Origin of the sequence: Acinetobacter sp. NIPH 542, from assembly GCF_000369825.1 — a bacterium.
Classification (GTDB): domain Bacteria; phylum Pseudomonadota; class Gammaproteobacteria; order Pseudomonadales; family Moraxellaceae; genus Acinetobacter; species Acinetobacter oleivorans.
This window is the reverse complement of sequence record NZ_KB850202.1, coordinates 57,672-113,206: the sequence shown is the minus strand read 5'-3', so window position 1 is coordinate 113,206 and position 55,535 is coordinate 57,672. Positions and strand designations below refer to the sequence as shown.

The 55,535-nt window shown below is 40.3% G+C and carries 70 protein-coding genes (2 of these 70 cut by a window edge); 36 read left to right on the top strand and 34 right to left on the bottom strand.

Going from position 1 to position 55,535, the window contains the following annotated elements:
* The 3 genes from mhpT to F886_RS00615 all read left to right on the top strand — a co-directional run.
* A protein-coding gene (gene mhpT, locus F886_RS00625) for a 3-(3-hydroxy-phenyl)propionate transporter MhpT (protein WP_005299355.1) crosses the window boundary here: on the top strand, positions 1–1,149 show its 3' portion. 84 nt of this gene lie to the left of the window's left edge; the window shows 1,149 of its 1,233 coding nt (coding positions 85–1,233); its start codon lies off the left edge, out of view; the stop codon is at positions 1,147–1,149.
* A 70-nt stretch (positions 1,150–1,219) separates the two neighbouring features.
* Positions 1,220–1,675 (top strand): MarR family winged helix-turn-helix transcriptional regulator, encoded by a 456-nt coding sequence (locus F886_RS00620; RefSeq protein ID WP_005299352.1) that lies wholly within the window; start codon positions 1,220–1,222, stop codon positions 1,673–1,675.
* A gap of 109 nt (positions 1,676–1,784) precedes the next feature.
* Positions 1,785–2,477 carry a GntR family transcriptional regulator gene (locus F886_RS00615; RefSeq protein WP_081402045.1) on the top strand — a complete coding sequence of 231 codons (693 nt, stop codon included), beginning with the start codon at positions 1,785–1,787 and terminating at the stop codon, positions 2,475–2,477.
* A gap of 43 nt (positions 2,478–2,520) precedes the next feature.
* Here F886_RS00615 and F886_RS00610 read toward each other — a convergent pair whose 3' ends face one another.
* The 5 genes from F886_RS00610 to F886_RS00590 all read right to left on the bottom strand — a co-directional run bounded on the left by F886_RS00610 (position 2,521) and on the right by F886_RS00590 (position 8,653).
* Entirely contained in the window at positions 2,521–3,465 is a 945-nt protein-coding gene (locus F886_RS00610; protein WP_005299346.1) for a PDR/VanB family oxidoreductase, read from the bottom strand.
* 12 nt (positions 3,466–3,477) lie between these two features.
* Positions 3,478–4,554, bottom strand: a complete 1,077-nt coding sequence (locus F886_RS00605) for an aromatic ring-hydroxylating dioxygenase subunit alpha (RefSeq protein ID WP_005299343.1) — start codon at positions 4,552–4,554, stop codon at positions 3,478–3,480.
* 234 nt (positions 4,555–4,788) lie between these two features.
* Complete coding sequence (locus tag F886_RS00600; protein ID WP_005299340.1) at positions 4,789–5,976, bottom strand: OprD family outer membrane porin; 1,188 nt, start codon at positions 5,974–5,976, stop codon at positions 4,789–4,791.
* Between the two features lie 12 nt (positions 5,977–5,988).
* On the bottom strand, positions 5,989–6,942 hold the full coding sequence (locus F886_RS00595; protein WP_081402046.1) for a formylglycine-generating enzyme family protein: 954 nt from the start codon (positions 6,940–6,942) through the stop codon (positions 5,989–5,991).
* Between the two features lie 25 nt (positions 6,943–6,967).
* On the bottom strand, positions 6,968–8,653 hold the full coding sequence (locus F886_RS00590) for an arylsulfatase (RefSeq protein ID WP_005299336.1): 1,686 nt from the start codon (positions 8,651–8,653) through the stop codon (positions 6,968–6,970).
* Positions 8,654–9,026: 373 nt separating this feature from the next.
* Here F886_RS00590 and F886_RS00585 point away from each other — a divergent pair, with 373 nt between their 5' ends.
* From F886_RS00585 to F886_RS00575, 3 genes are all read left to right on the top strand, one after another.
* Positions 9,027–10,373: an MFS transporter gene (locus F886_RS00585; protein ID WP_005299333.1), complete on the top strand. Its 1,347-nt coding sequence runs from the start codon at positions 9,027–9,029 to the stop codon at positions 10,371–10,373.
* A 31-nt stretch (positions 10,374–10,404) separates the two neighbouring features.
* A complete protein-coding gene (locus tag F886_RS00580; RefSeq protein WP_005299331.1) occupies positions 10,405–11,685 on the top strand; it encodes an OprD family outer membrane porin in 1,281 nt (426 codons plus the stop codon).
* Between the two features lie 251 nt (positions 11,686–11,936).
* Entirely contained in the window at positions 11,937–14,135 is a 2,199-nt protein-coding gene (locus F886_RS00575) for an OsmC domain/YcaO domain-containing protein (RefSeq protein WP_005299328.1), read from the top strand.
* Between the two features lie 65 nt (positions 14,136–14,200).
* On the opposite strand, the gene F886_RS00570 is transcribed toward F886_RS00575, so the two are convergent.
* The 4 genes from F886_RS00570 to F886_RS00555 all read right to left on the bottom strand — a co-directional run bounded on the left by F886_RS00570 (position 14,201) and on the right by F886_RS00555 (position 19,252).
* Complete coding sequence (locus F886_RS00570; RefSeq protein ID WP_005299324.1) at positions 14,201–15,871, bottom strand: GMC family oxidoreductase; 1,671 nt, start codon at positions 15,869–15,871, stop codon at positions 14,201–14,203.
* A 28-nt stretch (positions 15,872–15,899) separates the two neighbouring features.
* Positions 15,900–16,793 (bottom strand): alpha/beta hydrolase, encoded by an 894-nt coding sequence (locus tag F886_RS00565; protein ID WP_005299321.1) that lies wholly within the window; start codon positions 16,791–16,793, stop codon positions 15,900–15,902.
* Between the two features lie 72 nt (positions 16,794–16,865).
* On the bottom strand, positions 16,866–17,720 hold the full coding sequence (locus F886_RS00560; RefSeq protein WP_005299318.1) for an SDR family NAD(P)-dependent oxidoreductase: 855 nt from the start codon (positions 17,718–17,720) through the stop codon (positions 16,866–16,868).
* 44 nt (positions 17,721–17,764) lie between these two features.
* Positions 17,765–19,252 (bottom strand): flavin-containing monooxygenase, encoded by a 1,488-nt coding sequence (locus F886_RS00555; RefSeq protein ID WP_034590567.1) that lies wholly within the window; start codon positions 19,250–19,252, stop codon positions 17,765–17,767.
* Between the two features lie 135 nt (positions 19,253–19,387).
* Here F886_RS00555 and F886_RS00550 point away from each other — a divergent pair, with 135 nt between their 5' ends.
* Entirely contained in the window at positions 19,388–20,401 is a 1,014-nt protein-coding gene (locus F886_RS00550) for an AraC family transcriptional regulator (RefSeq protein WP_081402044.1), read from the top strand.
* Between the two features lie 46 nt (positions 20,402–20,447).
* Here the strand turns inward: F886_RS00550 and ttdB are convergent, their stop codons facing one another.
* From ttdB to F886_RS00535, 3 genes are read right to left on the bottom strand one after another with little or no spacing between them, the layout of a single operon-like run.
* The gene (ttdB, locus tag F886_RS00545) at positions 20,448–21,056 is read right to left on the bottom strand and encodes a L(+)-tartrate dehydratase subunit beta (RefSeq protein ID WP_005299310.1); all 609 of its coding nucleotides are present in this window, start codon (positions 21,054–21,056) and stop codon (positions 20,448–20,450) included.
* Positions 21,053–21,952 (bottom strand): L(+)-tartrate dehydratase subunit alpha, encoded by a 900-nt coding sequence (gene ttdA / locus F886_RS00540; protein WP_002163154.1) that lies wholly within the window; start codon positions 21,950–21,952, stop codon positions 21,053–21,055. Before ttdA ends, ttdB begins: the two co-directional genes overlap by 4 nt.
* A 49-nt stretch (positions 21,953–22,001) precedes the next feature.
* Complete coding sequence (locus F886_RS00535; protein WP_005299307.1) at positions 22,002–23,300, bottom strand: MFS transporter; 1,299 nt, start codon at positions 23,298–23,300, stop codon at positions 22,002–22,004.
* Between the two features lie 238 nt (positions 23,301–23,538).
* Here F886_RS00535 and F886_RS00530 point away from each other — a divergent pair, with 238 nt between their 5' ends.
* Positions 23,539–24,459 carry a LysR family transcriptional regulator gene (locus tag F886_RS00530; protein WP_000990662.1) on the top strand — a complete coding sequence of 307 codons (921 nt, stop codon included), beginning with the start codon at positions 23,539–23,541 and terminating at the stop codon, positions 24,457–24,459.
* A gap of 57 nt (positions 24,460–24,516) precedes the next feature.
* Here F886_RS00530 and F886_RS00525 read toward each other — a convergent pair whose 3' ends face one another.
* From F886_RS00525 to F886_RS00510, 4 genes are all read right to left on the bottom strand, one after another.
* Entirely contained in the window at positions 24,517–25,395 is an 879-nt protein-coding gene (locus tag F886_RS00525) for a class I SAM-dependent methyltransferase (protein ID WP_005299303.1), read from the bottom strand.
* A gap of 113 nt (positions 25,396–25,508) precedes the next feature.
* Positions 25,509–27,032 (bottom strand): flavin-containing monooxygenase, encoded by a 1,524-nt coding sequence (locus tag F886_RS00520; RefSeq protein ID WP_005299300.1) that lies wholly within the window; start codon positions 27,030–27,032, stop codon positions 25,509–25,511.
* Between the two features lie 22 nt (positions 27,033–27,054).
* Positions 27,055–27,888 (bottom strand): SDR family NAD(P)-dependent oxidoreductase, encoded by an 834-nt coding sequence (locus F886_RS00515; protein WP_005299298.1) that lies wholly within the window; start codon positions 27,886–27,888, stop codon positions 27,055–27,057.
* A 65-nt stretch (positions 27,889–27,953) separates the two neighbouring features.
* On the bottom strand, positions 27,954–28,913 hold the full coding sequence (locus tag F886_RS00510) for a metal-dependent hydrolase (protein ID WP_005299295.1): 960 nt from the start codon (positions 28,911–28,913) through the stop codon (positions 27,954–27,956).
* Positions 28,914–29,436: 523 nt separating this feature from the next.
* On the opposite strand from F886_RS00510, the gene F886_RS00505 reads away from it, so the two are divergent.
* The gene (locus F886_RS00505) at positions 29,437–30,057 is read left to right on the top strand and encodes a TetR/AcrR family transcriptional regulator (protein WP_002163161.1); all 621 of its coding nucleotides are present in this window, start codon (positions 29,437–29,439) and stop codon (positions 30,055–30,057) included.
* Positions 30,058–30,133: 76 nt separating this feature from the next.
* On the opposite strand, the gene F886_RS00500 is transcribed toward F886_RS00505, so the two are convergent.
* A complete protein-coding gene (locus F886_RS00500) occupies positions 30,134–30,856 on the bottom strand; it encodes a pirin family protein (protein ID WP_005299292.1) in 723 nt (240 codons plus the stop codon).
* A gap of 572 nt (positions 30,857–31,428) precedes the next feature.
* Here F886_RS00500 and F886_RS00495 point away from each other — a divergent pair.
* From F886_RS00495 to F886_RS00485, 3 genes are all read left to right on the top strand, one after another.
* Positions 31,429–31,656 (top strand): hypothetical protein, encoded by a 228-nt coding sequence (locus tag F886_RS00495; protein ID WP_005299289.1) that lies wholly within the window; start codon positions 31,429–31,431, stop codon positions 31,654–31,656.
* A gap of 320 nt (positions 31,657–31,976) precedes the next feature.
* Positions 31,977–33,296 carry an NCS2 family permease gene (locus F886_RS00490; RefSeq protein WP_005299287.1) on the top strand — a complete coding sequence of 440 codons (1,320 nt, stop codon included), beginning with the start codon at positions 31,977–31,979 and terminating at the stop codon, positions 33,294–33,296.
* 116 nt (positions 33,297–33,412) lie between these two features.
* Positions 33,413–34,411, top strand: a complete 999-nt coding sequence (locus F886_RS00485) for an adenosine deaminase (RefSeq protein ID WP_005299284.1) — start codon at positions 33,413–33,415, stop codon at positions 34,409–34,411.
* Positions 34,412–34,456: 45 nt separating this feature from the next.
* On the opposite strand, the gene F886_RS00480 is transcribed toward F886_RS00485, so the two are convergent.
* Positions 34,457–35,014, bottom strand: a complete 558-nt coding sequence (locus F886_RS00480) for a cytochrome b (protein ID WP_005299282.1) — start codon at positions 35,012–35,014, stop codon at positions 34,457–34,459.
* 237 nt (positions 35,015–35,251) lie between these two features.
* Between F886_RS00480 and F886_RS00475 the strand changes: the two genes are divergently transcribed.
* Complete coding sequence (locus tag F886_RS00475) at positions 35,252–35,641, top strand: hypothetical protein (protein WP_004793775.1); 390 nt, start codon at positions 35,252–35,254, stop codon at positions 35,639–35,641.
* A gap of 70 nt (positions 35,642–35,711) precedes the next feature.
* Complete coding sequence (rnhB, locus tag F886_RS00470) at positions 35,712–36,278, top strand: ribonuclease HII (RefSeq protein WP_005299280.1); 567 nt, start codon at positions 35,712–35,714, stop codon at positions 36,276–36,278.
* A 67-nt stretch (positions 36,279–36,345) separates the two neighbouring features.
* On the opposite strand, the gene csrA is transcribed toward rnhB, so the two are convergent.
* The 16 genes from csrA to F886_RS00390 all read right to left on the bottom strand — a co-directional run bounded on the left by csrA (position 36,346) and on the right by F886_RS00390 (position 45,567).
* On the bottom strand, positions 36,346–36,600 hold the full coding sequence (csrA, locus tag F886_RS00465) for a carbon storage regulator CsrA (protein ID WP_004793773.1): 255 nt from the start codon (positions 36,598–36,600) through the stop codon (positions 36,346–36,348).
* A gap of 245 nt (positions 36,601–36,845) precedes the next feature.
* Entirely contained in the window at positions 36,846–38,126 is a 1,281-nt protein-coding gene (locus F886_RS00460) for an aspartate kinase (protein ID WP_004793772.1), read from the bottom strand.
* 207 nt (positions 38,127–38,333) lie between these two features.
* Positions 38,334–38,549: a hypothetical protein gene (locus F886_RS00455; protein WP_034590558.1), complete on the bottom strand. Its 216-nt coding sequence runs from the start codon at positions 38,547–38,549 to the stop codon at positions 38,334–38,336.
* Between the two features lie 2 nt (positions 38,550–38,551).
* Positions 38,552–38,797: a 3'-5' exonuclease family protein gene (locus F886_RS00450; RefSeq protein WP_005299272.1), complete on the bottom strand. Its 246-nt coding sequence runs from the start codon at positions 38,795–38,797 to the stop codon at positions 38,552–38,554.
* On the bottom strand, positions 38,794–39,102 hold the full coding sequence (locus tag F886_RS00445; protein ID WP_005299268.1) for a hypothetical protein: 309 nt from the start codon (positions 39,100–39,102) through the stop codon (positions 38,794–38,796). The genes F886_RS00450 and F886_RS00445 overlap by 4 nt, the downstream gene beginning before the upstream one ends.
* A complete protein-coding gene (locus F886_RS00440) occupies positions 39,099–39,554 on the bottom strand; it encodes an RNase H family protein (RefSeq protein ID WP_005299267.1) in 456 nt (151 codons plus the stop codon). The genes F886_RS00445 and F886_RS00440 overlap by 4 nt, the downstream gene beginning before the upstream one ends.
* Positions 39,551–40,159 (bottom strand): lambda exonuclease family protein, encoded by a 609-nt coding sequence (locus tag F886_RS00435; protein WP_005299264.1) that lies wholly within the window; start codon positions 40,157–40,159, stop codon positions 39,551–39,553. The genes F886_RS00440 and F886_RS00435 overlap by 4 nt, the downstream gene beginning before the upstream one ends.
* On the bottom strand, positions 40,140–40,913 hold the full coding sequence (gene bet, locus F886_RS00430; RefSeq protein ID WP_005299262.1) for a phage recombination protein Bet: 774 nt from the start codon (positions 40,911–40,913) through the stop codon (positions 40,140–40,142). The genes F886_RS00435 and bet overlap by 20 nt, the downstream gene beginning before the upstream one ends.
* 14 nt (positions 40,914–40,927) lie before the next feature.
* A complete protein-coding gene (locus F886_RS00425; RefSeq protein WP_005299259.1) occupies positions 40,928–41,983 on the bottom strand; it encodes a coiled-coil domain-containing protein in 1,056 nt (351 codons plus the stop codon).
* Positions 41,983–42,375: a hypothetical protein gene (locus F886_RS00420; protein WP_005299256.1), complete on the bottom strand. Its 393-nt coding sequence runs from the start codon at positions 42,373–42,375 to the stop codon at positions 41,983–41,985. Before F886_RS00420 ends, F886_RS00425 begins: the two co-directional genes overlap by 1 nt.
* Positions 42,376–42,439: 64 nt before the next feature.
* Complete coding sequence (locus tag F886_RS00415) at positions 42,440–43,021, bottom strand: SPOR domain-containing protein (protein WP_005299252.1); 582 nt, start codon at positions 43,019–43,021, stop codon at positions 42,440–42,442.
* Entirely contained in the window at positions 43,014–43,643 is a 630-nt protein-coding gene (locus tag F886_RS00410) for a hypothetical protein (RefSeq protein WP_005299250.1), read from the bottom strand. The genes F886_RS00415 and F886_RS00410 overlap by 8 nt, the downstream gene beginning before the upstream one ends.
* Positions 43,643–43,843 carry a hypothetical protein gene (locus F886_RS00405; RefSeq protein ID WP_005299247.1) on the bottom strand — a complete coding sequence of 67 codons (201 nt, stop codon included), beginning with the start codon at positions 43,841–43,843 and terminating at the stop codon, positions 43,643–43,645. The genes F886_RS00410 and F886_RS00405 overlap by 1 nt, the downstream gene beginning before the upstream one ends.
* A gap of 254 nt (positions 43,844–44,097) precedes the next feature.
* Positions 44,098–44,436: a hypothetical protein gene (locus F886_RS00400; RefSeq protein ID WP_005299244.1), complete on the bottom strand. Its 339-nt coding sequence runs from the start codon at positions 44,434–44,436 to the stop codon at positions 44,098–44,100.
* A 130-nt stretch (positions 44,437–44,566) separates the two neighbouring features.
* Positions 44,567–44,770: a hypothetical protein gene (locus F886_RS00395; RefSeq protein ID WP_005299241.1), complete on the bottom strand. Its 204-nt coding sequence runs from the start codon at positions 44,768–44,770 to the stop codon at positions 44,567–44,569.
* A 14-nt stretch (positions 44,771–44,784) separates the two neighbouring features.
* Entirely contained in the window at positions 44,785–45,567 is a 783-nt protein-coding gene (locus F886_RS00390) for a S24 family peptidase (RefSeq protein ID WP_005299238.1), read from the bottom strand.
* A gap of 127 nt (positions 45,568–45,694) precedes the next feature.
* Between F886_RS00390 and F886_RS19540 the strand changes: the two genes are divergently transcribed.
* The 22 genes from F886_RS19540 to F886_RS00285 all read left to right on the top strand — a co-directional run.
* Positions 45,695–45,871 carry a Cro/CI family transcriptional regulator gene (locus F886_RS19540; protein ID WP_005299236.1) on the top strand — a complete coding sequence of 59 codons (177 nt, stop codon included), beginning with the start codon at positions 45,695–45,697 and terminating at the stop codon, positions 45,869–45,871.
* On the top strand, positions 45,868–46,143 hold the full coding sequence (locus tag F886_RS00385; RefSeq protein ID WP_005299230.1) for a hypothetical protein: 276 nt from the start codon (positions 45,868–45,870) through the stop codon (positions 46,141–46,143). The genes F886_RS19540 and F886_RS00385 overlap by 4 nt, the downstream gene beginning before the upstream one ends.
* Before the next feature lie 93 nt (positions 46,144–46,236).
* Complete coding sequence (locus F886_RS00380) at positions 46,237–46,785, top strand: hypothetical protein (RefSeq protein WP_005299227.1); 549 nt, start codon at positions 46,237–46,239, stop codon at positions 46,783–46,785.
* The gene (locus F886_RS20155; RefSeq protein ID WP_005299224.1) at positions 46,778–47,635 is read left to right on the top strand and encodes a YdaU family protein; all 858 of its coding nucleotides are present in this window, start codon (positions 46,778–46,780) and stop codon (positions 47,633–47,635) included. The genes F886_RS00380 and F886_RS20155 overlap by 8 nt, the downstream gene beginning before the upstream one ends.
* Complete coding sequence (locus tag F886_RS00365; RefSeq protein WP_005299222.1) at positions 47,628–48,467, top strand: hypothetical protein; 840 nt, start codon at positions 47,628–47,630, stop codon at positions 48,465–48,467. The genes F886_RS20155 and F886_RS00365 overlap by 8 nt, the downstream gene beginning before the upstream one ends.
* Before the next feature lie 23 nt (positions 48,468–48,490).
* Complete coding sequence (locus tag F886_RS00360; protein WP_228129961.1) at positions 48,491–49,537, top strand: DNA cytosine methyltransferase; 1,047 nt, start codon at positions 48,491–48,493, stop codon at positions 49,535–49,537.
* Entirely contained in the window at positions 49,537–49,755 is a 219-nt protein-coding gene (locus tag F886_RS00355; RefSeq protein WP_005299216.1) for a hypothetical protein, read from the top strand. Before F886_RS00360 ends, F886_RS00355 begins: the two co-directional genes overlap by 1 nt.
* The gene (locus F886_RS20175; protein WP_005299214.1) at positions 49,752–49,946 is read left to right on the top strand and encodes a hypothetical protein; all 195 of its coding nucleotides are present in this window, start codon (positions 49,752–49,754) and stop codon (positions 49,944–49,946) included. The genes F886_RS00355 and F886_RS20175 overlap by 4 nt, the downstream gene beginning before the upstream one ends.
* Positions 49,943–50,344 carry a hypothetical protein gene (locus tag F886_RS00350; RefSeq protein ID WP_005299210.1) on the top strand — a complete coding sequence of 134 codons (402 nt, stop codon included), beginning with the start codon at positions 49,943–49,945 and terminating at the stop codon, positions 50,342–50,344. The genes F886_RS20175 and F886_RS00350 overlap by 4 nt, the downstream gene beginning before the upstream one ends.
* Before the next feature lie 77 nt (positions 50,345–50,421).
* The gene (locus tag F886_RS00340) at positions 50,422–50,685 is read left to right on the top strand and encodes a hypothetical protein (protein ID WP_157411677.1); all 264 of its coding nucleotides are present in this window, start codon (positions 50,422–50,424) and stop codon (positions 50,683–50,685) included.
* 44 nt (positions 50,686–50,729) lie between these two features.
* Positions 50,730–51,140: a hypothetical protein gene (locus tag F886_RS00335; RefSeq protein WP_005299204.1), complete on the top strand. Its 411-nt coding sequence runs from the start codon at positions 50,730–50,732 to the stop codon at positions 51,138–51,140.
* A complete protein-coding gene (locus F886_RS00330) occupies positions 51,137–51,328 on the top strand; it encodes a hypothetical protein (RefSeq protein WP_005299201.1) in 192 nt (63 codons plus the stop codon). The genes F886_RS00335 and F886_RS00330 overlap by 4 nt, the downstream gene beginning before the upstream one ends.
* A gap of 2 nt (positions 51,329–51,330) precedes the next feature.
* The gene (locus F886_RS00325) at positions 51,331–51,732 is read left to right on the top strand and encodes a hypothetical protein (protein ID WP_005299198.1); all 402 of its coding nucleotides are present in this window, start codon (positions 51,331–51,333) and stop codon (positions 51,730–51,732) included.
* 147 nt (positions 51,733–51,879) lie between these two features.
* Positions 51,880–52,434, top strand: a complete 555-nt coding sequence (locus F886_RS00320) for a hypothetical protein (protein WP_005299192.1) — start codon at positions 51,880–51,882, stop codon at positions 52,432–52,434.
* A gap of 269 nt (positions 52,435–52,703) precedes the next feature.
* Complete coding sequence (locus tag F886_RS00315) at positions 52,704–52,907, top strand: hypothetical protein (RefSeq protein ID WP_005299189.1); 204 nt, start codon at positions 52,704–52,706, stop codon at positions 52,905–52,907.
* A gap of 54 nt (positions 52,908–52,961) precedes the next feature.
* Positions 52,962–53,132: a hypothetical protein gene (locus F886_RS20325; protein ID WP_005299186.1), complete on the top strand. Its 171-nt coding sequence runs from the start codon at positions 52,962–52,964 to the stop codon at positions 53,130–53,132.
* Positions 53,125–53,400 (top strand): DUF968 domain-containing protein, encoded by a 276-nt coding sequence (locus F886_RS00310; RefSeq protein ID WP_034590550.1) that lies wholly within the window; start codon positions 53,125–53,127, stop codon positions 53,398–53,400. Before F886_RS20325 ends, F886_RS00310 begins: the two co-directional genes overlap by 8 nt.
* Positions 53,401–53,438: 38 nt before the next feature.
* Positions 53,439–53,660: a hypothetical protein gene (locus F886_RS00305; protein ID WP_005299182.1), complete on the top strand. Its 222-nt coding sequence runs from the start codon at positions 53,439–53,441 to the stop codon at positions 53,658–53,660.
* A 40-nt stretch (positions 53,661–53,700) separates the two neighbouring features.
* Complete coding sequence (locus tag F886_RS00300) at positions 53,701–54,183, top strand: NinB/YbcN family protein (protein ID WP_005299180.1); 483 nt, start codon at positions 53,701–53,703, stop codon at positions 54,181–54,183.
* A gap of 53 nt (positions 54,184–54,236) precedes the next feature.
* Positions 54,237–54,419, top strand: coding sequence for a hypothetical protein (locus F886_RS00295; RefSeq protein WP_005299176.1), 183 nt, complete (start codon positions 54,237–54,239; stop codon positions 54,417–54,419).
* Positions 54,420–54,465: 46 nt separating this feature from the next.
* Complete coding sequence (locus F886_RS00290) at positions 54,466–54,996, top strand: terminase small subunit (RefSeq protein ID WP_005299174.1); 531 nt, start codon at positions 54,466–54,468, stop codon at positions 54,994–54,996.
* A gap of 15 nt (positions 54,997–55,011) precedes the next feature.
* Positions 55,012–55,535, top strand: the start of a protein-coding gene (locus tag F886_RS00285) for a hypothetical protein (RefSeq protein WP_005299171.1). It continues 973 nt past the right edge of the window; 524 of the gene's 1,497 nt are visible here — the first part of the coding sequence; it begins with the start codon at positions 55,012–55,014; its stop codon lies beyond the right edge, outside the window.

Sequence of the window (55,535 nt, the reverse complement as noted above, 5' to 3'; positions counted from 1 at the left end):
CTTCAGTCAATGGGGGTAGCCGCTCCAAGAATGCGGGCTGAGTTTATGTTGGACAATGGCCAGATGGCGTGGGCATTTAGTGCTGCAATTTTAGGAACACTACCGGGTGCCATATTGGGCGGTAGGTTTGCTGATATTGTCGGGCGTAAGAAAATTCTGATTTTTAGTATTTTACTTTTTGGAATTATGTCTTTGCTAACGGCTTATGCTGCTAACTTTAGTTTGCTGTTACTCATTCGTTTTTGTACTGGTTTAGGAATGGGTGGGGCACTTCCGATGATGATTACACTGGCATCTGAAGCTGTATCTGATAAATATAAAGGTACTGCTGTCAGCATCATGTATAGCGGTATTCCTTTTGGTGGATTACTTACTTCTGTCGTTGCTATGTCGTTGGCAGGTGATGCAGAGTGGCGTCATATTTTCTATATTGGTGGGATTGCGCCTATTTTGCTCATTCCACTGATTATGCGCTTTTTACCTGAGTCAAATGATTACCTGCAACGTAAAGGTCAAGCGCAAAAAACGACTCCATTCTTGGAAGTTTTATTTGCGAAAGAACGTCGTATGTCGACCATTCAGCTTTGGGTCAGTTTTTTCTGTACGCTCGTTGTACTGTATTTCTTGTTGAACTGGTTGCCGTTACTGATGGGCGCGCAAGGCTTATCGAAACTTCAGGCAAACTATGTACAGATGGGCTACAACGTTGGTGGAATTTTAGGTTCAATTCTCATGGGTGTATTACTTGATAAATTACGCATGAGTTTTGTGATTAAGCTGATTTATCTCGGCATTTTATTTTCGCTTTGTTGTTTAGCAATATCCCCAACCGTTGCTTTGCTTGCACTTTCGGCAGTGGGCTGTGGCTTATTCATTGTGGGTGGACAATCGGCATTATACGGTTTGGCTGCCATGTATTATCCAACCGAAATGCGTGGAACAGGTGTAGGTTCAGCGGTTGCAATTGGGCGTATTGGTTCTTTTGCCGGACCTTTAATGGCTGGTTTTTTACTTTCACTTGGACAAAGCTCGACCATTGTGATTGGTTCAAGCATTCCTGTGATCTTAATTGCAGCGATCTCTGCATTACTTCTTGTCAAAAAACCTAAACAGCCTGTACATTTAGTACAAAGCTCAGGTGCTCGCTAAGTTTTAACGAAAGTATGGGGTGATTACCTCATACTTTCACTACAGATTTTCTTATGATGAATGAAAGGTTATGGTACGTTCAAATTTAGTTCAAAAAAAAGTAGAAGATGAGCCTAAGTTAAGTTACATGATTGCTCGTGTTGACCGAATTATTAGTAAACATTTAACAGAGCATTTAAAAGAGCTTGAAATTACCTTGCCACAATTTACTGCGCTTTCTGTTTTAGCTTCAAAAAGTAATGTATCCAATGCCAAACTTGCTGAACGTTCTTTTATTAAGCCGCAATCTGCCAATAAAATTCTGCAAGATTTGCTGGTCAATGGCTGGATTGAAAAGAAACCTGATCCTACGCATGGCCGCCGTATTTTAATTACACTGACCGAAAGTGGTGTTGAAAAACTCAATAAATGCAATGAAGTTGTATTAAAAGTTGAAGAAAAGATGCTTGAAGGCATTGATATCAATCTGGCTTATTTAATTCGTAATAACCTCGATATCATGGTGAATAATCTTAAAAGCTTTTAAATAAATGAGTTTTTGGGGGCGAGCTAAATTCCCAAGCACTGATTCACACAGAAAATTTATTTCATTTTGCAAATGAAGTTGTTAGCATCGAAGTGACGTTTTTGACAATGTGTGGCAGCAAATGTCTTCAGGGCAACAAGTTTTACTTAAATTAAGAAAAATGATTATTTCAGGGGAACTTGAAGGTGGTGCCAGAATTGCTGAGATTCCCACTGCCGAGTTACTTGGTGTTTCGAGACAGCCTGTTCGTATTGCATTTCGGCTGCTCGAACAAGAAGGTCTTCTCATCAAGAACCCAACTCGTGGTTACACGGTTCGTGAAATTTCAGAACAACTTGTTCATGATGCGCTTGAAGTGCGTGGTGTGCTGGAAGGATTAGCTGCGAAAACTTTGGCAGAACAAGGCTTAAGCGAAGAGCAGAAAAAGACCCTCCAACATTGCATTCAAGAAACTGAAAAACTATTTAATGATAAAGACGAGTTTGGCGACGCTGAACTCGAACGTTATCACCATTTCAACGTCATTTTTCATGACACCATTATTGAGGGCGCGCAAAACGTCGCACTCATACAAGCCTTGGCAAAAAACAACCAATTACCGATGGCTTCTGCTCAAGCTATTACCTATGACCAGAACCGAGCTTTGTCAGAATATCGCCGTTTGCACTATGCACATTTACAGCATTGCTCGATTTTTGATGCATTGGTACATCGTCAGGCAGGACGTGCTGAAACCTTAATGCGTGAGCACAGTAGTGTGGTGATTTTGGGTGAAACGCTAAGAAATGTTCTCAGTGCTTAAGGTGAAAGAAGTTCCTTTATTTCTGAATAAAGGAACTTGGGTATTAAAGCTCAATCACAAGATGTTTAGTTTTTGCACGAGAACAGCAGGGCGTAAACTGGTCATTCAATGCATGTTCCTCATCGGTCATGAACATATCTCGATGATCTGGAGTGCCTTCTACCACACGGGTAATACATGTACCACAAATACCTTGTTCACACGAAACAGGAATATCAAAACCATTTGCAATTAATGCTTCTGTTGCTGTCTGCTCTGGTAATACTTCAATTCGGCGGCCCGTACCTTTCACTTCAATGGTGAAAACTTCATCGTTGGACGTATCTACCTTTTGAGCAACAAAATGCTCTTGATGTAACTGATCGCTATGCCAGTCAGCTTGTTCGGCTGAGCTCATGACAAACTGCATAAACCCTGTAGGCCCACATACATATAAGTGTCTATTTGGTGAAGCTTGGCCTAAAACCTCTGCCATATTACATTCGGTATCTGGCTGATCTTGAATATGAAAATGAACTTGGTCACCAAAGTGCTCGGTTAAGTTGCCATAGAAAGCAATCATTTCATGACTACGAACAAAGTAGTGCAATTCGAAAGGTATATTGGCCGACTTAAGTCGATACGCCATCGATAAAATAGGGGTAATACCAATACCACCTGCAAATAAAACTGCCTGTTTTGTCTGAGGGTGAATCTTAAATAAATTACGTGGTTCACCAATCTTTAAATGATCGCCTTCACGATATTCAGTGTGGATGCAACGTGAACCACCGCGTGAATTGGCATCATGTAAAACACCAATGACATAACGATGCTTTTCACTGCAACAATTTGAAAGTGAATATTGGCGGGTGAGACCGTTTTTAAGATGCACATCAATATGTGCACCTGCCTCAAAATTCGGTAGCGCTGTGCCATTTGCCGAGACTAATTCAAAAGCACGAATGGTCGGGGTAAGCTGGTGAATTTTTTGAATAATAACGTCCATGTTCATACTCCTTTAAATAATCCGAATGTTTGGAAACTTCTGTACGGATGTTTCAGGAGGTGTTTTATTTTCTTCGGCAAGCAGTCGCTCAATCACCTTACGAGACTGGACACCACCTGCGTCGATATTGAGCATCAGTAACTTGCGATGTGGATTGTTTAAAATGTTTTGCTGCTGTTGCTCCAGCATTTCTAAATCTTCAGTAAAGATTTTACCTTGGCCTTCACGAATTTGATCGGTGAGTTCGGCGTTATCAGGTTGGAAGTTGCGGGCCATTCCCCAGAAATACCAATGTGAAGTTTCAGTCTCTGGCGTAATAAAATCGACCACAATTGAGGAAACTTTTTTGTCTTTTGGTGCGTGATAACCACCATGTCCAGCATGCGCGACACCTACTTCAATATGCACATTGCTTGGCGCAAAGAAGTGGCAACGTTGCCAACGGTCAACAGGTACATTATCCGCCAAGTGATTACCGCGAAGGGCCATTTGCCAAAATGGAGGTGCAATCACATTTTCCATGTAGCGTTCGGTAATGACATGATCACCATCAACTTTAGTGACTGGTAATGATTCATCAATCTCTTTTTGTCCGATGCTGCTTGAATGAACATAGGTCTCGTGGGTTAAATCCATCAGGTTATCGACCATCAAGCGATAGTCACACTGAATGTGAAACAGGCCTCCGCCATAGCTCCATTCAGGATGATCTGCCCATTCTAAAGTTGGCAGTTTTGTTTCATCTGCTAAAGCTTTCTCGCCCGGCCATATCCAAATAAAACCGAACTTTTCAACAACTGCATATGATTTGTTGCAAGGAAAACCGTTAACACGTTGGGCTGGCATTGAAACCGTCTTTCCGTCACAACCCATAACTAGTCCATGATAACCACATACAAGGTTGCCATCTTCGACATAGCCAAGTGAAAGTGGGGCACCGCGATGGGGACAAAAATCTTCAACGGCTGCAACTTGGTTTTCTTTACCGCGATAAAAAACAATTTTTTCACCACAAATAGTGCGACCTAATGGTTTGTCTTGGATTTCTTCTGGGCGGCAGGCAACATACCAAGCATTTTTAATAAACATTGTGACGACTCCTTATCACTTATTGGATCCAATTTATAATAAATAAAAATATTGGTCAATTGATAGGCAGTATATTTTTTAAAAATATTGATTTTTTAATTTGGTTGTTTTGTATATTTTTTAATTGCTATTAAAGACTTTTGTATTTACTTTGAATTTTAGAGGATAAATTTTTATTTATCTTAATTTGGATCCATAATGGCTATGGTTAAGCCATTATGGGAGTGTAGAGATTTAGAAATTAACCGTGTAGTGAAGCATCATGCGCTGTTCATCCAGACTTTTGCCATGTTTGGTGTCGTAGTTAATATTTAAGAAAAGAAACTTAAGATTTTTAATCCAAGCATTTAGGTTGTACTGAATCAATACATCACTTTCTTGCTCAAAATCATTTTGATTCATTGTTTGAAATGAGTCGCCATAAATATATTTGTAGGTCACTTTTAGACCCTTGATATAGTCTTTAAAGTCATACGAAGCAACGAAATGATAAGATTTTTCATCTGCTTTGGTAAACGCGCCTAAGGTCCAGTTCACCATGTGCGGGATGGGCATATTGTCGAGTTTTGGAATACCATCTTTGCCAAAGTTTTCTTGATAGCCAATTCCAGTTGTAAAGTTTCCATGTTTAATGAAATGCATGGCCCCTACAGATGTATTGTCATATTCACCAAGCTTTGATTTACCGACATCATCATGGCGAAACACACGTAATTTTGTGGTGTGCTGCTTTGTCCATTGATAATCAAAAGCAAAGTAACTTTGATTGATGAGATTTGTTAAGTAACCATTATAAAATTTCCAATGGTATCGAGGTCTTTTGCCATCCCATTGAAAGAAATAGAGTCCGTCAGATTCATATTTTGAAATGGCGAGTTTGTGGTAATCCTCCTCATTTTTTGGTGAATAACGGTTAATCAAACCCAGCTCGAAATTTTGTTGTGGTGTCTTATATTTTAATTCTAAGCCTTTATAGTTCACCCGTAATTGATGTGTATCGACTTGTGGGGTAAGGGGTGAGTCGGGAATAATTTCCCCTATATTCATGCGAAAGTTTTGATATTCAACTCCAGCACCTAAGCCATATTTAACTTGATCTTGTGCTTGTTTCTTAGTGTTAGGGTCAAAGGGTATGACCATATCGTTGGTGTGTTGGTCGTCACTTAGGCGATATGCATATTGGATGCTTGGATTGAGGTGGAGCTGAACCTCATTCAGTTTGGTTGACCAGTCACCACGATAAATCAAGCCTTGACTCAAGCTGTGAGTATCGGGGCTAGTACCATTTTCATATTGTCTGTCGAAGTTGAATGTTTTCAGTGTGAGTGTATTTTGAAAATTAACATCTACTTCACTGTGAGCTAAACAGCAGGCAAGGGTTGTCCCTGAGAAGAAAATCCCATAAATAAAAATATGCTTCATTTTTAAATCCGTTTAAAAGCGTTTTACTGTTCTAAAACCGACATGGCTGGTAGCAAGGTCGAGTTCCTGTGGATGCCTCGCGGCAGCACGATAACGCGCGCAATAGTTGGTTGCGCATAAATAAGATCCACCTTTAATCGTATATTGCAAAATCTGTTCGTGACTTTGCCGATATTTCGATGGATCTCCCATATGATGGTCTCGTGGTCCTGTATAGGGCGTTTGCGTCCATTCCCATACGTTGCCAATCAGGTCATACAAACCAAAGGGGTTTTTACTAAAGCAACCAACAGGGGCAGCATCCTTAAAACCATCTTCCTGAACATTTTTGTATGGAAATTCGCCTTGCCAGAAATTGGCTACAATATGGCCTTCGTGGGTAGGGCCAATATCGGAATTTTGCTGAAAACCTTTGGCGGCATATTCCCACTCAAGCTCAGTCGGTAAGTCATGACCTAGCCAGTTTGCATAAGCGTAGGCATCATTCCATGTCACCATACGAACAGGCTCATGAGGTGCGGGTTGTTTAGGGTTGTTTGGGCCCCATGGATGTTTCCAATTGGCCCCTTTTTCAAATTTCCACCACTGTAATTCTTCAACTGGATGATCAGGTTGTACAAACATGGCCGCACCGCCTTGCTTCTCTGCATCGGTGACATAACCCGTTTGTTTAACAAACTCTTGAAATTGAGCATTGGTGACTTCAGTTGCATCAATTAAAAAAGCGGGAACGGAAGTTGCCTGTAAATTTAATGGGCGTTCATCTTCATAACCTTGTGTGGTGCCTAAAACAATTTTTCCTTGCGAAAGCTTGACCATGCCTGCTTCTTTATTTTTAGGCCAACCCGAAGGAAGGCCCGAATAAGAATTACATTTAGCTTTAGTGCCTAGGTCGGGCAATGTGGTCTGTTCTAGTTGAGGTGTGGTTTTTTGGCACGCACAAAGTAAGAGAAACGATGAAAGCATCATGATCTGTTTCATCTGGTTTTCTCTACTTTTTGTTGTATTGCTCAAAATCCACAACACCATTTTCATCGGCATATCTTAAATATTTATCATTTAAGACTTTGACGATCTCTGGATGTTCTGCATAAACATTATGTTGCTCATTAAAATCTGTTTTTAAATTGTAGAGTTCCCAGCCATGGCTCTTAAATTTAGAAGGTGAGTTTTCAACAAGTTTCCATTCGTCAGTTTTAGCGTAGCGGCTGCCATGTAGTTCTTTAAAGTCATAATAATTAACAGGGCGAATACGGGCAGTATTATCTTTAAACGCAGGGATCAGACTAAAACCAGATGGTTTAATTTTGGTGCTTGAAGTTGGATAAACCTGATTATTTTGAATACCAGCTAGCTCCATCACAGTTGGGAATATATCTCTGACTGTCGCAAAGTTATTGTTAATTCCATGTTGTTTAGAAATCTGAACAGGTGATTTAACAATAAATGGAACTCGTACTCCGCCTTCTGAAGCGGCTGATTTCCAGTAAGTAAATGGCGTACTGCTGACTTCGGCCCATCGTGGTCCCATGTATAGATATGAGCTAGCGTTACCTATATTTTCATAGCGATTGTCGGCATCACCCATTGGGAAATTATGATCGCCGCCTTCAGCGCCGTTATCTGACATAAATACAATTAAAGTATTGTCATATAAATGATGCTTTTTAAGATATTGAATGACATCACCCACGCGGTCGTCTAACTGGGTAACCATGCCCGCATAAACTTCCATTTTACGTGCTTCGTATTTGCGCTCTTGTGGGGTGAGTTCATTCCAGCTTTTTGTGCCTAAAGCTTGGTTACCACGCTCGACTGGGTATTCTGCATTTGCAGGAATTAATCCTAATTTCTTTTGTCTTTCAAAGCGCTGTTTACGAATCGCATCGTAGCCTTGATCGTATTTACCTTTGTATAAGTCTCTATAATGAGCAGGTGCTTGTAGGGGCCAGTGTGGAGCGGTATAGGCTAGGTAGGCAAAAAATGGTTTTTGCGCTTTATTTTTGTCTAAGTACTCAAACGCTTTTTGTGTAAAAAAGTCGGTCGAGTAGTAGTTGTCAGGCAAAGTGGTCTTTTGACCATTTTCTGTGTATTGAGTATTACGCGGATAGTTTTTGGGTTGGTCTTTAAAATGTAAATCGAAGCCATCGAGCAGAGCAAAAGATTGATCAAAACCACGGGCTTTAGGGTTTTGCTCGGGAGCATAGCCTAAGTGCCATTTACCAACCATGAAGGTGTAATAATCTTTTGTCTTTAAAATCTCTGCGAGTGTGTAAGCATTTTGCGTTAAGTGTCCTGAATAGCCATCAATTTTGAGTAGTGCACGCGGGCTATCGGCTCCAACCAATTTTTCTTGTCGTTTTGACGTTTCATACATGGCACCTAAACCCACCAAGTGGTTATCTGCACCTGTCATAAGCTGTGCACGAGTAGGTGAACACATTGATGAAGCATGAAAATTAAAAAGCATTTTTCCTTGCTTTAACAAACTATCAATATGAGGAGTTTTAATTTCGCCACCATAAGCACCAATATCTGAAAATCCAAGATCATCGGCCAAAATAATCATGATATTGGGTGGTTGTTGATTTTTTGGAGGTGCTGCTTGCGTTGTGTAAAACAATTGGCTGGCAAAAAAAAGTCCCAATGTAAGCTGGCTTACTCTTTTGAGTTTCATAACAACAATCCTTTGATGTTTTAAAAAAGCATCTTGCATTTCCTGGAAATAAACTGAGCTTTTTTTGGCTAAAAAATGCTCTGGAATCGATCATAATAGATTTTTTAATATGGATCCATAAAAATATTCAAGCATCCTAATTTTATGTTTTTAATAATTTTATACTTATATAATTTATGTGTTTATATACTTTTTAATAATCCATTTATAATTTTAGTTGATTTTTTGGATCCAAATATTCAGTATAGAAAAAGAGCAGGATGCTCAAAAAACAAATATTCCTCTAGGTCATTATGGATACGGATATGCATAACCACCCAATCGCTCATATTAGCAATGTCGTGTGTATGTCTTATCCAAGGGAGATACACAAATGGAAAGAGACGTTCTAAGTGAGATCAATCAAAACAACATGAGCCGTTACCAATGGTTCGTCATTTTGATCTGTATTTGTCTCAATATTATTGATGGCTTTGACGTGATGGTAATGGCATTTACCGCTCCATCCGTGTCAGCAGAATGGTCACTTTCAGGGGCGCAAATTGGTTTGTTGCTCAGTTCAGGCCTTTTTGGGATGGCTGCTGGTTCCATTTTTCTCGCGCCTTTAGCCGATAAAATCGGTCGTCGTTTACTCATCTTAGTTTGTCTTGTCATTGCAGGTCTGAGCATGTTGGGCTGTGCTTTTGTACAAAGCCACGGCATGTTGGCTGCACTTCGGTTTATTACCGGAATTGGGGTGGGCGGCATTCTTGCGAGTAGTAATGTACTGGCAAGTGAATATGCTAATGCTCGCTGGCGCAGTCTTGCTGTGAGCTTAATGTCTACCGGTTACGGAATTGGTGCGACACTTGGCGGGGTACTATCATTGGCATTGATTGAGCATTTAGGTTGGCGCTCAATCTTTTTAGCAGGTGGCATTACTACCATTGCAATGCTGCTAATCAGCGCATGGTTATTACCAGAATCTTTAGATTACCTACTCGCGAAACGACCCAAACAGGCATTAGAACGAATTAATGCAACTGTAAATCGTATGGGGCTAAACGAATTACCAGTTATGCCGCGTTATGAAAAACTAAGCACGCAAAATGGCAGTGAGCTGGGCAAACTATTTGCTGGACAACTTGGATTCCAAACACTTTGTTTGTGGTTTGCATTCTTTTTAGTGATGTTTGGCTTTTACTTTGTGATGAGCTGGACACCGAAAATTCTTATTTCAATGGGGATGTCGCCACATCAAGGCGTAAGTACCGGCATTTTAATTAGTATTGGCGGGATTTTCGGGGCAGCCATTATTGGTTTATTGGCATCACGCATGAAAATTTTCTATGCCTTAAGTCTATTTTTAGGACTAACCTCGGCATGTGTTTTCCTATTTGTCGCTGTCTCATCTCAAGTGAGCATTGCACTCATGGTGGGGTTATTACTTGGCACACTCATTAATGGCTGTGTGGCAGGTTTATATTCGATTTCTCCAACAATTTATGATGCTGAAGTCCGTAGTCGTGGCGTGGGCTATGCAATTGGTTTTGGACGAATTGGGGCAATTTTATCGCCAACGGTCGCAGGCATTTTTCTGGATAAAGGTATAGCACCCGCAACACTGTATGCCTATTACGGTGTGGTCTTTATTTTGGCTATTTTTCTGATTTTAAGTTTAGGTAATGCTTTTTACCGCAGTCAAAAAGAGCAAAACTACTCTCTTAAAACAGCACCTTAATCCATTAAAAATTAAATAGTTGAGATAAAAAATGAAAAAGACACCATTATGGGTGGGGGTATGCTTGTGCCCATTATTTAGTCAAGTTGTACATGCCGAGTTTATTGCAGACAGTAAAGCTGAGCTGACATTACGTAATTTTTACTTTGACCGAGACTATAAAAAAGATCCATATCCCTATACAGCAGCCAGAGATTGGGCGCAGGGTTTAATTTTTAAAGGACAGTCTGGTTATACCGAAGGGACAGTTGGTTTCGGAGTTGATGTATTGGCAATGGCAGGTTTTAACCTGATGGGAAGCCGTGCTGATGACTATGCGCGTAGTGGCTTATTACCAGTGAATACCGATAACTCGCGTGACGACTATTATGGAAAAATAGGCATTACAGGGAAGGCTAAATTTAGAAAAAATGAGCTTTTTGTGGGGGATTTAGTTCCACAATTACCAACTATATTTTCATCGCCAGCGCGTTTGTTCCCTCAGACTTATCGTGGTATCCGCTTTGTTTCAAATGAAATTTCAAATCTTCAACTCGAAGGCTTTTATGTCGATGAAGTGCGCCAGCGCGATTCAATTCGTTATACCGATGTTGGAACAGACAATATCAACCATCGTTTTGACAAAGCGGCAACTACAGACTCGTTTTATACCTTAGGTGGAAGCTATCAGTTAAAGGATTATCGTCTACGGGCTTATCATGCTGAACTGAAAGACATTTACCAACAACAGTTTTTAGGTTTTAACGGCAAACAACCTTTAAATGATCAGCTTAATTTTTTAAGCGACGTGCGTTTTTTTAATAGCGAAGAAACTGGAAGCAAAAAAATTGGAGAAGTTGATAACCGACATATTAGTGGCTTATTTGGTTTGAACTATCAAAACCATACAGTTTCTTTGGGCTACATGCAGTCGTTTGGCTCGACTGGTCTGCCATTTTTGTCGGGAACTGAAAGTCCAGTCGTGCTTGATTTTATGAGTTCGGACTACTCAAATAAAGACGAAAAAGTCTATTCGATTCGTTATGAATATGACTTTAAAAATGCGCGGGTAGGTGATGTTTCATTAAACGGACTGCGTTTTATGACTCGCTATGCAAAAGGTGAAGACATTGATTTATTGCAATATGGCGATCAGCGTTTTAAAGAGGAGTCGATGGAATTTGATTTGGGCTATAAAATTCCTGAAGGTAAGCTAAAAGGATTGGGAATGCGAGCCCGTTTTTCTCACTACCGCAACGATATGCCAACGAATATGACCTTTCACTCGACAAATGAAACGCGGTTAAATGTCGATTACACCTTTAAATTTTAATGTTCAATATTTATTAAATTAAAGACAAGTTAAAACATTGTGAGCAGCAATGTTTTAACTTTAGTTATCAACTGCACAAAATCCCTCTATAATACCGCCAATCTTATTAAAGCCAATTGAGTCTCTCATTAAACACATGGCTTTAATCTCTCATTTTTTTAAGTCAATTTCTTCGCTGTGATTCGGCTTATTTTTCAATATTTAGAATTTTATGTGTCTGTGCTGACACATAAAAATATTTAGGTGCCAGCATGGAAATCAAGGTTAATTATCTCGACAATCTTCGACAGGAAGCTAAGTTCGATGACTTTACGGTAATTGCCGATCAACCAATTCGCTATAAGGGTGACGGTTCGGCACCGGGCCCATTTGACTACTTTTTAGCATCATCAGCATTGTGCGCAGCGTACTTTGTAAAAGTGTATTGTGCCGCTCGAGATATCCCAACCGATAATATTCGTTTATCGCAAAATAATATTGTTGATCCTGAAAACCGCTATAAGCAAACCTTTAAAATTCAAATTGAATTACCAGCCGATATTTCAGAGAAAGATCGCCAAGGGATTTTACGTTCGATTGACCGTTGTACTGTTAAAAAAGTGATTCAAACGGGTCCTGAATTTATTATTGAAGAAGTTGAAAGCATCGATGCAGATGCACAAGCATTGTTATTGCCAAGCTTAACTTCAGAAAGCCATACCTATATTCAAGGTAAAGACCTGCCATTAGAAGAAACTATTGCCAATATGTCTGCCATTTTGGCAAATTTGGGCATGAAGATTGAAATCGCGTCTTGGCGTAATATCGTGCCAAATGTATGGTCGTTACATATTCGTGATGCACAGTCTCCAATGTGTTTCACCAATGGTAAAGGTGCAACTAAAGAAAGTGCTTTAGCGTCTGCATTAGGCGAGTTTATTGAGCGTTTAAACTGTAACTTCTTCTATAACGACCAGTTCTGGGGTGAAGAAATTGCCAATGCTGAATTTGTACATTATCCAGATGAAAAATGGTTTAAACCGGGTCCAAATGGTGAATTACCTAAAGAAATCCTAGATGAATACTGTCTTGAGATTTACAACCCAGATGATGAGTTACTTGGTACACATTTATATGACACCAACTCAGGCAACGTAGAGCGCGGCATTTGCTCGTTACCTTTTGTACGCCAGTCTGACGATGAAGTTGTATATTTCCCATCAAATTTAATTGAAAACTTGTACTTAAGTAATGGTATGAGTGCGGGCAACACTTTGGCAGAAGCCCAAGTTCAATGCTTGTCAGAAATTTTTGAACGTGCTGTTAAACGTGAAATTTTAGAAGGTGAAATTGCACTTCCAGATGTTCCTGAAGACGTATTAGCAAAATACCCAAGTATTGTAGCTGGTATTAAAGGTCTAGAAGAGCAAGGTTTCCCTGTATTAGTTAAAGATGCATCGTTAGGTGGCCAGTTCCCTGTAATGTGTGTGACTTTAATGAACCCACGTACGGGTGGGGTGTTTGCATCTTTCGGTGCACATCCAAGTTTTGAAGTCGCGTTGGAACGTAGTCTGACAGAATTACTTCAAGGTCGTAGTTTTGAAGGCTTAAATGATTTACCACAACCGACTTTCCAAAGTAATGCGGTCACTGAGCCGAACAACTTTGTTGAGCACTTTATTGACTCAAGCGGTTTGGTATCTTGGCGCTTCTTTAGCTCTAAATCTGACTATGACTTTGTTGAATGGGATTTTTCTGGCGAAGGCGAAGAGTCGAATGCAGAAGAAGCTGCAACATTATTCGGCATTCTCGAAGAGATGGGCAAAGAAGTATATATGGCAGTCTATGAGCACTTAGGTGCGACTGCTTGCCGTATTTTAGTACCGGATTACTCAGAAATTTATCTTGTTGAAGATTTGATTTGGGACAATACCAATAAAGCACTTTCATTCCGTGAAGATATTCTAAATCTGCATCGTTTGGATGATGAGCAGCTTGAGGCATTGGTTGAGCGCTTAGAGGAATGCGAGTTAGACGATTACACTGAAATCACCACGCTGATTGGTATTGAGTTTGATGACAATACAGTTTGGGGACAGCTCACCATCTTAGAATTGAAATTGCTAATTTATGTTGTTTTACAACAATTTGAAGAAGCAAAAGAGCTCGTCGAAACTTACTTGCAATATAACACCAACACCGTTGAGCGTGGCTTGTTCTATCAGTGCATGAATGTGGTGCTGGAAGTAATGTTAGATGAAGAACTAGAGCTTGAAGACTATCTGACTAACTTCCGTCGTATGTTTGGTGATACACGAATGGACGCAGTATTAGGTTCTGTCGATGGTAGCGTTCGTTTCTATGGTTTAACACCAACAAGCATGAAACTAGAAGGACTTGATCGCCATTTACGTCTGATCGAGAGCTATAAAAAATTGCATGCAGCCCGTGCTAAAGCCGTAGCGATGTAATTTAAAAAGCGAGAGAAAAAAGCCTATTTTTTTAATAGGCTTTTTTTATAAAACAAATTTCTATTTTAGGCAGAAGCTTTGGTAATCTCTATGGTTTCTGCCTCTACTCTATGATCTTGCTGTTCATCCAAAGTATGCTTAGCGGGAATATAAGACATTGCACGTTCCGCAAGAGCTGTAATGGTAAGACTTGGGTTAACGCCCAAATTGGCACCTAACATTGAACCATCCACAACGTATAAGTTTTTATAGTTAAAGACACGGTTTTGTCCATCTACCACGCCACGTTCTTGACTTGAAGCAATTGCACAACCTCCCATACAGTGGGCTGTAAAAGGTACGTTAAACAAAATTTCGGTAATAGTCGTCATTGGGTGACCATTAAACATTTTTGCGACTTTTTCAGTAAAAGCATTGGCCTGTGGAATATATACAGGTAGTTTTTTACCTTCGCTCGATAACACCTTACCAAAAGGCCAGAACCAATTACGTTTCAAGCGCATATTAATAGAGGCATCTGCTGTTTGCATCACCAAGAAAATTAAAGTCTGGCGTGCAAAACTGACAGGATTACTCATGCGAAGGAAAATAAATGGATGGCAGATTAAGGCCCATAACCAAAAGAAAATACGCGTCCAACCCGGTTTGCCTTTAGCCATGTAAGTACACATGAGGCCCATAGCATCTGAGCCAGTTTGGTAACGAGTTGCCTCAATATGAGTGTCATGGTCGATGTAAATACTTGAACCAATGGCAACACCTTTGCTCATGTCGACATCTTTACCAAAGAAACGAACCCCTAAAATAGATTCGGCATTGGTACGAACTCGATTACCCAAGTCATCGGAAATATTTGGCAGTGAACCAGACTGCTTTAAGCGGAACAACATCTCTTGAGTACCCAAAGAAGATGCCGAGAAAATCACGTTGCGTACTCGCCATGTACGACGCTGTTTATTAAACCATGAGGTCGAGCATTCAGTGGTTACTTCATAGCCATCACTGCCATCTGCTTTACCATTGAGTGGTTTAACATCAACAACTTTGGTTTCTTCATAAACCTTGGCACCATTTTTTTCGGCAAAGTACAAATAGTTTTTATCCAAAGTGTTTTTTGCGTTGTGTTTACAACCTGTCATACAACCGCCACATGCGGTACATGTCGCACGGTCTGGACCTTCACCGTTAAAATATGGGTCAGGGTAGGTTTTGCCGCCTTGTTCACCTTCGGGTGGGAAGAAAGTCGCAACACGAGTCGGTTTAAATGTGTGACCCACGCCGATAGCTTCACCCATTTGTTTGAGCATATGGTCAGCTGGACCAAAAATTTTATTATCCGTCACCCCAAGCATACGTTCTGCTTCTGCATAGTGCTGGGGCATTTCATTTTTCCAGTCCGCAGCATCTGCCCATGTGCCTTCGTCCCAAATATGTTCAGGTGGAACGAGTAGGGTATTGGCATAGGTAATTGAACCTCCACCTACGGCATTCCCGCAAATAATAGTGACATGGCGAAAAAAGCGCATATTGAAATAGCCGAAAAGCTTCATGCCCGGACGCCAAATCCAACGGCGGGAATTCCAGTTATTTTTCGCAAAATCCTCGGCTTTCCAACGACGCCCCATTTCCATTACAGCAACTGAGTAACCTTTTTCGGTTAGACGGCAAGCAGAAACACTACCACCAAAGCCTGAACCAATAATGAGATAATCATAGTCATAATTGTTTGTTGTCATGCCGAGGCTCCTCTCTGGCGATTATTTTTTATATTGACTGTGTATGCTTATCAATGAATTGCCCAATGCGCTCAATCGAGTCATTAGATTCTTTTAGTATACCTGTGTGGAACTGAAAAACATGTCCGACTTGGTCATAAATCCTAAAGTTCGTCGGAATGCCGTATTTTCCAGTTTGTTCAGCAAGACGTTTTGCATCATCTAATAAAACTTCTTCGGTACCGACATGAATTAAAACAGGCGGTAATCCAGTTAAGTCGGCATAGAGTGGGGAACAGGTTGGATCGGTTGTCGATTTTTGTCCGCAATAGTTTTTTGCACACCACGCTAACCAGTCTTCTGACAACATCGCATCTTGAGCTGCATGAGTTTTCATCGTGTTTCCTGAAAGACTTAAGTCAACCCAAGGCGAGAGTAAAACTAAAGCCGCTGGTAAAGGTAACCCTGCGTCCCGTATCGCAATTGCAGTACTTAAAGTCAGTCCACCGCCCGCAGAATCGCCAGCGATCACGAGTTTTTTCGGGTCCTGCCCTTGAGCAAGTAGAGCTTTATAGACTGCAACCACATCTTCAATAGCAGCAGGACTTGTGTGCTCTGGGGCTAGACGATATTCAGGTAACCAGACTTGTGCTTGAGCTGCATGTCCAGTTTGAGCAGCAAGCTTAGTGTGACTTTTTGAGCTACCCACCACATAGCCACCGCCATGTAAATACAAGATGCCGAGGCCTGATTGAGTCGTTTTGGGCTGAATATGAACTGTCGGTACTTGATCAATTGTTTGCTTTTTTGTTTTATAGCCACGTGGCCCAAGCACAATTGCACTGGCTGCATCGCTACAAAAACGTTGTAGCTTAAGTGGTGTTTTAGGGGATAAAGCTGGACGTAGCGTGGTACGAATAGTCCATGCAAGAAGCTGCTTCATAATAAGGACTCATACTAAGCATTTAATCTCAGTCAGCATCTCTTAAAATAAAGAGTATGCTGACCACTGTTTTTATTTTGCTGATTTGTTGAGTAGACGAGTTTGCAAGGCAGTCGCGGTTGCAAAAATCTTTTGATAACCCTGAGGAAGAATACGTTGAATCACATCAACGGCTTTCGCATCGGCTCCAATGAGTAAACGGCGACGATTCTTGCGAACAGCTTCCAAAATTTGTTGAGCTGCATCATCAGCAGGGGTGCGAAGTAATTTATCGAAAGCATCCTGACTTTTTAGAGGGTCCATTCCCAAAGACTGGACGCTATTATTCATGCGGGCAGCTTTTGCAATATTGGTGCGAATACCACCCGGATGCACACAAGTCGCGCTCACACCAGCATTTTGCATATCAAGTTCTTGGCGTAATGATTCAGTAAAGCCACGAACAGCAAATTTACTGGCGTTATAAGCACTTTGAGTCGGTTGAGCTGTTAAGCCAAACATACTGGAAATATTAATAATATGCCCATCACCACTTTGCTTTAAGTAAGGCAAAAATTCTTTGGTACCATAAACCACACCCCAAAAATTAATACCAATCAGCCATTCAAGATCTTCGTAGCTCACGCCTTCAGCGGTGCTACCTATTGCGACACCAGCATTATTAAAAATCAGGTTAACTTGGCCATGTTCATCTACAACTACCTTTGCCCAAGTTGCAACTTCATCACGTTTAGCCACATCGACTTTCTGAGTGGTTACTTTGACTGAATAAGGCGTTAACAGCTCGACTGTTTTAGCTAATCCCGCTTCACTAATATCGGAAAGTGCCAGATGGCAACCTTGTTTTGCGAGTGCTATAGCAATTGCTTGTCCAATACCAGAGCCAGCACCTGTCACAGCTGCGACTTTATTTTTAAAAGACTTCATAAAATTCTCCGTTTATTTTTCTCATTTCCTATGGTGAAGCTTGTTTAAGAAATAGCCGAAACCTGAGTGTAGTTTTCAACATCGAAGCGGCGAGTACGTTGTCGATATTCAAGGGTAAAACCCGGCCAGTTATTGGTATTTTTACCATCCGCAGTTTGATACCAACTGGTACAACCTTGTGCCCAGACAGTTTTTTTCATTTTTTCTTGAATGCTTTGATTAAACTCATGTTGAACTTCTGCACGAACATTGGTGAACAGAAGTTTGTTTTGTAGGGTTGTTTGAATGGCATCTAAAATATAATTCACTTGGCTTTCAATCATATAAACAATTGAGTTGTGCCCAAGATTGGTGTTTGGACCATAAAGCATAAAGAAGTTTGGAAAGCCGCTCACAGTTAAGCCGAGATAAGCTTCTGCACCATCTTTCCATGTATCTTTTAAGGTGCGACCATCAAGACCTGTAATCTGCATGGGCGCCATAAATTCCGTTGCGGCAAAGCCCGTACCATAAATAATGGTATCGATTTCACGCAGATTTCCTTCCGTATCTAAAATGCCATTTTCGGTAATTTCTTGAATGCCAGTATTAATCACATCGACATGAGGCTGAGTCAGTGTTTCATACCAATGGTTAGAGATTAAAATACGTTTACAACCAATTGGATAGTCAGGCATTAAACGGTGGCGTAACTTCCCATCTTTAACGACTTTACGGATGTGGCGTTGGAATAAATATTCCACCAAAGGCATTTCATTAAGAGAAGTTGTAAAAGCAAGTAGGCGAATTTCATGGTGTCCATATTGCAAGGCACGGTCCAGACTTTGCAAAATAGGTAATTTACGGAAAGCCTTTTTCTCTAAAGGTTGGTAAACCCGATCTGGTTTTGGAATCACGTAAGGTGCTGAGCGTTGATAAACGTCTAGATGTGCTACTTGTTTTGCAATTTCAGGTACAAATTGAATTGCGCTTGCACCTGTACCGATCACTGCAACACGTTTGCCAGTTAAGTCATAGTCATGATCCCAACGTGCTGAGTGAAATGCCTTACCTTTAAAGTTTTCAATACCTTTAAGTTTTGGATAGGCAGGGCGGTTGAGTTGGCCTACCGCACCCACCAAGAATTCAGCTTCAAACTGTTCACCAGTTGTACTTTGGATGTGCCATACACCTTGCAGCACGTCAAATTCGGCACTGGCTATTTCAGTATTAAATTGAACATGTGGACGAATGTCATATTTATCGGCACAGTGACGTAAATATTGATAAATCTCTTGAGAGGTACCAAAACGGTTTTTCCAACCAAGTTCCTGTTCAAAAGAAAAAGAATACAGATGAGAAGGCACGTCGCATGCAGCGCCCGGATACGTATTGTCACGCCAAACACCACCAACATCGGCAGCTTTTTCAAATAGGGTAAATTGTTCAAAACCTGCTTGTTTGAGACGAATGGCAAGTCCTAGACCACCAAAGCCAGTGCCAATAATGGCGATGCGTACATTTTTATTTGAATTAGTCGACGAATTAAACATAGGCTGCTCTAAATCCTTAAAAACAGTGGGCGAAAGAATCGCAATTTCCTGTATGCAGAATAGACGTTTATTAACTTGATTTAGAGGATGGATGAGGACAAAATATTGTGATTCGAGGACATTTTGGAAAGTACAGTGACGTACGCTTGGGCATTTGAACGCAGCATACATAGTGTCCGACTCATGGCTGATTTTGCAGTAGAAGCAGGAGCTTCTTATCAGACCATTTTAGATGGAACAGGATTGACTCAACAACAGTTGCTTGACCCGAATATGGTGGTGTCAGGGCAACAGGAATTACAGCTCATTCATAATCTGGTTGCACAGTTTCCAGACCGACCAGTGTTGGGCTTAGAAGTAGGTACACGCTATCATTTCACAACATTTGGGCCATTAGGCATGGCACTGATGAGTAGTGCCAGCATTCGTGAAGCACTAGATTTAGCTCTCACTTATTTTTCACTTACTTTTGCGTTTACCCGTTTTTTAGTTTCAGATACTGATGCAGGAACACGTGTCGATATTGAAGAGGAAGGAATTCCATCTTTGGTTAGGCAATTTATTATTGAACGCGATGCTGCTGCTCTTATTACGGTGCAACGCGACCTCGTACAAGATAACTTTTGCCAATATTTGGCTTTTTCTTTTGAACCTACAGATCATTTAGAGGCTTATGAAAAATTATTTGGGGTGATGCCTGAATTTGGTTCTAGCAAAAGTTTTGTTCTGCTTGATGCACAGAAAATTAATCAAAAGCTGCAAATGGCAAATGAGCTGGTGCTACATACAGCCGAAGAACAATGTCGACAAATTTTAGATAAGCGTCAATCACAAAATAAATTTACAACCTTAGTGCAACAGCAATTGATGAACGTGCGAGGGGAAATGCCTTCTATGGAAATCGTGGCTGAACGTTTGCATTTAAATGTTCGTACTTTACGCCGTCATTTGGCATCTGAAGGAATGACTTTTATTCAGATCCGCGAAGAAGTCAGACAGGTTCTAGCTGAGCAATATTTGGCATTACCAAAAGCTTCGGTTGAGCAGATTGCCGAGTGGTTAGGTTATGCAGAACCTGCCAGTTTTATTCATGCTTATAAAAGATGGCATGGGAAAACACCTCATGCGATGCGTTTAGTACAAAAATAAAAAAAGATGAAGAGCGCTTTTGCTCTCCCTTCATCTAAAGAGTGGTTTATTTAATAAAGCTCAATTGCTTGCTGATTTTTTCTAAAATCGGGGCTTTCTTGGCTTGAAATTCAACTTTGTTTTGTTGAATCAGGTTGTTACCTTTAGTATCGATAGAAATAATGAGCGGACCAAATTCTCTCACACGGTTAATCCAAAGGGTTTCTGGCATACCTAAATCCTGCCATTCAGCGCCTTCAATCTCTTCAACTAAGGTTGCTGCGAGTACCGCACAGCCGCCTGGGAAAATCGCATGAACGGCAATATTTTCCTGACATCCAGCAGTTGTTTCTGGCCCCATGCCGCCTTTACCTACAATAAGCTTAACTCCAGTTTGTTTGATAAATTCTCGTTCAAATTTTTCCATTCGCATACTGGTTGTTGGGCCAATCGAAACCATTTCGAAGTCGTTTTCACCTTTTTTACGCACAATAGGGCCAGCATGAAAAATCGCTCCGCCTTCCAGATTAACTGGCAGTTCTCGACCTTGTTCGATCAGTCTGCGATGGGCAACGTCACGACAAGTTACCAAACGGCCAGTCAAATAAACGACATCACCGACTTTAAGGTCTAAAAGATCTTCATCTTTAATAGGAGTTGTCAGAATTTTTTTCATAGTACAACTCCTTCATGAGACAAGATTTCATACGACATATCTGGGTTAATCTTAATTTTGCCACGGCGATGTGCCCAACAACCTGTATTTACGGCAACCCCAATGGTTGATGGGTGGCGTGCAGAAGATTCAATATTGACTCCCATCACACTGTTATTCCCTGTGAGTCCCTGCGGGCCAATACCAATTTCATTAAGACCTTGTTCTAACAGTTGTTCCATTAAGGCAGCGCGTGGATTATCACTTGTTGAGTCAACCGGACGCATAATGGCGAGTTTAGAAAGACGAGCTGCGGTTTCAACCGAAGTTGATACGCCCACACCAACCAGTAACGGTGGACAAGCATTTACACCGCGTTCGGTAATAACATCCATCACAAATTCAGCAACACCTTCATAGCCTTGACCTGGCATTAAAACTTTTGCTGCACCCGGTAGGGTACAACCACCACCAGCCATATAGACATCAATGGTACAAGTGTCGAGTTCAGGCACAATACGCCAGTCTAACCATGGAATTTGGGTACCCGTATTAGTGCCCGTATTTTTTTCATCAAAGGTTTCAACCGCGTTGTGACGTAATGGACCGATGCGTGTTGCTTCAGCAGTTGCTTCGCTCAAAATATCTTGAAGCTCACCAAGCAAAGGGAAGTTAGCACCTGCTTCAACGAAATATTGAATGACACCCGTGTCTTGGCAGCTTGGCCGGTTGAGTTTATCTGCAGCTTGCTGATTTTCTTCCATCGAATCATAAACTGATTTAGCAAGAGGATTGGTTTCTAAAGTACGAAGTTCAATTAACTTACTTTTCACATCTTTAGGTAAGCGTTTTCCAATATAAGCCGTAAATTTGGCCATGGTGTCCGTAAGGGACTGGACTGCAATATCTTTGTCCATGTTGTGCTCCTTGAAGAAACTTGTTCAGATCTAATTGATGTAAATAGAGTTATTGGGTGGCTTTGGCAGTGTTTACTTTCACTTTTTGGGAGAAGCTCAGCACTAGTGTCAGTAAGGTCGAGATAATGAGTAGGCCTGCAACAAAATAGAGCCCACCTGTGAAATCTCCAGTTTGATCTTTAATCCAGCCGATCATGGCAGGGCCTGCAAATCCACCTAAATTTCCGATTGAGTTAATCGTGGCAATGCCTGCTGCTGCGGCTGATCCTGATAAGAACATGGTTGGCATGCTCCATAGAGGTGGTTTGGCACAGCTAATACCGACATTCACAATGGTAAGTGCTGCAATTAATCCAATGACATTGTGTGTTCCAGCTGCAATTGCGAGACCAACTGCTGCGGTTAAACATGCAAGAGCAACATGCCATGTACGTTCATTGGTACGGTCAGAGTGTCGAGACCATAAAACCATGGCAATGACAGAAACGATTGGTGGAATGGCATTTAAAAGCCCGACAGTCATAGACGTTACGCCAAGCTGTTTAATAATTTGTGGTGCCCAGATGCCGAGGGTATAAAGCCCAGCTGACGTTCCGAAATAAATCAATGCAAGGGCAAGTACTCGTGGGTTGGCAAGACCGCGAAGAATGCTGTGATGCTGAGGTGCATTTTTCCCTACATCTTCTTCCTTCATGGTTTTTACAAGCCATTCGCGTTCATCCTGTTTTAACCAAGTGGCTTGTTCAGGACGGTCAGTCATATATTTAAAAACCACAACGCCTAAGATGAGTGCTGGTATTGCTTCAATAATGAACATCCATTGCCAGCCAGCGAGTCCCCAAATTCCATGCATTTCAAGTAACGCGGCTGAGATTGGTGAACCAACTGCTGTGGCAATTGGGGCGGCTGCCATAAATAAAGCAATCACACCAGCGCGATGGCGTGCAGGAAACCAGTAAGTTAAGTACAAAATAATGCCGGGAAAGAAACCCGCTTCGGCAACACCGAGTAAAAATCGCATAACGTAAAAGCTGGTTGAGCTTTCTACAAATGCCATTCCCGCTGCAATCAGACCCCAAGTCACCATGACTCGAGCAATCCAGATGCGGGCACCGACTTTATGCAAAATAATGTTGGATGGGACTTCAAATAAGAAATAGCCCAAAAAGAAAATTCCGGCACCAAACCCGAGAACTGAGGCGGTAAAACCTAGATCTTCTTTCATGGTGAGTGCTGCAAAGCCAATATTGACGCGGTCGATATAGGCTACAAGGTATAACAACATAATAAACGGTACGATTCTCCATGTGATCCGACGTAACGTTCGCTTTTCAATATCCATTTCCATGTCATGACTCCATATTCATGACTACCAATCCTGATTGGTAGTTTTCGCTTTCTTTACCGCTCTTCATTCGGCTAGATGGCTTTTTCCCGTTCATCCACAGCATTCCTTCTGCGGACGTTTTTATGCTCTTAAACAAGAGACGGCTTATGTCGGGAAACAATGAAATGGATGTTAAACCCTTTAAAAAACTGATGAATCGATATAAAGTTAAATCACTATTGCAAAAAACTTAATAATCATGAACGCAGATACGGAATTAGCTTTCTTTTGTTTATTGGTTAAACAAGGAAGTCTTGTCGCAACGGCACGAGAGTTAAACTTGACCCCACCTGCGGTTTCTAGACGTTTAACTCAACTTGAAGAGCGTTTGGGAGTAAGGCTTTTAAATAGAACAACACGCCGAATTAGCTTAACCAGTGAAGGTGAGGTCTACTTTGAAAATGCGGTTCGTATTTTAAAAGAGATCGATGAAATGGAGCGTTTGGTTTCAAGTAGTCGAGCAGCACCCAAAGGGGTATTGCGTGTGAATGCGCCTTTAGGCTTTGGTCGTTCTTATATTGCTCCAGCGATTTCTACATTTGCCAAAATCTATCCTGATGTCGATGTCCAACTGCATTTAACTGATCGCCCGATTAATCTGCCAGATGAAGCCATTGATGTGTCAATCCGCTTTGGTGAAATACCCGATTCGCGTCTCATTGCCAAAAAATTGGCAGCCAACCGCCGTTTATTATGTGCATCACCTAGCTATTTAAAAACAGCAGGGCAACCACTCACTCCTCATGATTTAACGCAGCATCAGTGTATTGTGATTCGGCAAAATGATTCAGCTTATGGGAATTGGCGGTTGAGTCATGGCAAACAAGTTGAAACTGTTAAAGTTCATGGGCAACTGAGTACCAATGATGGGGCAGTCGCATTAAATTGGGCTTTAGAAGGCTACGGAATTTTGATGCGAGCAGAGTGGGACGTAGCGAAATATTTAAGAAGTGGTAGATTGGTTCAGGTGTTAGCGGACTATGAAACACCACCAGCAGATGTCTATGCGGTGTATTTAGAGAGACTTAATCTGTCACCTAAAGTCGCGCACTTTTTAGATCATTTGCGCCAATTTTTAAATCAGCATGTCGATGGGCCAGAGCCGCGTTCAAGCTGGTAATGATGGTATTAATCTTGATTAAAAAAGCCAACTTAAAGTCTAAGTTGGCTTTCAACATTATTTTCTATTTAAACGTAAATGCAATAAACGCGTTGCTGAGGTGTGGCGAATTTCATCGATTCGTGCATTAAAATATCGTTCAGTAATGGCTTCCCCTGAAAGATCTTCGACCACTTCAAATCCCATCTGCTCCACTGCATGATGTAAATCTATTGGTTTAAATTGACCTAATAAAGGTTCTTTCAGCAAATGGGTAAACTGTGCAACGCCCATACTTCCAAGTCGCTCAATACCATTTAATTCCTGAAAATCGGTTGAATAGTCGAGTACCACTTCACTACCGTTTGCAGCAAATTCTGCAATACTTTTTAAAGTTTCCAAGGTGGTTTGCGGGTTTAAATAGTGCGTTGTGCCTAACCAAGAAAAAAATGCAGGAGCAGATGAATCATAGGCACTTCTGGTCAGGGCTTCTGAAATAGACTCTTTTTCAAAGTTAATCGCGACAAACTCAACGGTAGTAGGAATATTTCCTAACTTTCTTAGCTTGGCTTGTTTGGCCGCTTGAGTATCAGGATGGTCCACTTCAAAAATTTTCAAAGTAGGGTAATGGTGTGATTCACGTAGTGCAAAAGAGTCTAGGCCAGCACCCACTAACACATATTGTTGAATATTTTGTTGAACTGATAGATCAAGTAAATCTTCGGCATAACGAGAGCGTCCGACCACTTGCCCAGTAAGTAAACCTAAAGTGCGGTTTAAAACCGAAGAATTCATGACTTTAACAATCAGTGGGTTAGAGAGCAGTTTTTTCCAGCCTTTACTGGTCAGCTCAAAAGCATAAGGATCTGAAAATACAGGGTTCTTCGTATTTTGAAAATGATTGGCTCTTAATGCAGCAGCGGCCTCGGCGGTACGACTTGATTGACCTTCTTTCATCTTTATCCTGTTTTTTTATTTCTTGAAGATACTCAACGAAGAAGGCAGTGTATTTCATGAAAACCTAAAATACACTGCCTCTTTCTTACAACTGATTTGATCGAAATTACAAATTAGTGAGTTTTTGTCGTTTGATACGTCACTTCATAATCTTTCAAATCCACTTTTTCCAAACGTTGTTTAAGTTTTTTCAGTGACCACGGCCATGCAGCAAAGTTACGTCCGTTGGCATCAAGGTAATAACTCTTACAGCCGCCGCTATTAAATACCGTTGTTTGTAAGTGCTTTTGCACTAAATCGTTATGCTTTTTAATCACATCAGATTTAACATTTAATTTGCTAATTCCTTTGTTTTTAATTTTCAATAAGCCATCTACGATATAGTCGAGCTGCGCTTCTGCCAAACCAATGAAAGAGTCATAGACCAGTACGTTAGGCCCTAAAACTAAAAATGCATTTGGTACATTTTCAATGTTAGTCCCCAAGTAAGCCTCTGGTGAACTACTTTTCCATATGTCTTGTAAACATTGACCTTTTTCATTGTGGACACGTTTACCAATGGGTGGATGAGATACTTCAAAGCCTGTACCCCAAATAATCACATCCACTTCGTGGCGTTCACCATTGGCAGCAACCACCGTATTGCCTTCAACCTTCACTAAGCCATGAGGGATCAGGGTCGTGTTTGGTGCTTGTAGTGCTGGATAATAATTGTTAGCGAATAAAATACGTTTACAACCAATGTCAAAGTTCGGCGTTACGTTTTTACGTAGTACAGGGTCATTAATTTGCAATTTAAGTAATTGCTTACCCAATACATTGACTGGTTTGAGCGCAAGAGGGTTACGTAAACCAAAGTTAATTGCATTCAGCGTTAGCGCTACACTTTTACGCCAGCTCGCCTGAATAGCCGGATATTTGGCAATGACTGTTTTACTAAACTCGCCCAAGTCTGTATCTGGTTTCGGTAGTACCCAAGGTGCTGTACGCTGGAACACAAACAGTTCTTTTGCTTTTGGTTGGATTTGCGGCACAAATTGAATAGCAGATGCACCAGTACCAATCACTGCAATGCGTTTACCTGTCAAATCATAATCATGGTTCCATTTCGCTGAATGGAACATTTCGCCTTTAAAAGTTTCTAAGCCTTCAAGACGTGGAACTTGAGCTTCGGTAATTGGACCTGTGGCAAAAATAACGGTTTTAGACAAATATTGACCAGTACTGGTATCAAGTACCCACACATGACGTGAGTCATCCCACGCTGCGTTGAGCAGTTCGCTATTAAACTCGATTTTAGACGTAACATTAAACTCGTTACTCACATCTTCCAGATAACTTAAGATTTCTGGTTGGCGCGCAAATAAATGGCTCCATTTTGCACTTGGTGCAAATGAATAAGAGTAAAGAGCAGAAGGTACATCACAACCACAACCTGGGTAGGTATTTTCACGCCATGTTCCACCAACACGGCCAGCTTTTTCAATAATCTTATAATTGGTATAACCCACTTGATCTAGGCGAATAGCAGCGGCGATCCCTGAAATACCAGCACCCACAATAAAAGTATCGAAAATATGGTTTGGTGATTTGACAGCTTTTTTTGCTGAAGCATTTGTTTTCATTTGAGCAGTCATATGTGTACTACCTATAAATTTCTTATTTAAATAATTTGTACGATGTGCCAAGGAACTTGTTATACAAGCTTGGAGATGCACGTTTCATGAGCCAGAATAACTTCGCATCAATTTGAGGAATCGTATACAACTCATCCTGATCAAGGCGATTAAGCGTTAATCTTGCAACATCGTCACTTGTCGTGAAGGCATAGTTCATCAGCGCATGGTCTGCTAGCTTTGAATAGCGTCCTGGAATTCGACCATTTTTAATGATATTGGTTGGAACCAGCGTCGGGCAGAGTACATTCACTTTAATATTAAACTTATGCAGTTCAGCCGAAAGCGTTTCTGAAAGCGCACGCACGCCCGCTTTAGTCACGTTATAAGCGGTCATTTCTGGTGCAGCAGTGTAAGATGCAGCAGATGCGACATTAATAATTGCACCGTAACCTAACTTTTTAAACTTTGGAACAAATGCATGACAACCGTGAATAACACCCCAAAGGTTAATATTCATGACCCAGTTCCAGTCTTCTAGGCTTAGCTCGTCAAACTTGCCACCCAAACCCACACCAGCATTATTAATGACAAGAGTTACAGGGTGTCCAAGTAAGATTTCAGCAGTTTCAGCTAGATGATTAACCTGTTCAGCATTACCCACATCACAACGCATAGCAAAAGCCTTAGCGCCTTCTTGTTCAAGAAGTTTTACTGTTTCTTCAGCAGCTTCGAGATTAATATCTGCACACACTACGCTGCCACCACGTTTTGCAAGTTCAAGTGCAAAACTTCGACCAATCCCACTGCCTGCACCCGTCACTACGGCATAAGCTTTTTGGCTTGGTTTAACTTTCTTTTTGCCAAATAAAATCATGATTCATCCATAAATAGCTTGAAGAGATACCAGCTATCTGTTCGATAGCTGGAAATACAGGACGATTAAGACATGCGTACTGGTGGGGTAAATTCTTTAACAAAGTAAGGTGCGATCGCGCCACCTTCGTTCAGTAATTTCTGTTTGTAATACTCAAGATATTCAGTCGTATCATGATCATTTGGATGAAAGTCTGGACGTAAGTAGTCAAGAATTTGACCAATCGTACTGCCAAAAACACCATCTTTTGGACCAAAAATTAAGCCTACACCACGACGAGCATCTTTCCAGAATTTTAAGGTCAGCATCTCTTGTGGCTTTCTTAATACAGGGACAAATAAAGTAGTCGCAGGGATTAAGCCTAAAATCGTAAATAGCGCAAGGAAGAAACCAGATGCGCGCAGTGGATAGCTGCCATTTAAGATTTGATAAACATCGTAGGCAATGTCTTTATGTTCAGATTCTTCAAGCATATGCCACATCCACAACGCACGGCTTTTTGCATCATCTGAATAATAGAAATTCTTTTCATGCTTCATCATGTATTCAGCAAGTACCGCAGTAAAATGCTCAATACCTGCCATCATTGACAATTTTAGTGGTTGCGGAAATTTCAAAAATACATATTTAAAGAAGTTCGAACCAAGAAAGCGATATAGCGCAACAGGATATTCAGCATCTTGAAGGGCATCGTTATATTCATTGTGCAATTTAGAATGAATTGCTTCTTGTCCAATCAGTGAGGTAACACGTTGCTTTAAAACTGGGTCTTTAATAAATTCGCGGTGATGGCGAGCGGTTTCAATAACCAGATCTTCACCATAGGTTAAAAACACCGAAAGTGTGGCAAAAAACAAAGTAGCAAATTGATTATCCATATAGAATCTGACATCAATTTCCTTTCCATCAAAACCAATATTTAAATGTCGGATTGGAATTGAGCTTTTGCTAGAAAAATCCGGTAACTCAATTTCACGCTGAAATTTAAGTTTGTTAAATGATTTTTTAACTGCGGTCGAGATCATGGCGACACCCTGAGGCAAAGTAGTGGTGCATTTTGATGAAAATCAATAAACTCAATGATCAACAAAGCACTGTAAAATTCCATTTTCAAAAGCAGATGATTCTCTGCATTGACTACGGTGTTGTTGCTCCGTTATTTGTTTGATTATTTGGCTGAATAACGGAAAGAAGAGGAAAGATAGACAAACTATTTAGTGACTCTTCTTTAATTTTTTCATATTAATCTGACTTTATGTTCGGATTCAATTCGGGTAAATTTTTAAAAATATCAAAGTATTTTATAGACCCGTTCTGCAATAAAAATTTTAGATTTAATGATTTTATATATTTTAAAAACAATAAATTAATTTAAATTTTAGCTATTGCAGCAGTCACTTAAAAACACAGTTTCACTCATAGCTTGGGGCATGTTTTTCCCATTTCTTTTTACTAAGTTTGACAACTATTCGGATTTTGTTTTTATATTTCTTCTGAGTCAAATTACATGCTAATCTGACTTTATGTTCGGATTATTGATTAGATCGTATGACTACGCGTAAACCTCGTCAAACTCGAGCCAAAGTCACTGTCGACACGATTATTGAAGCAGGTTTTATTGCAGTGGCACTTCACGGACCAAGTGGCACTACAACACGCCATATTGCAGAGATTGCAGGGGTGAGTGTCGGGTCTTTATACGAATATTTTAAAAATAAAGAAGAAATTTATGATGCGATGAATCACTTTTTTGTTCGGGAAATTCTGGACATGATTACAGAGCTTACACCGACGATTTTACAGTTGGAGTTAGAGCCTGTCATCGAAATGATTTTTTATACTTTTAGTGATTTATTAAAGAAAAATAACGACCGCTATTTGACTGTTTTGCGTTATGCAGGAGAGTTACAGTACGACAAATACATTCCCAAAATTGAACAGGCCTTAATGGAAGTGATCATGAAATATATGATGCACAATCCTAAATACCTAAAAATCAATAATTTGCCTGTAATTACCTACATTTGTATCAATAGCGGAATTTTTAATGTCGCACGGCATCTTATTTTGCCAAACCCTTATATTAGTTTTGATGAAATGGTGCAGGGGCTAACCACGATGATTATGAGCTATATCAATACAGAGATGGCACGTTCAGAAGAACATTGAGCTGAGTTAGAATTTTATAAGTCCGATCAACAATAAAAAAGCCCTCGCATAAATTTTATGCGAGGGCTTAGTTGCATTATGGCATGGTTGGAACTTCTTCAGGACGCATATCGAAAATCAAAATTTCGGCGTTATCACCATTGGTAAACGATAAACTTCCACCTTCACGAATACGTGCAGCATCGCCAGTGTTAAATGTTTTACCATTTACATCAACACGACCTTTGGCAACGTGTAGGTAAACATATCGACCCTCAGGAATTACAAACTCAGCAGTTTCTTCACCATCAAAAAGACCTGAGTAAATATTAATGTCTTGTTTGATCGATAAAGTTTTCTCGCCACCTTTTGGTGAGATGATCAAATGCAATTTACCACGTTTGTCTGCTTCATCAATATGAACTTGTTGATAGCCCGGATCTGTATTCACTTCATTTGGAACAACCCAAATTTGCAAGAAATGAACGCCTTCATGAGCTGAATGGTTAAATTCACTATGAGCAACGCCACGACCTGCACTCATGAGCTGAATGTCACCCGGCACAATCACAGAACCTGTACCCATTGAGTCTTTATGCTCTAATGCACCTTCAAGCACATAGGAAATAATTTCCATATTGCGGTGAGGGTGAGTACCAAAGCCTTTAGATGGAGCAACGTTATCATCATTAATTACAAGTAGATCAGAAAAGCCAACTTGTTTAGGATCCCAATAGTTAGCGAATGAAAAGCTATGTTTTGATTGTAACCAACCATGATGTGCTGCACCACGCTCGTGAGATAAACGCATATCAAACATGATGTATTCTCCTGATTTAATTTTCTATCTGAGCGTAGTTTATCGTAGCGTTTATCGTAATAAAGCACTGAAAATGGAAAGCTTGGTACGATTTTTAGAACGATTAAATGAAAATTATTTTTTGACTAAGAAAAAGGGCTCTTTTGGTTAAAATTGAAATTTTACTTTTAAAGCTAAAGATGAAAATCGAGAAATAGCGAGATCGCCAAACACTTTTAAATAGAACAATTGAAAGAAAAATGAATCTTTTTATCCTATTTAATTGGTATAAAATTTAGAGATATTTCATGCGATATACACATTAGTCTACCCTGTGTATTTAAATGAACTTAATAATGGAAATGAATAAAAAGCTAATATTAAAAATAACTAAACGTAAACTGTTTTGAAATAAAGTTACTTTTCAATGGAAATGTTTTGTATTTATCATCTATTGAAATGATGAATTTAAAATCACCTTTCTTTTCAATAGTTTGAGTAAAAGTGTATTATTGTAAATAAATGTGAAAATATTCACAAAGCTATAATTTTTTGTTAAGATCATTAACATTAAAAACATAGAGATAATAATAATGATCAATAAATTATTAATAGTGTTGTGTGTGGGTATCGTCTTTGTATTGGGATATTGGGCCTATTTAGATACTCAAAATAAAAGACATCAAGAGCTAATGCGGATCATTCAAGAAGCAGAACAAAATTTACAAAGTATCGAACGCAATCCTAATCATGCTCACCACAGCAATTTGGCTTCTTATAATTTGCAAGGATATATAAGTGAGAAAAGAATTATTTTCTAAAAATATTGAATCATAAATTTCTGAATCTTACTTTGTCATTGGTCATATCTTTTCATAAATTTTGATCATGTTTCTGTTGAATCTGTTAAACTTATTTAACGTATAGTAAAAAAGCTGCATAGGGGTTATGCAGCTTTTTTGTGTTTCAAGAGGGGCTGTGGCTATTTCCTATGTACGAACTAGAAATCAAATGAGTGGCATATTTGTTGCTTCATAAGTTTGAGATTCTTGTTTATAGGGCTGAACAGAAAAACAATATTGTTCAGCGACCTACATAGAAGTAAATATTCCACAGTTCAGATTTTGCATAGAGGCTACTTATGGCGGCGCCCAATTCTTCGGCAGGCTGGTTAGAGCGTTTATTTAAGTTAAGCGACAATAAAACCACTTTCCGAACTGAAGTTCTTGCTGGTGTAACTACATTCCTAACGATGTGTTACATCATTATTGTCAATCCACTCATTTTATCTGAAACCGGCATGGATCATGGTGCCGTATTCGTTGCGACCTGTTTGGCAGCAGCAATCGGATGTTTAGTAATGGGGATCATTGCAAATTATCCAATCGCACTGGCCCCTGGTATGGGTTTAAACGCTTACTTTACCTACTCGGTTTGTATGGGGATGGGCGTGCCATGGCAAACAGCTTTAGCGGCTGTTTTTGTTTCAGGCCTTGTTTTTCTTGCAATTAGCTTCTTTAAAATTCGTGAAGCGATTGTCAATGCGATTCCGATGTCACTTAAGTTTGCAATCGGTGGGGGTATTGGTTTATTCCTAGCACTGATTGCACTAAAAAATGCAGGCATCATTGTTGATAACCAAGCGACATTAGTTGGTTTGGGTGATATCAAACAACCTACAGTATTGTTAGCGCTATTCGGATTTTTAATGATTGTAGTTTTACACCAATTAAAGATTCGCGGTGCAATCATTATTAGTATTTTAGTCGTTACAGGCATTGCTACTGCTTTAGGTCTAAACGAATTTAAAGGTGTAGTGGGTCAAATCCCTTCAATTGCACCAACATTCATGCAAATGGACTTTAAAGGTCTATTTACAGCAAGTATGGTCGGCGTCATCTTTGTATTCTTTATTGTTGATTTATTTGACAGTACGGGTACTTTAGTTGGTGTTTCACACCGTGCCGGTCTTTTAAAAGACGGTAAATTACCTCGTTTGAAGAAAGCATTATTTGCAGACTCTACTGCAATTGTTGCTGGTGCTGCATTAGGTACATCTTCAACTACGCCATATATTGAATCAGCTTCAGGTGTAGCTGCGGGTGGACGTACTGGTTTAACTGCTGTTGTGGTTGCTGTCTTATTTATCTGCTGTTTATTTTTAGCACCTCTTGCTCAATCTGTACCAGGTTTTGCAACAGCGCCAGCTTTATTGTTTATTGGTGTGTTGATGATTCAAGGTATCACTCATATCGATTGGGATGATATTACTGAAGCTGTTCCAGCCTTTTTAACTATTGTATTTATGCCATTTACCTATTCAATTGCTGATGGTATTGCAATGGGCTTTATTAGCTATGCATTAGTTAAATTATTCACGGGTAAGGCAAAAACTGTACCGTATATGGTATGGATTATTGCTGCACTTTGGGTATTTAAATTTATCGCGTTTGGCGGTTAATATGATTTTTTATAATTTTCTTCTTGAGCTATCTTAGTCATAGTTTCTAATAAGAAGAAAGTTATAGAAGGGTGTGATTTTGACCACACCCTTTTTTCTTTAGATGTGGAGTTAATATGAATCAAGTCGAGCTGATTCGCGCCTTACCAAAAGCCGAATTGCATGTGCATATTGAAGGGACTTTTGAACCTGAATTAATGTTTGCAATTGCCCAGCGCAATCAGATTCAGATTCCTTACAAATCTGTTGAAGAAGTAAAGCAAGCTTATAACTTTCATAATCTTCAATCATTCTTAGATATTTACTATGCTGGTGCAAATGTTCTTGTACATGAACAAGACTTTTATGATTTAGCATGGGCTTATTTTGAGAAATGTGCTGAAGATCATGTCGTTCATACAGAAATGTTCTTCGACCCGCAAACCCATACTGACCGTGGTGTTGCGTTCTCAACTCTGATTGGTGGTTTAAAGCGTGCGTGTGCAGATGCTAAAGCTAAGTTTGGTATCAGCTCTCAACTGATTATGTGTTTCTTGCGTCATTTAAGTGAAGAAGCTGCATTTGAAACACTTGAGCAGGCTTTACCATTTAAGCAAGACATTATTGCTGTAGGGCTCGATTCAAGTGAAGTAGGTCATCCGCCAGCTAAATTTGAACGTGTTTTTGCTAAGGCTCGTGAAGAAGGCTTCTTAATCGTTGCTCACGCTGGTGAAGAAGGTCCACCTGAATATGTATGGGAAGCTTTAGATCTACTCAAAGTGAACCGTATTGATCATGGTGTACGTTCTGAAGAAGACGAACAATTAATGACGCGTTTAATTAACGAAAAAATGCCTTTAACGGTTTGTCCTTTAAGCAACTTAAAGCTATGTGTTGTTAAGGATATGAAAGATCATAATATCCGTCGTCTATTGCAAAAAGGCGTACACGTGACGGTTAACTCAGATGATCCTTCATATTTTGGTGGATATATGAATGATAATTTCTTTGCTATCCAACAAGCTTTAGACCTAAACAATGATGAGTTGAAGAAGCTCGCAATTAACTCTTTTGAAGCCTCTTTCATTTCAGATGAAGAAAAACAAAAGTGGATTGCAGAAATCCAAAAAATCTAAATAAAAAAAACCGCCTATCTCAGGCGGTTTTTTTATACATATGTTTTATTTAGGTTGTTTGGTCATACTATTTAAAATATTGTCTTTATCAACAAAGTGATGTTTTAAAGCTGCAAGCACATGCCCAACAATCAGCAAGCCTGCAAACCAAGAAATATAAACGTGTAATGGTTTAACAACAGCTAAAAGCTCTGGGTTATCTTGTACTAAACGCGGAATTTCAAATAAATATAAAACAGGCGCAGGGTGACCAGCGCTCCAGCTAAATAAACAACCAGTGACAGGTAAAGCCACCAAAATCACATAAAGCAATAGATGACCAACATGTGCCAAAGTTTTCATCATTGGGGACATGGTGTCAGGTAGTTTTGGAGCTGGATGTGTATAGCGCCATAAAATCCGGATAATCACCAAAAAGATAATGGTGGTTGCAATATTTTTGTGCAGCGTAATGACATCGCCTTTAAAGGGACCATCAACGTCATAACTTAAAAAATTTCCACTATAGAAACCAATAGCCCATGCTGCGATGAAAATGATTGCCATCACCCAATGCAGGATTTGTGCGGTACGGGTGTAATACTGAGATGAAACAGCAGGCATAAAAAACCTATTTTTTTGTCGTTTTGATTTTCAATTTTATGAGAAAGCACTGATTTTGAGAAATGTTTTAAATGTAACAGAGCGTGCTAAAAACAGAACGTTTAAGGAAAAATGCATTTGATAAGCTGAGTTTTGCTGGGGAAAAAAGATTGCATAAATGCATCAAATTATTTGTTTCTTCTAAAGTCGAGTTTAGGCACAATACGCGCTGCCAACGTTCAATCAAAGGAAAAAATGATGAAAAAATTGATGCTCGCTCTAGCGCCAGTTGTTTTAGCTTTAACAGCGTGTGCAACGACTACAGGTACGGGTACAGGCGCTACTTCTGCACAAACAACAACTCAGCAGTTGGGTGTGGCTGCATTAAAAGTTGCTGTAAATGCGAAATGTATTACAGAGATTAATAATGTTGCCGCTTGGAAAACAGCAACAAAGCTTATGACTGCTGAGCAACGTGATAGCATTCAAACAAATGTTTGTGGTTGTGTGAGCGAAAAGGCACCAAATAGCGTAACGGCAGTAGAATTGGCAGCGGCTGCATTTGATGTAAATGCACGTGCTACAATTGTAAACCAAGTGGTTTCAAAAACTGTAAATGAGTGTGTGGCAGAAGCTTTACAAAAGTAATTAATGATTTTTGTATTAAAGAAGGCTGATTACTATTGATCAGCCTCTTTTGTTTAAAGGTGAAGAGTAAATGTTTATTGCTGGTGTAGATGAGGCGGGACGTGGCCCATTAGTAGGTTCCGTTGTGGCAGCGGCTGTTATTTTAGATCCGAATAATCCAATTGAGGGATTAAATGATTCTAAAAAATTAACTGAAAAGAAACGTGAAAAGTTGTTTATTGAAATACAAGAAAAAGCCTTAGCTTGGTCAATTGCAGAAGCAACGCACGCTGAAATTGATGAATTAAATATTTTACAAGCGACTTTTTTGGCCATGCAGCGCGCAGTTGATGGTTTAAAAGCTCAACCACAAAAAGTGATTGTAGACGGGAATCAAATTCCAAAAGGAATCATTATTCCTTGTGAAGCTATTGTTGGGGGAGATGCGAGTCATCCTGAGATCAGTGCCGCGAGTATTCTGGCAAAGGTTACACGTGACCGACAAATGGCAGAATTAGATCAGGAATATCCATTATTTGGTTTTGCCAAACATAAAGGATATCCAACTAAAGCGCATTTTGAAGCGATTGCAGCGCATGGGGTAATTGATCAGCACCGCCGCAGCTATGCTCCTGTTAAACGTGCTCTAGGCTTATAAATACAAAGTCCTAAAAAATTTAAAGCGACTAGAAAGTCGCTTTAATTAGGGAGAGAATAACTTCATATTAACGATTGAAGTTTTTCTGTGCATAATTATCATCTTCAAAAGAAACTTGATAATCTTGATCAAGATGTTGAAGGTGTTCATGCATTGCACGTTCATGTTGAATACGTTGATAAATTTCTTCGCGATGAACAGAAACCTCTTTTGGTGCATTCACACCAATACGAACCTGGTTTCCTTTGACGCCAAGCACAGTAACACTGACTTGATCCCCAATCATTAATGTTTCCCCGACACGGCGGGTCAGAATCAGCATGTTTATCTCCTTGCTAAACGCTTAAAACTGCAATATTGGTACCCAAATAAAAGCTCAACCTCAGTTTTCAGTCAGATTCTAACAGAAATATGAGAACAAAGTCATATTTTGATAATCACTGCCAAAAAACTTTCCGTTTAATATAACAGAGCCGCTATAAAAAAAACTATAGCGGCTCTGTGTTTTCTTTGATTATTGTCGGACAAGTAAACATTTTTTAATGAATTATTGACCGTTTGGTAAAATTAAGCGCGGGCGCTGCTTTCACCATGTTCACGATCTAAACCAAAAGCGGTATGTAGACAACGAACAGCAAGTTCAAGATATTTCTCGTCAATAATGACAGAAACTTTAATTTCAGAAGTTGAAATCATAAGAATGTTGATGCCTTCGTCAGCTAGGGCAGTGAACATCTTGCTCGCTACGCCTGCATGTGAACGCATACCAACACCTACGATAGACACTTTAACGATGTCATCACGTGTTGAAACTTCACGTGCACCAATATTTTTGGCAGTTTCGTTCAAGATTTTTTCAGCTTTCGCTAAATCAACACGGTTTACAGTGAAAGTGAAATCTGTTGTGCCATCTTCTTCAACATTTTGCACTATCATGTCGACTTCAATATTGGCATCACTTACTGGTGATAAAATTTTAGAAGCGATACCTGGTTCATCAGGTACACCTAAAATCGTTAATTTTGCTTCGTCACGGTTAAAAGCAATACCTGCAATGATTGGCTGTTCCATAGTATCTTCCGCCTCAGTCGTAATGAGTGTACCTACATTTTCTTTAAATTCTTCGTCAAACGCGCCGTCGTTATCATTATCAAAGCTTGATAATACACGTAAAGGAACTTGATATTTTCCGGCAAATTCTACTGAGCGAATTTGTAAAACTTTTGAACCTAATGAAGCCATTTCTAGCATTTCTTCAAAAGAAATACGGTCGATTTTTTTAGCTTTAGGAGCAACACGCGGGTCAGTGGTGTAAACGCCATCTACATCAGTGTAAATTTGGCATTCATCTGCTTTTAGGGCAGCAGCAAGAGCAACACCAGAAGTATCTGAACCACCGCGGCCTAGTGTTGTGATATTTCCATTAGCGTCAAAGCCTTGGAAACCTGCAACAACAATAACACGGCCTGCATCTAGGTCATTGGTCATGACATCTGTATCAATAGACTCAATACGCGCCTTGGTAAATGCACTGTCAGTTTTAATACCGACTTGACGTCCGGTATAGGATTTAGCTTCCACACCAATCGAATTAAGTGCCATAGCTAACATGGAAATCGTCACCTGTTCACCGGTTGAAACCATTTGGTCTAACTCGCGTGGGTCAGGTGTTTCGGTAATGGCTTTAGCGAGAGCAAGTAAGCGGTTTGTTTCACCACTCATTGCAGATACAACCACAACAACCTTGTGACCGTGATCATGCCAACGCTTAACACGACGAGCAACATTTAAAATGCGCTCGGGGGTACCCATAGAAGTACCGCCATATTTTTGAACGATTAATGCCATATTGCCTAAACCCTTGTATTAAAACAGGTAAAGTATGTTCTTGCTTCCTTGGTCTCATATTATGTACGCCATTATGTACATAAATGAAATTACTGCGATTTTTAGCAAGCCGTAAATTCGGGACAGTATATAGTAACGGAAATATGCTAACAATCATTGATCTGGACTAATTTAATCAAGTTTACTGATTGTTAGCTTCTAAACTACTTATATAGCTTTTTTTAAAAGCTCTTTCTTTTGGCATTCATTTTCCCACTCAATTACATCAGTAGTAAGGTAACGCTTCATAGTTCCGCCATCAGAACCAAAAGCAGGAGCAGGGAATGGAATACCCCAAGGTGTTCGAATTTCCCAGCGGTTTAGTGTGCGCTTGGTAATATGAAACATCTCACACACACTGTTAGATGTAAGATACTTATTCAATTTCACCCCTCCTCACTTTCCGCTTTAACTTCTTTCAACATCTCTTGAAGTTCTGTAATTCCTGCAAAACGAATATCACCAATCCAAGAAAGATAGATTTTATGATCCCCTTTGAACATCAGATCTACTTCTAGTCCATCAGCGCGAACAATCCTTGCTAATTCCTTATCCTTTTTGGTGCCACATTGAAAGGTCACTGGTTGCTTAAGGAAAACATAATCACCTTGTTTGAATTCTATTTCACTCATCCCTCAGCTCCCGATTCGCTTGCTTCGACCATTGCCTTGTATCCAGTTTTACTCAGTGTCGACATTGGCGCGACTGAATAACATGCGTATGCTTGGAACATCTTTTCTGTGGGCACCTTAGGCATCAGCACATAACCCTCTGGCACCGCCTGAGCTTTGGCTTTTTCTAGCTCTACAAACAGGCGATCTACAATTTCAGTAAAAGTACAGCCTTCCAAGTTGTTATCTGCACCAAATTTACAAAGCTTGTGAATTGTTCTTAAGCCATGTATTTCGATAGTTTCTGGATTATTCAAATCTGTCATGCTGCCAACTCCTTTCTTGCCAATTTCATGTTGTGCTTTGCGATACGGTCACAATGTTTATTTGATGCATAACGGCTTTCTGTTTTCTTGCTGTGACCTTTGACATGTCGACACTCAAGCTCAATTAGAAAGTCACGGGCATATTCAAAAATATATTCAAGAACATGCTTTACATCTGCACGTGGCTTTTTCTTTTTGGTGATGCATTGGATTACACCAGCGTTATCTAACTGTATTAAAACCTTGTCACCTGAAGCGATGAGTCCAGCACGAATACCAATATTTAAGGCATTAGCAACAGCTTTCATTTCTGCCTCATAACTGTCTTTAATCTTGCCTTGGAATGGCTTTCCACCTGCCAACTTGCCACGGTTAGACACGCACCAAAACCCAAATCCACCTGCACCAGTTTCTGAACAATGAGAGGCATCTGTCATTAAAGTTACGTTCATGCTGCCACCTTTAATTCTTCAATTGCCTTATCAATCTGTTTATTGAATAGGCATACATTTTCTTCCAAGCCTTTAATATCTAAGTCTTTAGCAAGGACACGAATAATAATGATCTGTAGTCCTTCTGGTAGACGTGGGTCATAGCTCACAAAGTCACACCATTCACGACGTGTACAAGCCAACTGACTAGTGATTTGAGGTATGTATTCCTCTGGCACTTGCTTAGTCAGAAGGGTATTCAAATGCGTTGTAGTGTCTGGGCACTTAGCCTCTATTTGACCATCTTCATTTACAAGTCCATCCGGTGAAGCCCCGAACATTTCAATGAAAGGGTGGTCAATTAAGCCTGTGCCAACTACAAAGTTACCCGTTTCATTTTCATAAGCTGCAATTGCATGAGGTTCATTATCAATACCCCATTGCATAGCAGTATTAGTGAAGAACTCTTTCTGAACGCCAGTTAGACGCTCAGCTAGAATGGTTAAGCCCAATGAATTTAAAGCTTTGCCTTTATTAGGCTTTGCATTTAAATCCTTAATTCGGCTTGCTGTAACTTTCCCACAGCGTTCCGAATGCCAATTTTCACTACGCTGGAGAATGTTCATACACTTGTCCTTGTGGTTGATCAGCATGTTGAGCAGCTTCTTTTAATGAAGCGCTATGCTTGGTCCAAAAGTGTTTTTTACAATCACCTTGAGGTAATTCAGCGTAGCCAGTTTGCAAAGCTTCTGTGCCTTCCATCGCTAAGGCGCGCATATTATCTAAATGCTGCTGTTCAAATGCCTCATACCCTTGGGGAACATCTAAACTAACAGTCTTAACTGTAGAAGAATTGCAGTCATCAATACGACGAGCTTCGTCTTCGTCATAAATACCCGAGAATCCAAAGGCAACACGAGCACATTGAATTAAGGCTTTATGGCGCAACATGCGCTTTGGATACTTTTTCCAAGGCTCAGAATTACCCAGACATTCAGATAAATACTCAGTCACAACAGTAGGATGGTTGCGGTCTTTACGGAAAATTTTGCATGTGCATGAGTCGTCGTCTTGTTCAAACTGAATGCCATCACACACAGGATTATCATTAATAATTCGTGCCCAACCATCCACACCAACAACTGGAACAATGCCACCACCTTTTGCAGGGAATGCATAAATTTCTTTGGTGAAAGGGTTTAGCTTGTATTGGTTAGCAACAATTAGGAGGCTTACCAACTGAACATCATTAGCCCCTTTAAACACTGTATCTGTAAGGGTTTTCTTTAATTGTTCAGGATCCACATCAACCATATCGAAAGCCAATGCCACTTTGTGCATTTGGGCTTGAACGATGTTGTTTTGTACAGGTGCATTCATGTTGATTCTCCCAATTAGTATTTGATAGAAATGTTAGGCACTTCGTTTTTCGCAATTAGACGAATTAACTCTTTTGCCATTTCTTCTGTTAATCCCGGCACGCCATACATCATTGCTGACAAAGCTTCATTGTTAATTTTTTTCATGTGAGCGCGGTTTGCTAAACGTGCCTCTTCAGCCTTACGTTCTGCTTCTACTTTTGCAGCTTGTTCAGCCTCAATACGTTTACGTTCTGCTTCGGCTGCATGTTGTGCGCGTAATTCAGCAGCTTCTTTTTCTGCAACTAAACGAGCTTCACGTTCAGCAGCTTCACGTTTTTCACGCTCAGCTTTAGCAATGGCTTCTTGCTTTTCGCGCTCTACACGATCTGCTTCTTCTTTTGCTTTGCGCTCAGCTTCCAGACGAGCTTTTTCAGCAGCTTCATGTGCAATGCGCTCTTCATGTTCGCGTTGTAAGCGCTCTTGTTCAGCTTTGCGGAGGCGTTCAAGTTCAGCAGATTCGGCTTCAAACTTTTCACGATCAACAAGGGCAGAGCGTAGCTTTTCTAAAGTCTCAAGCTTTGCAAGTTTGGCTTCTTGCTCGTACTCCTCGAATGAAGCATCTACTTCAAAACCTTCGAGCTCAAAGATGCGGTTTTTAATTTCAAGAGACTCTTGATAAGGTGTACGCTCATCATGAAGGCTCTTAATTGCACGAATATTTGCTTGATGTTTCTCAACACGGTCTTTCTCTGCCTGTTCCCAAGCATCACGTGGTGCCAAAATCTCATCACGTAAAGAGTCAAACTTCTTAACAATTGCAATTCGATCATCATCAATTAATTTAATTTGAGCTTTTTGCTCGGCTACCAATTCTTTGCCACATTTTTCAATTAGTGTTTTTGACTTACTTACCTTCATTGCAAGCGAGCCAATCGCATCGCGGCCTTTTTTTGTGCTTACATCTGGCACATGTGAACGAACTTCTTGAGCAATATGTTCATATAGTTCATCTGTACCACCACGTTTAGCGAAAGCCGCGACAATTACGTTTTGTTCTAATACTTGTAATTCATTAACTTGTGCGTTCATTAAGCTGCATCCTTCTTTAATTCAATAATCTTTCCTTCTCTTGCCAGTTCTTCTAAATACTCATTCAACTTAAGAATTTGTATAGAAGTTAGGGCAAAGGGCATACCTTCGACTGCATCTACATAGTTGTATTCATCGACATGGGGTCGGCTACTTGAATCGACTGTCATCATCGTGTAATCCACATCTTTCCAGTCTTGATAGTCCAAGCCTTCGCCATATTCAAAAGTGTCGTTTTTCTCAATTCCTTTGACACTTGCTACAATGTAGATGTGCTCAGCGTTATGAACTGATAAAGAGAACTGAACAATGCCATCCTTAACACCTACATTCATCACTTCAAGGCTTGTGAATACCGCAGCATCAAATACAAGGTTCGCTAACATATTCATTAGATAATCCCCCAGTGAACCGCCAAGATGAGGTTGAACATCAAGATGTATAAAAGGGCTATGATCATGATGCACCTCGTATCTTTCTGAGTTGCTCTACTGCCTTTTTAGCGTCGTCTTCTGAGCGATAGGCGCCATACTGCATTCCATAATCACCATGTCTTGCTTTATGGTTCCTGCATGAATATCCTTTCTCTGTTCTGCATGTTATGAACCAATACAAGTCGCCTTCCTTAGGGTCAAAAGGCTTCGGCAGCTCAAGTTCAAGCTTGATGGTTTGGGGTTTGAGGCGGAAATTTATTTTCCGTCCATCAGATGTTTCGCCTTTTAAAATTTCAGGGATTGTCAAAGTTGAGTACTGTGTGGTGTACCAATCGTCACGATCTTCATAGTTATGTTGAACATTGGTAATGTCAGCCAACGCATCCGCACCGCTAATCAAGGCTGGGTCTTTTTTATCAACCAATTTCAAGATGTCTGGTGAACACCAACGGTTGTCACCGTTTACATCAATATGAATTTCATCATGAAGCTGCAATTCGATTACTTTTGCGATAGTGCCTTTTTTGAAAATTATTTCTGCACCACTTCGAGTGTAAAAATCTTCAAGCAGCTCAACTTCGTCACCGATTTTGTAGTTATCCATGAGAGGGCTCCTTAACTGCGTCATACAACTTAATTGCATGGACAATTGCGTATAAACACCAAATGTAGTGGTAGCTGTATTCTGTGAAATCCCATTCCCACCAATCATTTATCTCGACGTTATTTGAGTCGTTATCCCAGTTTCTAATCTCTGCAATAAAGTCATATTCATCAGATTCAGCTAGAGAAATAAGGTTCTCAATCTCTTCAATTGCTTCTTTTTCATCACGGTTATCGCGATCATAATCACCTGAATCAATACCCTTTAAATGCTCATCCAAAAGCTCCAGAAGAATGTCTTTCGCAACATCAGAAGAGAACTCTTTAACCCCACCACGCTTGCAGCCTGCTTCAAGTTTTTCTTCCCAATAGCCTGTGTTGATTTGGTAGCTATCATTTTCATCACGGAAGAAATTGAACATATCTTCAAGTCGTTTGAACACAAATGTTCCCATGTCACCCGAAATCATTAGGTGTCCTGGTCGAGTTGTAATGTTGTAGTAGAAAGAGCCTGAATTAGGGCGTTTTAACGTAATGTCTCTAAACACACCTTGATCAAGGTTAATTGTGAGAACATGGTCTTTAACATCATCTAAAAAGCTTTCAAGGGTAGGTGTTCTCATCACTTCACCCCCTCAACCTGAACTAAAACATGGTCTTGATGCTTTTGGGTTTGATCTGCATCTGCTTTGAAGAAGGCAAAAGCACTGAAAGCTAAAATGACAAATACGCTTGCCATTACTAAGCCTGAGTTAGACTGTCTAATCGCCTGCTTGCGGTTCTGATTCTTGATCAGCTTTGCTATTAATGGTTTTTCTGTCATAATCTTCTCACTCATTGAGTAAAAGCACGCAGGTTTAGTCGGTCTAGCGTGCTTTTTATTAAGGAATGAGTAAAGAATACTTTACATATTATTTGTTGTAAAGAGGTATTTACAAATTATTGTAAATTACACTAAACAATATGCTTTAATAGACAAAAGAAAACCCACGCAGGGTGGGTTATTTGGAGTCTATTGAGATGAATACAGAAAGCAATTACCTGACAATGGCCATCAGCCTGATAGCTATAGCAATGTCACTTCTTGCAATTCAATGTAATCTCCTGATTATTGGAATGTGTTATGGTGCAGCGTTTATACTCATCATCATCTACATAAAATTGAAGATAGATAGAAAGACACGAGACCACAATAGCGATCACGGCTAAGGTTTGAGATATAAATGCGCTTGGATGCCGTTTAATTGAATCAATCAAGAATAAGAAGAAACCAACAGGGTAGGATAATAATTTAGCCACCCAATGGCGATAAGGTTCTCTTATAACTGTATCAATGCCAGTAGCAGGGTTGCTGTCAATTAGACCTGGATCTCCTTTGTACCAAGTCTTAATCTTTTTTATTAATTCTCCAAACATATGTTATTCTCAATTTATCAATTATCTTGTGATATTGGTGAGCGCTAAGGCTAATGCTGCCAACATTAGTCAAATCCAAGACCTTACTAACCTTGGATGGAAAGACCGACTTATCATCGGTCTTTTTTTATTATTTAATTTTCTGCCCAAGCTTTCCTTCTTTTACCAACTGCACGACCTGCTCATTAGTAAGCACCGGAATAAAGACCTTGTCGCCAATATCTTTAGAAAGGATCTTTACTTCTTCGACAGTTAGAGCTAGCGCCTCGTCATTTTTTGCAGCATCATTAATACGAGCAATAATTTGATTTATTGGCAGTTTTGAATTATCCATAAGTCTTCCTGAGATTAATGCGAATAAGGATGTTCTTGTCTATGCTGACTTGGCGGAACAATGTCTGTAATTGCTGTAATACTTTCAACTTCATCCATATTAAAAGAAAGACGCTCACCACCATTTACCGCAATGAGACTTAGTACATCATTGTTTATGCCAATAAACTCTTTAATGGTGCACCTTCCATCCTTTAAACACACCTGAACAAATTCCGTTGGGACAAGGTCTGCATCAGGATCGCATACAACATACCAGCCATTACGAATTGCTGGAAACATTGAGTCTCCTGTTCCCTTTATACCGTAAGCTCTATCACCACCTGTATGCGTTGGAACATAGCCATCACCTGCGTTTCCGTCATATCCCATATCTGTAAAATACCCATCCATCCCCATCTTTGAATAGGCCTTAACAGGAACATATCTTTTTTGAATAGGGAATGGCTTAACTGGGGTTTGAACAAATTTAACAGCATCTTCATTATCTGGAATATTGTACTTCTGCTTAAAAGCTTCAATATCTAGAACTTTTAACTGTGCACTACTGCCATCCAATTGTGTGGCAATCATTTTATTGCTTTGACCAGCAAGCCAATCTTTAGAAACACCTAAAAACTCAGCAGCTTTGACTAAATTTGACCCTTCTAATTCTTGGGTTGGACCATTTACCCATAGTCCGACATTAGCTCTACTCACGCCCGCAAATCTAGCCAACTCAGTATTTTTGAATCTTTTCCCAGTTGTAGATTCATAGTGCTTTATAGCTAAAGACATTCGCTCTTGAAGAGTGCTCATAGTGTAAATCTCATGGCTATTGCCATAAACAAAATGTAAAGAAATCTTAACTTTTCGTTTGTAAAGCTTGCTAAACTTTTCTTGGTAAAGTAGACTTGACAAAGTAAAGTTAAAATTGGAATTAATTATGCGAATTGAGATGAAAACATCTGATGTTTTGGCTCGGTTCAATGCGCCAAAGATCGCAAAACTTTTAAAAATTAGTCGCCAAGCAGTTTATCAATGGGGTGAATTTGTGCCCGAAGCTGCTGCATTTAAGTTGCTCGAACAAGAGCCGTCACTACCAGTTAGGAGAGTTTCATGAGTCTCGAAAAAGAAGATCTTCGAACAAAACATGATCCAGAAATTATGGACAAGCTTCGTGATATTTCCGCCTATTACGGAATGGAGATGAGTAGACAAGCCGCAATCCTCTTTGAAAAAGCCATCGTAGGTGAATGGCACATCGTAAGTTTAGGACTTGAACGCATTAGAAGAAATGAGCGCATGCGGGCAATTGTGGTCGAGGAAGGGATCGATGGGGAAGCAACGGTCAAGTATCCATTGCAAGTAATTCAAGGCAATAAAAAAGCCTGATCTCGTAAATCAGGCTCAATGTTCAATCGGAGCGAACCAAATGAACAAACAAATAGTAGCAGAACTAAGCATCAATGTAAAAGGAGCTAAGTAATGAGTGATTTAACATATAAGAAATGGCAAACACTCGTTACTGAACTGGTGGACAGCCATAAAAACCATAATTGTTCTACTCGCGATCCCATATGGATGGTTCAGGAGAAAACAAAAGTTTTTGGGTTGGATTCGGATTATTCAGATGAGTACAAATGGATTGATGACGATTGTGAATACTCATCTGCTTTAGATCTTTTTAATAATCAGTCATCACATATCAAACATGAGATTAATGGCTTTGCCCTTAAAGATCAGGATGAACTATTTGAAGAACTTTCGGATGATGATCAAGAAGAAGTATTGGATTTGGTTGCTGCAAATCTAAATTACAACTGGAATAAGGTTTACTACAAAGAGGAATGGGTATCTGTTCAGACCTTTCTTACTCGTCATGATGCCGACAGATTTATTGTTCGTCAGGGTCATAACTATGGAGAACTTAGGGTTTATGTTGAATCCCTTTGGCGTTCTCCACAGTTAAATGCAATTGTGCAGGCAATCCTTGCTGGTGAATTAAAACTAGTAAAAGGAGATGCTAATGCATAAATACCTACATCACATTGGCGACTTTATGCGTGATACAGCGCATTTGTCTCCTGTTGAGGAGTGCTTCTATCGTCGTGCCATCGATTGGTACTACGTTAATGAAAAGCCACTACCTTTAGACCTTGATCAAGTTAATCGTTTTTTACGTGCAAAAACTAAAACTGACCGTCTAGCAATTGAGTCTGTGCTTTCGGATTTCTTTGAAAAAACTGCTTCGGGTTTTCAACACTCGCGTTGTGAAATTGAATTAGAAAAATACCGAAGCAAAGCCGAAGCAAATCGCCAAAATGGAAAAACAGGTGGAAGACCTAGAAAAAACAGCGACTTAGAAAACCATGATGGTTTTGATTCGGTTTCCGATGGGTTAATTTCAGAAACCCGCCAAAACCTTAACCATAAACCATTAACCAATAACCATAAACCAGTAACCATTATTAATGGGGCAGATGAATCTGCAATACAAAATCCGAAGCCTAAACGCATCACTAAAAAACAACTTGCTGTTGATGCTTTAGTAAAACTTGGAGTTGACGAGAAGTGTGCAACATCGGTTATTGAAAAACGCAAAGGAGCAGCTTTCTCTGATCTCGCTATTGATGAAATCAAACTACAAGCTGACTTGGTAAACCTAAGTTTTGCTCAAGCACTTGAATTCGCGGCAAGACAAGACTGGGGATCATTCAGAGCGGATTGGTATCAAAACCGAGTTAAGCAACAAGCTCATCAGCCTGCTGCACATCAAACCATTTCCGAACAAGCAAAGTGGGATGATTTCTTAAACGGTGGCTCGAACTTTCGGGATATCACACCAAAAAAGACGTTACTGGTAAGTGAGGTGGGTCATGCGTGAGTTCACCTTTGAAGACGCTATTCGCTTAATCGGGAAAATGCGTGGGTTTTACGGAAAGAAATTCGCTGATCAGTGGGCGGGTGTAGATCCTAAAGATATCGCTGAATCAATGGTTGAGTGCTTTCAAGGATTAACAGCAGAAGATTTCAAACGTGGTGTAACCAAGATGATGAAATCGACTTTCTGCCCGTCAATACCTGAGTTTCGCTCATGGTGTGAGCCTAAAGCATCAGATTGGGTAGATGCACATGAAGCTTGGGCGATTGCTAAGAACTCAATCGAATATGGCACTGGTCGTGAAATGACTGTGGTTTGGACTGAACAAGCAGCTAAAGCATTCGAGAAATGTGCTGACTTGGTTGCTACTGGTGACAAGTTCCAATTGGCAGAAGCTAAGAAGATCTTTGTGTCTATCTACGACCGATTAGTGACTGAAGCTAAAGACCAAGGATTAAAGCCAGTCTACAACGTGAGCTTAGGTTTAGACCCAGACCAACGCATTACAGCTATCAAACAAGCTGAAGTGGCAGGTTTCTTATCAACTCAAGAGACACAGCTCCAACTTGAGCACAAACAAACCAAGGAAGAGCAGCAGGCAGATAACGAGCGATACAAAACGATTGCACAGAAAGCAATTGCGGAGTTACGCGAAAAGCTAAAGATCCAAGCGCCAGTAAACAAGATGGCTGAGGAAATCAAGGAAGTTCAACCTTGGGAACTCAAACCCGACACTGACTATTGGCCTGATCCATTCGACCAGAAAGATGACTTCAAAAGAATGCTAGAAGCTGACGGCTTGAAATTACCAATGGCGTTGAGAGGTGCGGCATGAAACATCCTCTAGATAATCAAACTGTGGATTGGTGTGAAGAATTAAAAAATAAAGGTGGCTTAAATGAGTTGGCTCTTTTCGCAGGCGCTGGTGGCGGAATACTCGGATCGCATCTCTTGGGATGGAACACAGTCTGCGCAGTTGAACGTGACGCCTACGCAAGCCAAGTTCTGGCGCAACGACAAAATGATGGAATTCTCAAACCTTTCCCTATTTGGTCTGACATTACAACTTTTGACGGAAAACCATGGAAAGGAATTATTAACGTTATATCTGGCGGATTCCCGTGCCAAGACATCTCATCTGCTGGTAAAGGGACAGGTATCGAAGGTGAACGTTCCGGGCTCTGGTCAGAAATGGCACGAATTATCGGTGAAGTACGACCTCGATACGTGTTCGTGGAAAACTCACCAATGCTTGTTTCCAGAGGACTTACAAGAGTCGTCAGTGACCTTGCCAAAATGGGGTATGACGCGCAATGGGCACGTTTTTCAGCATCTAACTTTGGAGCGCCCCATATCCGTGACCGAATCTGGATTGTGGGCTACTCCCGCAGCGAGCGACTCCACACGGGGTGGAAAAATAACGGCCAATATGACAGGAATTTCACTAGCCCAGCAAATCAATACCCCCGAACGGTGGCCAACTCCCAAAGCATCGGATGCCAAACGAATGGATTGTGCATCGGAGCGCAACAGAAAAAGCCCTTGTCTGGAAGCAACTGTAAAGATGTGGCCAACACCGAAAGCTTCAGATTGGAACAAGAGAGGGAATGTCAGTCCTCACCCAAGAAACGGTTTGCCTGGTGCGGTAATGAACTTTCCGACACCCACTGCGAGCGATGCAAACAAGTGGAGCAACGAGTCTTTAGCCGAACGCAAAGCCAAAGGCCGGCAGATTCGTCTCAATACAGCAGTTTCGCCAGAGGGTGGCAATGGTGGGCGGTTGAACCCCGATTGGGTCGAGTGGCTGATGGGGTGGCCCATCGGGTGGACAGACTTAAAGCCATTGGAAATGGACAAGTTCCAGTCGTGGCTAAAAGCGCATTCAGAATCTTAGGGGATGCTTAATGAAACCAGAAACACAAAAAGAACCATTGCTATTCGGCTCAATGACTTATTCGCAAATCATGCAATTGAGAGCTGCTTACAACTTAAGGATTAAAGATTCAGAAACACGTCAAGCTAATTCCTTGTACCAAAAACTATTAAGACGCGGTTGGTTGAAACGAATGAAAGAACGCAGCCAAGACGTGACCAGACATGACAAAGACGGGGTGAAGGGATGAATAAATGTGATGAATGCCAAGACACTGGGATTGTATTTATTGGTTGTTGCTCAGGACATCAGTGCGGATGTATGGGGCAGCCTGTAGCGGCTAAAAAATGCAAATGTTGCCATCCTATTGATGAGTCAAAAATGACAAAGGTTGAGCGCTTTATTTTTGAGTATGTTGAGTATTTGGAGCCAAGCCAATGAAACCCACCCAATTTATCAAAGACCACGGTTTAGAGAAGGCGAGAGAGGTTGTTGAGGGTGCGCCTGAATTTGTAACTCATGTGAGACAAACAAATTTTGGAAATTTCATCTATTACAAAATTGAAAATGGTGAATTGCTTGTTTGGATTCCTGTTGTAGATGTGTGGAGCACCTCAACCAATCAAGACTATGAAGTTACAAGTCTATCAGTTCTAAAACGCCTCGTGGAGTCGGTGGATCGTGTCAATCAGCGTGGTTATTCAAAAACTAAAGATCATCTGGTTTATTTGATTTCTTATGGCTCTGAATTTGGGCATGTAAGTAAAACTGAGGTTAGTGAGCTTACAGCAGACCTTAAAAATTACGAATCGATCTACGGAGAAGGGAATGAAAAATAAAAGTGTGATCCTAGCCAAGATTGAAGGCGCTCATCTTAAACATGTGCGCTCATTGCACAAGCCATGGTGCTTTGAGAATGGAGCAAAGCGATTACCGACTAGTTCTTGGTGGGGTTGTTCGGGTTGTTTATCTGGTAGTCGAGGAAGGAAAGGAGCCAGCCATGAGTGAGTTTAAAAGCACAACCAAAGAAGACCCTAAACAAGAAAGTGAGGTTGTATTTACCCAGTGCAACGACTGTGGTTATTCATCTACGAGTAGTGCTGATTGTTGTATTCAGTGCGGAAGCCTTAACACATTTAAAGATGCAGTTAGCTATGAGGAATGGATTCGTGACTATTAAAGAAAACCACATTTCGCCAAACTGCAAAGCTAAGGATGTTTGAGATGGATAAGAAAGTATTACTAGAACAATTCGAAGCTATCGCAATTCAGAACTGCTGGAACATCAATAAGTATCCTGCTGGTTGGGATGGTCATGGTGATGATGAATATGCAGATGAGTTTGTGAATGGAGCTTGGTGGGGTTTCCAGCACCAGCAAGCGAAAGTGGAGGAGTTGCAAAGGCAACTTATTGAACAAGGTCAACGATTCAACGAACAGGCGCAACGTGTCAAAGATTTAGAGTACAAGAATGGAGATCTGCAAAAGCGGGTGGATAAAGCCCTTGATTCTCTCAACAAGAAATTAGAGAAAGTTAAGAAGTATGAACAAGACTCTTTCGATCATGGTGCAGTTATAGGTCTCTCATCTGCATTGCGAACAGTAGAGCAAGTGCTCAAGGGGGAGGCTGAATGACCAATCTAATATTAATTATTGCCATAGCTGCATATATCACAATTGCAGTTGTCCTTTTTATTAAGACATTGGGTGCAGCTCATGATGTCGCTTGGGGCATCCGAGAAAGAATTAAGCCAGTCATATGGTTGTTCATTTTAATGGTTTGGCTTGTGACTCCAGTTGTTTACTTGGTGCAAGGGGTTTGACTATGACCACATTCAAAGAGGCTCAAAGAATTAGATCAAAAAATGTGGCGCGTTCTCGCGTGCCACCTAAGTTTAAGAAGGCTGTGAGCAAGGGCGAGGTAATGCTTTGCAGCCAACTAGACATTATGAAGATTAAGTACGAGCAGGAGTTCCGTTTTAATCCAGATAGACGTTGGAAAGCTGACTTTCGAATAGAAGGTTATCAAATTCTAGTCGAAGTAGAGGGTGGGGCTTTTTGCAATGGTCGCCATACGCGTGGTCAAGGCTACACAGATGACTGTGAGAAGTATTCTACAGCAGCTGCAATGGGATGGACTGTAATTCGTGGTACTACAAATCAAGTGAAAGAAGGTCTAGTGCTCAAGTTGATTGAACTAGCAATGGAAAGGGCGAAGGTGGCGTGATGGATATCTTCTTGGCAGTTGTTTTGTTGCTTTTTCTATTCACAACAAAGGTTGATGGAATCGCAGGGGGAATTATTTACACAGTGATTATCGTCTCTTTTCTTGGCGCAATTACAGCAATAAATATTTACGGTTAGGGGTAAGGGTATGAATGCAGTAGCAGTTGAGAAGTTTGAACGTTTTGAATGGTTGACTCATGGTTTAACTGCGAGTTCACCAAGTATTGAGCCAGTGGTCCGCGGAACAGGAGAGAAGCCATTGAACTATCAAGATCGCTTGGGTGCTATTGCTTCAATGGATACTCAGTTGGCAAAGTCAGTCACAGCACTGATTGTGTTTGAAGGAAAGTCAGAAAGTGACTATGAGTTTGTTCGTCAGCACTTAGCGAATATCATGATTAAGAATGCAACAGTCGATAAGAAGAGAGAGCCTGAACATGTAGCTATGTATCACTTGGCATGGCTTATTGCACGCATGGTATTGGACTTCAGCTTAAATCCAGAACTAGAGGAACATTACACAGCTAAAGGTCGTCTAGCATATGCTGGGCTAAAAACCTATCAGATGAACACTGATTGCTATCGAAAGACATGGAAGCCTTACGAAAACCTTATGACTATGGCGATTGAATCTGCTATCGATGAAGCAGGCAAAGCAATTGAAGCGTATAAAAAAAATACTTACAAAGATATGGAAGCTTAGGTATTCCATTATTTCGGAATCTAAGCTATAGTTTTTCTATACTGGTCGTATTACGGATTTCCGAAGACCAACACTTCAAAGCTCATCACTCGATGGGCTTTTTGCATTTTGGAGGTTACATGCTCCGAATCATCAAGCAAGTATTTTGCATTCACGTTTGGGAGTATGACTCAGACATGTTTAATCAGAAAGAATGCAGAAAGTGTGGAAAGTTTAAATCTTTGTAGCCCCGCCGATTGGTGGGGTTTTCTTTTTTGGAGAATAAGAAAATGCGAATGAGTCGAGTATTGTTGGCAGCAGCTTTGGGAATGGCAGTAGCAAGACCACAGTTTGGAACCTTAAGCGCATTATCTGCCATGGGTGGTGAAACTTCTCCATTTGCATTTAAGCCAAAGCCAAATAAAAGTAAACCCAATAAATTAAGCCAAAAGAAGAAACGTCTTATTGCTCGTCGGCTAAATAAACATAAGTGAGCTGCGTATGGATAGATATGGCATTGGTAAAGAAGGCATTGGTTTGGGGTGAGTATGGACACAATCGAAGCGAAGAAGAATCTCAAGCGCTATGAAGCCGAGATTGATAAATATCAAAACTTATCTCGCGGACTTATGAGCCGTGACGAGATGCTCGTAATTGATAAGAAAATCGCTCAATTAAAGTTATGGGCAAAGAACCTAAGAAACGAATTAAATGCGTGATGCAAAGCGATTGAAGGCTATTCGGTTATTACCTTGCGTTAGATGTGGCTCTAGCCCTTCACAGGCTGCACACAGCAATTCAAGCAAGCATGGTAAGGGGAGAGGAATTAAAGCAAGTGATGAGTTTACAGTTCCGCTTTGCCACTCATGCCACAGTCAATTCGACCAGTTCAAACTAGGCACAAGACAAGAATCAGAAGCTTTGTTTGATAGGTGGTTGGAAAAGACTGAGCTAATGTTGCGCCAACATGTAGAAGAGCCGTTTTGATATAATGGTTATATTGCAAACAACAATGAGCTCATCCGATGCAAGTAGAAACATTTGTACCATTCACGACAGAAGAGTTAGTAAATCAGATTAACACTGGGCTGACTTATATAAGTAATCCATTTGAGTTGAAGGATTATTCTAAATCATATACTCAAAATGCAATCCCTGAAGCTATTGAGCACTTTAAGAAAAACGGTGTTGTGCTAGATGTTTCAGAGGTGGATGGAGAAGTCCTGATAGTTTGTACAAAGAATTAAATCAAGCCACCCTCGGGTGGTTTTTTATTGAGGTGTCAAAATGGTATCAAGATTCACTATTAAGAACCATTGCGACATTTCGCCAGTAACTAACTTCTTGAATGTTAACCATGCTCAAGCTGCTGCTGAAGGAAAGCCTTTAGTAGTAATTATAAAGCCAGACGATAGGAATAGATCTAAGGCGCAAAACAGATTGTATTGGGACTGGTTGACAGAGTGGGCAAAGTTCCAAGGCTCAAACAAGGATTACGAACACCTCTTCTTTAAATACACGTTGCTATCAAGAATCTTCTATCGAGATGGTGTGGGTGATTATCGTAAGACTTTCGACACAGTTAGAGCGTTAAAGGCTGAGAAACACCCATTATATAATCAAGTGCGTGATAGCGTGACTACCCTTACAAGCACAAGAGATGCATCGACTAAACAAATGTCAGAATACCTAAACGACATACATGCATTTTGCTTGAAACAAGGGTGTTATTTGGAAACGCCTGATGACCTTAAATATGCATTGGAATAGTTAAATATCTAAGATATATTGTTTTTTCCTTAATCATAACAATAGGAAAAACAATGTATTTGAAGTTTGAAAATAAACATTTTAATGCAAAGAAAATTACTTGGTATGAAGCAGATCCTGACCGGTCACGTCGTCTTAAAATTATCTTTGATAATGGTCTATCCCAAATCTTAGACTTTGAAAAACAAGATGATCTTAAAGCTTTCCTAGAACAGATAGAGAAAACAAACAGTTAATCTGAATACAAGCCCTCTTCGGAGGGCTTTTTAATGAGGTAAATAAATGGAAGAACAAATCAAAGGCGCAGAACCCTTAAAGAATTTACGCCATGAAGAGTTCTGCCACGAATATTTAAAGACGTTAAGCGCCCAAGAAGCTGGCAAAACAGTAGGTTTCAAAACACGTCAACATGCTTGGGATGTGCTGCAACGTGAGGAAGTAGAAGAGCGAATCGCCTACCTTAATGGGCAACGCTTGAATCGAGTCGATGTTGATGCAGATTATGTGCTTAAGCGTCTTGTTGAAATCGACAAGATGGACGTTTTAGACATTATGGACGAAAAGTTAAATATGAAGCCTTTAGATGAATGGCCTCCTATTTGGCGTCAGTATGTCAACAGTATTGAAAATATGGAAATAACTGATAATGCTGGGTGGATGCGAAAAATCAAATGGCCTGACAAAGTTAAAAACCTTGAACTATTAGGCAAGCATATTGCTGTTGGCGCATTCAAAGACAAAGTTGAACATTCAGGAACTGTTGAAATTCAGTCTGTTTCAGAATTGATGGATGAATTAAGCGAGGGTGATTAATTTTAAGGAGTAGCCATGCTGAAACCTGAGCATAAAGCGAAACTTAAAGACCAATTATGGAGATTAAATAATCTTTACTACATAACGAATAAAGAAGGTAAGCAAGTTAAGTTCAAGATGACACTTGAACAGCTTGAATATTTTGAAAATGAATGGACGAGGAACATCATCCTTAAGGCGCGTCAGTTGGGTTTCACCACTGAGATGTGCATTATCCAGTTAGATGCTGCGTTATTCATGTCTGACAAATGTGCCTTGATTGCTCACACCTTGCATGATGCTAAACGTCTATTCCGTGAAAAGGTTAAGTATGCTTATGACCGGTTACCACATCTAATCAAAGCAGCAAATCCTTTGGAGATCCAAACTAAGGATGAGCTTGTATTCGGCAAAGGTGGATCGATCACAGTATCAACTTCATTCCGTGGTGGAACACTAGACCGTTTACATGTATCTGAGTTCGGTAAGATCTGTGCGAAGTTCCCGGATAAAGCCCGTGAGATTGTTACAGGCGCATTTGAAGCTGTAAGTCTTAAAGG

Bases quoted from the DNA above. Each gene is read 5' to 3' on its own strand.
- F886_RS00485 (WP_005299284.1), top strand. From the start codon at position 33,413: ATGAATCAAGTCGAGCTGATTCGCGCCTTACCAAAAGCCGAATTGCAT.
- F886_RS00385 (WP_005299230.1), top strand. From the start codon at position 45,868: ATGAGTCTCGAAAAAGAAGATCTTCGAACAAAACATGATCCAGAAATT.
- F886_RS00295 (WP_005299176.1), top strand. From the start codon at position 54,237: ATGTATTTGAAGTTTGAAAATAAACATTTTAATGCAAAGAAAATTACT.
- rnhB (WP_005299280.1), top strand. From the start codon at position 35,712: ATGTTTATTGCTGGTGTAGATGAGGCGGGACGTGGCCCATTAGTAGGT.
- F886_RS00555 (WP_034590567.1), bottom strand. From the start codon at position 19,252: ATGTTTAATTCGTCGACTAATTCAAATAAAAATGTACGCATCGCCATT.
- ttdA (WP_002163154.1), bottom strand. From the start codon at position 21,952: ATGGACAAAGATATTGCAGTCCAGTCCCTTACGGACACCATGGCCAAA.
- F886_RS00585 (WP_005299333.1), top strand. From the start codon at position 9,027: ATGGAAAGAGACGTTCTAAGTGAGATCAATCAAAACAACATGAGCCGT.
- F886_RS00560 (WP_005299318.1), bottom strand. From the start codon at position 17,720: ATGAAGTCTTTTAAAAATAAAGTCGCAGCTGTGACAGGTGCTGGCTCT.
- F886_RS00515 (WP_005299298.1), bottom strand. From the start codon at position 27,888: ATGATTTTATTTGGCAAAAAGAAAGTTAAACCAAGCCAAAAAGCTTAT.
- F886_RS00395 (WP_005299241.1), bottom strand. From the start codon at position 44,770: ATGGATAATTCAAAACTGCCAATAAATCAAATTATTGCTCGTATTAAT.
- F886_RS00330 (WP_005299201.1), top strand. From the start codon at position 51,137: ATGACCAATCTAATATTAATTATTGCCATAGCTGCATATATCACAATT.
- F886_RS00420 (WP_005299256.1), bottom strand. From the start codon at position 42,375: ATGAATATGTTAGCGAACCTTGTATTTGATGCTGCGGTATTCACAAGC.
- F886_RS00595 (WP_081402046.1), bottom strand. From the start codon at position 6,942: ATGCTTTCATCGTTTCTCTTACTTTGTGCGTGCCAAAAAACCACACCT.
- F886_RS00425 (WP_005299259.1), bottom strand. From the start codon at position 41,983: ATGAACGCACAAGTTAATGAATTACAAGTATTAGAACAAAACGTAATT.
- F886_RS00510 (WP_005299295.1), bottom strand. From the start codon at position 28,913: ATGATCTCGACCGCAGTTAAAAAATCATTTAACAAACTTAAATTTCAG.
- F886_RS00310 (WP_034590550.1), top strand. From the start codon at position 53,125: ATGCGTGATGCAAAGCGATTGAAGGCTATTCGGTTATTACCTTGCGTT.
- F886_RS00300 (WP_005299180.1), top strand. From the start codon at position 53,701: ATGGTATCAAGATTCACTATTAAGAACCATTGCGACATTTCGCCAGTA.
- F886_RS00570 (WP_005299324.1), bottom strand. From the start codon at position 15,871: ATGACAACAAACAATTATGACTATGATTATCTCATTATTGGTTCAGGC.
- F886_RS00620 (WP_005299352.1), top strand. From the start codon at position 1,220: ATGGTACGTTCAAATTTAGTTCAAAAAAAAGTAGAAGATGAGCCTAAG.
- F886_RS00325 (WP_005299198.1), top strand. From the start codon at position 51,331: ATGACCACATTCAAAGAGGCTCAAAGAATTAGATCAAAAAATGTGGCG.
- F886_RS00435 (WP_005299264.1), bottom strand. From the start codon at position 40,159: ATGAACATTCTCCAGCGTAGTGAAAATTGGCATTCGGAACGCTGTGGG.
- F886_RS00365 (WP_005299222.1), top strand. From the start codon at position 47,628: ATGCGTGAGTTCACCTTTGAAGACGCTATTCGCTTAATCGGGAAAATG.
- F886_RS00445 (WP_005299268.1), bottom strand. From the start codon at position 39,102: ATGACAGATTTGAATAATCCAGAAACTATCGAAATACATGGCTTAAGA.
- F886_RS00305 (WP_005299182.1), top strand. From the start codon at position 53,439: ATGCAAGTAGAAACATTTGTACCATTCACGACAGAAGAGTTAGTAAAT.
- F886_RS00380 (WP_005299227.1), top strand. From the start codon at position 46,237: ATGAGTGATTTAACATATAAGAAATGGCAAACACTCGTTACTGAACTG.
- F886_RS20325 (WP_005299186.1), top strand. From the start codon at position 52,962: ATGGACACAATCGAAGCGAAGAAGAATCTCAAGCGCTATGAAGCCGAG.
- F886_RS00335 (WP_005299204.1), top strand. From the start codon at position 50,730: ATGGATAAGAAAGTATTACTAGAACAATTCGAAGCTATCGCAATTCAG.
- F886_RS00565 (WP_005299321.1), bottom strand. From the start codon at position 16,793: ATGAAGCAGCTTCTTGCATGGACTATTCGTACCACGCTACGTCCAGCT.
- F886_RS00610 (WP_005299346.1), bottom strand. From the start codon at position 3,465: ATGGACGTTATTATTCAAAAAATTCACCAGCTTACCCCGACCATTCGT.
- F886_RS00575 (WP_005299328.1), top strand. From the start codon at position 11,937: ATGGAAATCAAGGTTAATTATCTCGACAATCTTCGACAGGAAGCTAAG.
- F886_RS00350 (WP_005299210.1), top strand. From the start codon at position 49,943: ATGAAACCCACCCAATTTATCAAAGACCACGGTTTAGAGAAGGCGAGA.
- F886_RS00400 (WP_005299244.1), bottom strand. From the start codon at position 44,436: ATGTTTGGAGAATTAATAAAAAAGATTAAGACTTGGTACAAAGGAGAT.
- F886_RS20175 (WP_005299214.1), top strand. From the start codon at position 49,752: ATGAATAAATGTGATGAATGCCAAGACACTGGGATTGTATTTATTGGT.
- F886_RS00590 (WP_005299336.1), bottom strand. From the start codon at position 8,653: ATGAAACTCAAAAGAGTAAGCCAGCTTACATTGGGACTTTTTTTTGCC.
- F886_RS00605 (WP_005299343.1), bottom strand. From the start codon at position 4,554: ATGTTTATTAAAAATGCTTGGTATGTTGCCTGCCGCCCAGAAGAAATC.
- F886_RS19540 (WP_005299236.1), top strand. From the start codon at position 45,695: ATGCGAATTGAGATGAAAACATCTGATGTTTTGGCTCGGTTCAATGCG.
- F886_RS00390 (WP_005299238.1), bottom strand. From the start codon at position 45,567: ATGAGCACTCTTCAAGAGCGAATGTCTTTAGCTATAAAGCACTATGAA.
- F886_RS00580 (WP_005299331.1), top strand. From the start codon at position 10,405: ATGAAAAAGACACCATTATGGGTGGGGGTATGCTTGTGCCCATTATTT.
- F886_RS00450 (WP_005299272.1), bottom strand. From the start codon at position 38,797: ATGAGTGAAATAGAATTCAAACAAGGTGATTATGTTTTCCTTAAGCAA.
- F886_RS00505 (WP_002163161.1), top strand. From the start codon at position 29,437: ATGACTACGCGTAAACCTCGTCAAACTCGAGCCAAAGTCACTGTCGAC.
- F886_RS00480 (WP_005299282.1), bottom strand. From the start codon at position 35,014: ATGCCTGCTGTTTCATCTCAGTATTACACCCGTACCGCACAAATCCTG.
- F886_RS00340 (WP_157411677.1), top strand. From the start codon at position 50,422: ATGGAGCAAAGCGATTACCGACTAGTTCTTGGTGGGGTTGTTCGGGTT.
- F886_RS00440 (WP_005299267.1), bottom strand. From the start codon at position 39,554: ATGAACGTAACTTTAATGACAGATGCCTCTCATTGTTCAGAAACTGGT.
- F886_RS00535 (WP_005299307.1), bottom strand. From the start codon at position 23,300: ATGGAAATGGATATTGAAAAGCGAACGTTACGTCGGATCACATGGAGA.
- F886_RS00405 (WP_005299247.1), bottom strand. From the start codon at position 43,843: ATGACAGAAAAACCATTAATAGCAAAGCTGATCAAGAATCAGAACCGC.
- F886_RS00520 (WP_005299300.1), bottom strand. From the start codon at position 27,032: ATGACTGCTCAAATGAAAACAAATGCTTCAGCAAAAAAAGCTGTCAAA.
- csrA (WP_004793773.1), bottom strand. From the start codon at position 36,600: ATGCTGATTCTGACCCGCCGTGTCGGGGAAACATTAATGATTGGGGAT.
- F886_RS00290 (WP_005299174.1), top strand. From the start codon at position 54,466: ATGGAAGAACAAATCAAAGGCGCAGAACCCTTAAAGAATTTACGCCAT.
- bet (WP_005299262.1), bottom strand. From the start codon at position 40,913: ATGAATGCACCTGTACAAAACAACATCGTTCAAGCCCAAATGCACAAA.
- F886_RS00410 (WP_005299250.1), bottom strand. From the start codon at position 43,643: ATGAGAACACCTACCCTTGAAAGCTTTTTAGATGATGTTAAAGACCAT.
- F886_RS00525 (WP_005299303.1), bottom strand. From the start codon at position 25,395: ATGAAAGAAGGTCAATCAAGTCGTACCGCCGAGGCCGCTGCTGCATTA.
- F886_RS00500 (WP_005299292.1), bottom strand. From the start codon at position 30,856: ATGTTTGATATGCGTTTATCTCACGAGCGTGGTGCAGCACATCATGGT.
- F886_RS00530 (WP_000990662.1), top strand. From the start codon at position 23,539: ATGAACGCAGATACGGAATTAGCTTTCTTTTGTTTATTGGTTAAACAA.
- F886_RS00600 (WP_005299340.1), bottom strand. From the start codon at position 5,976: ATGAAGCATATTTTTATTTATGGGATTTTCTTCTCAGGGACAACCCTT.
- F886_RS00320 (WP_005299192.1), top strand. From the start codon at position 51,880: ATGAATGCAGTAGCAGTTGAGAAGTTTGAACGTTTTGAATGGTTGACT.
- ttdB (WP_005299310.1), bottom strand. From the start codon at position 21,056: ATGAAAAAAATTCTGACAACTCCTATTAAAGATGAAGATCTTTTAGAC.
- F886_RS20155 (WP_005299224.1), top strand. From the start codon at position 46,778: ATGCATAAATACCTACATCACATTGGCGACTTTATGCGTGATACAGCG.
- F886_RS00475 (WP_004793775.1), top strand. From the start codon at position 35,252: ATGAAAAAATTGATGCTCGCTCTAGCGCCAGTTGTTTTAGCTTTAACA.
- F886_RS00495 (WP_005299289.1), top strand. From the start codon at position 31,429: ATGATCAATAAATTATTAATAGTGTTGTGTGTGGGTATCGTCTTTGTA.
- F886_RS00355 (WP_005299216.1), top strand. From the start codon at position 49,537: ATGAAACCAGAAACACAAAAAGAACCATTGCTATTCGGCTCAATGACT.
- F886_RS00490 (WP_005299287.1), top strand. From the start codon at position 31,977: ATGGCGGCGCCCAATTCTTCGGCAGGCTGGTTAGAGCGTTTATTTAAG.
- F886_RS00460 (WP_004793772.1), bottom strand. From the start codon at position 38,126: ATGGCATTAATCGTTCAAAAATATGGCGGTACTTCTATGGGTACCCCC.
- F886_RS00415 (WP_005299252.1), bottom strand. From the start codon at position 43,021: ATGGATAACTACAAAATCGGTGACGAAGTTGAGCTGCTTGAAGATTTT.
- F886_RS00315 (WP_005299189.1), top strand. From the start codon at position 52,704: ATGCGAATGAGTCGAGTATTGTTGGCAGCAGCTTTGGGAATGGCAGTA.